Genomic DNA, 57,671 nt, shown 5'->3' with positions numbered 1-57,671 from the left:
CAAGCCGACCGTGCTTCCGTTGCGGGACGACGACTCCGAGCTCGACACGGGCGCGTCCCGGCGCGGTCTCCTCGGCACGCTGCGGGCCGCTGCCGCGTCCGTCGACGGGGTGTCCTCGGCGCGGCTGCGCCTCGGCCGCCGCCGCGTGCGGGCCGCGGTCCGCACGCACCGGGTCACCACGGCAGGCCTCGGGGACGCGGTGACCTCGGCCGTCACGCACCGGCTGGCACAGATCGGCCCGGCGACCGACCTGACCGTCCACACGCGAACGTCGACCACGAGGAAGGCGCGGTGAACCGGGTACTGCTCGCGGTGATCGGGCTGGTCCTGCTGCTGGCGGGCGTGTTCGCGGTCGTGACGAACACCGGCGTGCTCACGGTCGTGGACCGCGGTGCACGGCTGGCGCCGGGCACGGCCACACCGCCGACGTGGGTGTGGTACGTCGTCGCCGCGGTCGGCGTCGTCGCCGCGCTGCTCGCACTGCGCTGGCTGCTGACCCAGCTCACCCCGGCGACGAAAACCCGTACGTGGCAACTGGAAGAGGACCCCGAGCCCGGCCGCACCGAGCTGTCGACCAGCACCGCGACCGCACCGTTCGTCACCGACGTGACCGCGTGCCCCGGCGTGCACACGGCACGCGCGGCGCTGGCAGGACCGCAGGAGTCGCCGCGGCTCGCGGTGGTGGTCGACATCGAACAGGACGCGTCGGTGGCGGCCGTGCGGGAACACATCGGCACCTACGCGCTCCCCCGGCTGCGGCAGGCGCTGGACCTGGACACCCTGCCCACCGCGGTGGAGTTCCGCTTCACCACGAAGGCGGGCGCCAGGGTCCAGTGACCCCTCACCACCCGGCGAGGTCGGGAGCGCCCTGGCTTTGGTGCGCGGGCAATGCCCTGAAAGGCGCGTTCAGGTCACTGAGCGCCCTGAACGCGCCTTTCAGGGCATTCGTCCGTGCGTGGGTGCCGAGTAGGCGGCGACGGCCTTCCTGGTCTCCTCGGCGACGAGGTCGCCGTTGATCTGCGCACCGGCGCCAGCACCCGCCGCGGCGGACGGGCCGACCTGTGCCATCAGGTCGGTGACGTTGCCCGCCACCCACACGCCGGGCACGTCGGTGCGGCCCATCGGGTCGGCGGGCAGGTGCTCGCCCACGCCGGCCGGATGCGGCACGGGCCGCAGCCCGAGGTTCGCGAGGAACCCGGCCCTGGCCACCATCCTGGTCGCGACCGCCACCGCGGTGCGGGCCACGACCGTGCCGTCCGCCAGTCGCACCCCGGTGATCCGGTCGTCGGCGATCTCGAGGCCCGCCACCTCGCCGGGCACCACCCGGATGCCGCGTGCGGCCAGCTCCTCCGCCTGCTCCGCCGTCGGCGGCGCGGTGTGCGCGAAGTAGGTGACGTCCGCCGACAGCTGCCGGAACATCTGTGCCTGGTGCACCGACATCGGCCCCGTCGCCAGCACGCCGACCGCCTGGTCGCGGATCTCCCAGCCGTGGCAGTACGGGCAGTGCACCACGTCCTTGCCCCAGCGTTCCCGCAGGCCGGGAAGCTCGGGCAGCTCGTCGACGAGCCCGGTCGCCACCAGCAGGCGGCGGGCGTGGAGCGCGCTCCCGTCGGTGAGCGTGACGGTGAACCGCTCGCCGTCGCGGGTCACGTCCGCCACCTCGCCGGGCAGGATCTCGCCGCCGTAGCGGCGGACCTCCTCCCGGCCGCGGGCCAGCAGCTCGGCTGGCGGCGTGCCCTCCCTGCCCAGCAGCCCGTGCACCCCGTCGGCGGGCGCGTTGCGGGGTCTGCCTGAGTCGACCACCACCACCGACCGCCGCGAGCGGACCAGCATCAGGGCCCCGTTCAGCCCGGCGGCACCGCCGCCGACGACAACCACGTCGTACTCGGTCATCCTGACCACCTCCGCCGCCAACGATGCCCACGGCCCCGCTCAGGTGGCAAATAGCTTTGCCGAACTGGCAAACTGGGCGGATGGACGACCTCGATCAGGCGCTGGACGCCGTAGGCCCCCGGCTGCGCGCGCTGCGCAAGCAGCGGGAGACGACGCTGGCCGACCTGTCCTCGGCGACGGGCATCTCGGTGAGCACGCTCTCCCGCCTGGAGTCCGGCGCCCGCAGGCCGACGCTGGAACTGCTGCTGCCGCTGGCCAAGGCGTACCACGTGACGCTCGACGAACTGGTCGACGCGCCACCTACCGGCGACCCGCGCATCCACCTGCGCCCGGTGCAGCGCGGCGACATGACCATGCTGCCGCTCACCCGCCGCGCGGGCGGCATACAGGCCTACAAGCTGGTGATCCCGCCAGGAAACGGCAGGCGGAAACCGGACCCGCAGACGCACGAGGGTTACGAGTGGCTGTACGTCCTCAACGGACGGTTGCGGGTGGTGCTCGGCGAGCACGACTTCGTGATGGCCCCCGGCGAGGCCGCCGAGTTCGACACCCGCGTCCCGCACTGGTTCGGCGCCGCGGACGCCGAGCCGGTCGAGTTCCTGAGCCTGTTCGGCAAACAGGGCGAACGCGCACATCTGAGGGCCCGCCCGCTCCGGAAGTCCTGAGACAACAGGGACTGCCCCGTGAGTGGGTCGTCGTGTGCTGGTCGGATCGGTCCGGTTTGGGTCGGGTGTGCTGGCTGCGGTTGGTGTTGTGGGTTTGTCCTCGCCGGACGGGCAGGTCTCGGGGGTGGCGGGGGATGCTGTTGGGCTGCGGTTGGGTTCGGGTCTGCCTGCCATCCCGTGTGGGCTTACGCCACCGTCGGGGTTGCGCAGGCTGGGCCCCGCTGCGCGGGCCCGGGGCGCGTAGCACCCGGGGGGTTTGGTGCCGTGAATGGGCGCGTTGACGGCGTGGCAATGCCCTGAAAGGCGCGTTCAGGGCGCTGGGCGTCCTGAATGGCCCATCGACGGCACTTGTTGTGCCGTGAACGCGCCCTTTCACAGCACTGGCCCGCCCTGCGGGTGCGCACTTCACATGATCTTCACGGAATCGAACACCTACACGCTGCGCAGTACCGACACCACCACGCCCAGCACCACCGCGCGGTCGCCGTCGATGACGTCGTACGCCGGGTTGCGGGGTTCCAGGTACACGTGCCCGTCGCGGCGGCGGTACACCTTCACCGTCGCCTCCTCGTCGATCATCGCGGCGACGATCTGGCCGGAGTGGGCCTCGCGTTCCTGGCGGACCACGACGATGTCGCCGTCGCAGATCGCGGCGTCGACCATCGAGTCGCCCCGGACCCGCAGGCCGAACACGTTGCCGCGGCCGGTGAGTCCTCGGGGCAGCGTGAGGACGTCGTCGACGTGTTCCTGCGCCGCGATCGGCACACCGGCCGCGATGTCACCGACCACCGGGACGGGCACGGAGTCCCCCGACTCGCCTGCGCCCGCCGGTCCCGCGAGGAACGCGCGCACGTCGATCGGCCTGCTGACCGAGGCGCTGCGCCGCAGGAAACCCTTGTCCTCCAGGCTGGCGAGGTGCTTGGACACCGACGACGTCGACCGCAGCCCGACCGCGTCGCCGATCTGCCGGGTGCTCGGCGAGTAGCCGTGCTCGACCACCCAGTCGCGGATGGTGGCGAGGATCCGCTGCTGTCGCTCCGGCAGGGTCGATGCGTCGAGCCCGAGATCGTCGAAAATGGTCACCGCCAGATCCTAGGGCGGTCTGTTCGTACCCGAACGGTGGCCATAGCCTCTCCCTGTTCGGGTGATATTTTCACTCCGGCTCGGGGATTACGGCCTACAACTGGGGACTTGCGCGTGTCTGTCACTTCCACTGTTCCGGTGACCTCGTCGGAGGAATCCCCCACCCGGCGGCGCAGGGCGCCGATGTGGGTGTTCGCCGCGATCGGGCTGGGTTTGCTGTTCGTGCTCGGCACGCGCGCGGCCTGGTTCTTCACCATCGACGACGCCTACATCACGTTCCGGTACTCGGACAACTTCGCCGCCGGGCACGGCCCGGTGTGGAATATCGACGAGGACCCGGTCGAGGGATTCACCAACTTCCTGTGGATGCTCTGGCACACCCCGTTCGCGCTGTTCGGGTTCGATCTGCCCATGGTGGCGAAGCTGACGTCCTTCGCCGCGGGGGCCGTCGCCCTGGTCCTCCTGGTCCGCTACTGCCACCAGCGCTACGGCTTGGTGTCCGCGCTCGTCGCGGGCGGCGCGTACGTGGTGTTCGTGCCGACCTACTTCCACCTCACCAGTGGCCTGGAAACCGTCGCGTTCGCCGCCCTGCTCCTGCGTGCGGTGGTCGTCGGTCTGAAAGCGATCAACAACCAGCCGGTACGGGTGTGGGAACCGCCACTGCTGCTCGTGCTCGCGGGCATGCTCCGACCCGAAGGCGTCCTGGCCGCCCTACCGGCTTTCGCCGCGTGGCTGTGGGTCAACCGCCGCGACCGCACCACCTGGGCGTGGACCGCAGGCGCCGCCGTGATCGGCGTCGGGTACTTCGCCTGGCGATGGTCCTACTACGGGCACTTGTTCCCGAACACCTTCTACGTCAAGTTCGGCAACGTCGACGCGGGCCGGATCTGGGTCGAGAACACCGTCCCCGTACTGCTCCCCCTCCTCCTGTGCACCATCGCGCTGCTGATCCGCCGCGAGACCCGGTGGACCGGCGCGATCCTGTGCACGACCGTCGGCGCCACCTACCTCACGTATGTGGTCTCGGGCCCGACGATGGACTACCTCTACCGGTTCGCCTACCACGCCTTCCCTGTCCTCTGCCTCGCCGCAGGACTTGCCGTCGGCCCATTCCGCCGCTGGTGGTTCGCCTCGGGCATCGGCGCGGTGGCGGTCGGGTGGGTCGCCGTCACCGGGGTACAGGCGCCGGACCTCGGCGTGATCGCCAACTACGGCCCCGACCTCGCCCGAGCCCACGTCCCCATCGGCAAGGGACTCGCCGAGGCCGACGTCCCGGCGGACCTCCGTACCGTCGCCCTCCACGATGCCGGTGCCACGCCGTACTACAGCCGGTGGCACACCATCGACTACATCGGCCTCAACGACGAACCCATCGCTCACCGCGCGGACCCCACCGAGCGTGTCACCGACGCCCGGCCGACCGTCTTCATCGTCCGCAGCATCGTCCCCGCCGTGCCAGCCTCCGCGTACCACCTCGACGTCAGACATGCCACCGAGGGCTACGAACACGTCGCGATGATCCAAATGCGTGCTGACTACTACATGCAGGTCTTCGCGCTGCCCGAGTGGGCCGACGAGGTCCGCGACGCCCTCACGCCGGTGGTCGACGACGCCCAGCGCACCTACGACCCAGGCCGTTACGAGGACACCGTCGACCGCTGGCTCGACCGCCTCCGCGCCGACCTGCCGTGGTGACCGCGAGTCAGGTGGGGAACATGTGCAGGCACTGCGTGCGCTCGTAGCCCGCCCTGGATCGGGAGTGAGTCCGACACCCTCGCGTTCATTTCGGGAAGCCCGTCGTGAAGTAGTACGTCGCCGGGGTCAGGTGCAGCGGCACAGAAGGGTGGCCGTCGAGGTTGGCGCAGGCGGCCGGATCGTCCTTCAGGGTGACTCGCGGGCACAGCTCCCACGCGGAGATGGTGATCTCGCTCCCGCAGGTACGCGCAGCCGAGCCTGGTGAGGTTCGACAGCGCCGCACCCGTGACGGGCTTCGGCGGCCCCGCCGGGTTCGGCAGTGGCACGGTCCGGGCATGGGCGACCGGCTCGTAGCCGACGACGGGGACGTTCGCGTCCGGTGGCCCGGACCCCGCGAGCGGGTCCGGGCCACCGGACGGTCCTGGCTGGGCGGGGCTCAGCCCGCCGGGTTGACCACCGAGATGGTCAGGTCGTCGCCCGCGTCACCGGTCACCGTGACCCGTGTGCCGTGGCCGGCGACCTTCACGCTGCCCTGCGGGTTCGCGGTGCTGTAGTAGGCGTTCGGGTCGGTGTCGTCGAACACCGGGATGCCCGGCGCCGACGGCGCGCACGCGGCGAGCGTGGTGACCGTCTGCTGCTTGCCCTTGCCGGTCAGCACCTCCTTGTGGAGGCACGTCTCGTCGGTGGCCTCCAGGCCGAACGTGGCGTCGAACGGCTGGCGGCGGTTGCTCGGCCGTGTCCCGTCCGACCACGAGAACGGCTCCGGCCGCGCGTCGACGACCATCGCCGAGCCCGCCCCGGGGTGTTCGCTGACGTTGTTGTCGCCATGGGAGCGGTCCACGTACCAGACCAGCATGCCGTTCTGGAACCTGAAGAACTCCACCCAGTTCGGCGCGGTCATGCCCTTGCTGAACTGGTACGGGCCCTCGGCGAGCAGCGCGTCCGAGCCGACGTACTCCCGGTTCTCCACCAGGTAGTAGCGCTCGAACGTGCCGGTCTCGGTGCCCGTCGAGATCTTCCACCGGCCCTGCGCGGTCCAGCCGTTGGTGCCGTTCTCGACGTCGTCGGCGAACAGCGTGGTGCCGCCGCTTTTGACGGTGATGTCGTCGAGGAAAGCGCCGGGCAGGTGCACGCCGCCGTCGCTCTGGAACCGGAACCGGAACTGCGATGCCTGGCCGCCCGGGTCGTAGGAGAACCGCAGCGACGTCCACTTGCCCGCCGAGTCACCGTCGACCAGTGCGCCCGCGCGGGCCCAGTTGGCGCCGCCGTCGAGCGAGTACTCGCCGACGAGGAAGTCGTAGTCGGCCTCGATCGAGTACCAGGCGTTGGCCGTGACCGTGATCCGCGAGGCGGCGGGCACATCCCTGGTGAGCGACTGGTTCAGGTCGTCGGCGGAGCCGGTCCACCAGGCGTTGGCGCCCGAGGATGGCGTGGTGTAGCTGGTGCTCGCGGTCCTGTCCGGCAGGTTGACCCGGACCGCCTGGTCCTTGCCGTCCACCTGGAACTGCGCCGGGTTGAGCGTGAAGTCGCCGGAGGAGCCGAGGTCCACGGTGCTGTGGTCGAGCCAGCCGAGGAACAGCTTCTCCTCCGCGCCCATCAGGCCGGGGTGGGTGCCGATGCCGTGGTTGGCCGCGGCGCCGTGGCCCAGCCACGAGCCGGAGCTCATCAGCGTCCAGAACGCGGTCGAGTTCTCGCCGCCCGCGGTGTCGTAGTAGTCCGGCAGGCCCAGGTCGTGGCCGAACTCGTGGCAGAACACGCCGAGGCCGCCGTTCTCTGGCTCGGTGGTGTAGTCGCCGAGCCAGTACTTCGACGCGCCGATCCGGGCGCCGCCCGCCTTGTTCTGGGTGTCGCCGACCTGCGGGCCGGTCAGGCCGTAGTCGTCGCCGTTGACGTACCAGCGGTGCGACCAGATGGCGTCCTCGCCCTGCGCGCCGCCGCCCGCGTCCTCGCCCTCACCGGCGTGCACCGCCTGGAAGTGGTCGAGGTAGCCGTCGGCCTCGTCGAAGTCGCCGTCGTGGTCCCAGTCGTTGCGGTCCCACACGTCGAACTGCGCGAGGTAGGCGTCGATCTCCTCCGGGGTCTTCCCGGCCGCGATCTGCGAGTCCCACCACGCGTTGCCCGCGTCGGAGATGAAGTCCCACGAACCGCCGCTGTCCTCGCGGGCGTTGTCGCCGTACCAGGACGCGTTGTAGGGCACCTTCACCCAGTCGGTGACGGTGTTGGTCACCGAGTAGCGGCCGTTCGACAGCGCCTCGTAGTACGTGCGCATCGACTCGCCGTCGCCGTTGAAGTGCTCCTCGTAGAACGCCTTGTCGAAGTCCGGCGCCCACTCGGTCGAGTTGTCGACACTCCGGTCGGGCTCGGGGATCTCGTTGTGCAGCGGCCCGGGGACGGTGCCGTACCGGCCGGAGCTCTGCTCGCCGAACTCGGCGAGGATCGTGAAGATCTTGTCCTGGCGGACCGTCGTGGTCTCGACGAACTTGCCGGGCTCCAGCTCGACCACGCCGTCGGCGTTCGGCTCGGCCTGGCCCTTCGCGACCTTCTCGATGGCCTGCTTGCGCAGCTCGGTGCGCTGTTTGGTCAGCGGCCCCGGCCGGTTGTCCTCCCGGTGCGCCGGGGGCTTCGACGGCGGCGCGCTGTCTCGTGTCGGGCTTGCGTCGACCGCGCCCGGCAGCAGGGCTGCCAGTACGGCGGCGACCGCGGCGCTCGAGAGCGCCCCGGCGGCGAACTTCTTCACGGGCTCGTCCTTCTGGTGCAGCGAAAATCGGCCAACGGCCGGGGAGTCTTACACACGAAAAGAACCAGGAGAAGATTGTTGACGACACCGTGACATTCCCATTAGGCGTTTCCGCTGGGAATAATTCCGGAGCGCCGACCTGCGGCTATGTCGCAGAAAAAAGGCAGGGCGACAGGTCGGACGAGCCATGTGGAACAATTCCGACACAACAGGCGGCCGATTTCTTCAGCCGACTTTCGCCCACCCATACAGGCGTACGACGCGCCGCTGGTGTCACACGACGAGCCGGGCGGCCGCGCTCCGTTGGCGCGGCCGCCCCTCCCCGGCCTGCGCTCAGCCGATGCCCATGACACCGACCATCACCGGCATCGCGAGCAGGATCAGCGCCGCTCCGAGCACGTCGAACGAGACGCCGGAGCGGATCATGGTCGTGATCGGCACGGCGCCCGAGCCGTACACGACCGCGTTCTGCGGGGTGGAGACCGGCAGCATGAACCCGAACGACGCCGCGAACGTCGCCGCCATCGCGGGCACGATCGGGTCGACGCCCGCCCCCACGGCGACGGAGATGACGATCGGCACCACGACCGACGCGGACGCCGTGTTGCTCGTCGTCTCCGACACGATCACCGCGAGCAGCACGGCGAAGATCGTGATGGTGACCGTGCTGCTGAGGCCGAGCGCGTCCGAAGCGGACGTGCCGAGCGTCTCGGCCAGCCCGGTGGTGCGCAGCAGCGCGCCGAAGATGATGCCGGTGCCGAACAGGACGATCGTGCCCCAGTCGATCTGGGCGGCGTCGCGCCAGCGCAGCGTGTACTCGCGCTTGGCCCAGTCGGTCGGCAGCAGGAACAGCAGGCTCGCGCCGAGCACCGCGACGACACCCTCGTCGAGCCGGTCGCTGATCGCGGCGTAGGCGGCGGAGTCGTTGCCCGCGATCAGCGCCACCACCCCCGGCGTGATCCACAGTACGACCGTGGTCCCGAACGCGACCAGCGTGTTCTTCTCCGCGCGGGACAACGGGCCCATCGCCGCGCGTTCCTTCGCGACGTAGTCCGCGACCCCCTCGATGCGCCGGATCTCCGGACGGTTGAGCAGGAGCAGCACCACCGCGAGCAGGAGGAACATCACGAGGCAGATCGGCAGCGCCGTGCCCATCCACTGCGCGAACGAGATCCGTTCGCCGGTGGCCTCCTCGATCTGCGCGCGCCCGATCAGGTTCGGTGGGCTGCCGACCGGGGTCAGCAGACCGCCGACACTCGCGCCGTACGCCAGCATCAGCATGATCGCCGCACCGACCCGCAATCGCAGCGGGTCGAAGTCCTCCGCGACGATTCCCCGCTCCTGCAACAGCTTCGCGATCACGGACAGGATGCCGATCGCGGTCGGCAGCAGCATCGCGACGGTCGCGGTGTTCGACACGAACGCCGACAGCACACACGTGATGCCCCCGAACGCGATGATCACGCCGGTGGTCGAGGTGCCCACCCTGGGCAGGGCGAGGATGCGGAACGCGAACCGCCGCGCGAGGCCGTGTTTGAGCATGGCCTGCGCGAGGATGAACGCGCCGATGAACGTGAAGATGGTCGACGACCCGAACGGCGCGAGCACGTCGTCGACCGGGGCGACGTCGAGCACCACCACGGCCGAGGTGCCGATCAGCCCGGCGACGGGGATCGGCACCGCCTCGGTGACCCACAGGACGATGACGCCGAGCAGCACACCGCCGAGCGTCTGCTGGTCACCTGGAAGATCGAGTGGCAACGCGAGGAAAACGACGGTGACCAACGGCGCGAGCCACAAACCCGTGGTGCGCCTGGCCTTCTCGAATCTTTCCTCGGCCGGCGTGAGCCGCTGCTCGCCGAGGCTGCGGTAGGTGGCATGTCCCAGCAGCGCCTTGTCGACGTCGGTCCGGGATCTGGTCTGGTCCTCCGGCACGGGCCCTCCAACGGATCGGCATTGATCCACGAGACCCCTTCATTCAACCGCGCGACGCAAGCGTTCACGGGTTCGCTTCGTCCGGCAGGAACCGCGCAAGGTGGTCGACGAGCTGCCGGTGCTCGCAGCCGACGCACAGTGCGAGGGTTCGCACCACCGTGGGCTCCACCTCCACGACGCCTTCCGGGTTCTCGATCAGAGTGTTGTGTGCCCACTGGATGAGCAGCGGGTAGCCGCCGCTTCGGTCCTTGGCCAACGTGGTCAGGTCGACTCTGAGCGGCAGCGTGTCCAGGTCGATCCGTGCCCGTTGCAGCGCCTGGTGGAGCAGCACCGGTGCCGCGACTCCGAGTGCCCGGCACACCTCGATGAACCTCAGCATCGTGAGATGCCGGGTGCCGTGTTCATAGGACAACAGGGTCCGGTCGCCGATGCCGGACGGCAGCAGCGCCACCAAGTGCCTCCGCGACCACCCGTTCGACTCGCGGAACCGCCGCAGTTCCTCACCGACCGCTCGGCTGGTGGCCCTGTCCCACCGCTTCCGGTGGCTCGGATCGTCCACGCCCGAGGACTGGAAGCCCGCGCTCACCGCAGATCACCCGAGATGCGGCAGTGCTCGATCGGCAGCAGGACTTCCAGGCAGGGCCAGCCGACACCACACTCCATGCACAGTCCTGAGCGCGCACCTGGCCGGTGCGCCCGCAACGCCACCACCAGTAGCTCGTACTGACGCACCGTCGGCACAAGTTCCGTCTCACACCGCCGATGCTTGCCCACGGTTGCTCCGTTTCATCGTCTGTTGCTAGACAGCCGGGACACGCAGCCTCGGCAGGTCTTCGCCCGGGTCGACGGGGATCGGCAGCGTCAGCAGTTCGGTGGCGAGCTTGACGAACCGCTCCAGGGCCGGACGCTCGAACAGCATCTCGACGCCGTCCTTGACGTCGCCGAACACGATGTGCAGGTCGTGATCGCCGGTGAACTCGCCGGACATCCGGCAGTCCTCGGGGATGTCGAGCCACACGGCTGCCCCGGGCCGGCTGGTGGTCATGCCGAACGGCCCGGGGACTGGACCCACGTGCGGCCGCGCATCGTCTTGATCAGTACCTGCGACCCGGTGTTCGGGTTCCCAGGTTGCTGCTCATGTCCAGACCCGATCCCCGGCTCGCTCCGCACCGACATGGTCACCTCCCGTGTTGACTAGAGGTGAACGCTATGGGCCCGCCAGTAAGGCGAGGGGCACAAATCGTGCCCTCACTCGATCGAGCTACGCCGCGATACCCACCCGCATGCAGAGGTCAGCCACCTCGGCACGGAATCCAGCCGGGGGACGGGTGCGCAGATCGAGCAACATCTCGCGGGCGAACCCGTTGTAGCGGATCGTCTCGGGTGCCGTCCGCTCTGCCTTGTCGAGAAGAGCCCACACCGCGTGCTGGTCGTCGAGCTGGTGGTGAGCCCGCGCGACCTCGATGAGGTGGCGGCTACGACGCGGCACCGAAACGATCGCATCCGGGTCGACACTGTTCGCGGCCCGCACAGCCTCCCCCGCTCGCCGCAACTCGACGCCGAGCGTGGTCGCGTGAGCCGCCATCACCGCCGTCGAGAACGAGGACTGGACGTGGCGGTACCGCGGGCCGAGCGACCGCGCGATGGTGTCCGCGCGCTCAAGGTGAGCCCACGCCTCACCATGGCGGCCTCGGCGCGCGTGCACGTAGGCGATCTCTGCCCACAGCGCGCCCGTGATGCCACGCCAGTCCGTGGGCGCCCGGTCGAGGTGAGGGGACAGCTGGTGAACGGCGTCCGACGCGAGCTCAATGGCTTCATCCCACCGGGCCGCGTCGCGCAGTGCCTGGACCATGGCCCACGCACCACCCGCGATCACGTATGGATCGTCGGCCTCCCGCGCCTCGGTGAGCGCCCGGTCCGCGACCATCCACACCAGCTCGGTAGCGGGCTGGTAGGCGACGTAGAAGTCAGTTAGCTGGTAGACGCCAGCGAGGATCCGCCGAGCGGCCCGCCGGTCGTCGGTGCCGACCATGCGGGCGGCGCGCTGTGCGGCGGTGATCAAGCCGGGTAGAAGCAAGCCGAGCTGCGTGCGGTGGTCTGGGCTGGCGTGCCGCACCTGCCATGCCTGATCGAGCCGCAGCGCGAGGTGGTCGAGGTTCGGCGGGCGGCCGGTGGGCGTGACCTGGTACGAGGTGATCGCGGACTGCACCGCGGTCAGTGCGCTGTGGCGCTCTCCCGCGAACACGCTGACGGGCACGGCGTGACCGTCACCCGCGAGGTCGGCGAGATCGGCCAGCTCCAGCACCTGCGCGAGCCGCAGCAGCATCGGCAGACGTGGCACCTGCAGGCGCCCGCCCTCGACGCCCTTGAGCCACCCGGCCGTCTTGCCGACCTGCCCGGCCAGGACCGGGCGTGACATTCCGCGCTGCTTGCGGTACCACTCGATGCGCCTGCCGATGGGCAAGGCAGGGTCAGGCGTCGACATGACACACCTCTCGCCGTTGGACCTCTCGCGGCCCGGCTTGTCGACCGGGCCTACCTCGGCGAGAGGTACGGCAACCAGGCTACCGCCGCTCGCCACGCTCAGCCCTCGCGACATGGAAGGCGCGTCGGGACCGTGGCACCATTGTGAGTGTGCCCACGAACATTGATCTCGCGTCCGTGGACAGCGACCAGGCAGCGCACCATCTGAACGAGCTGGTCGAGCTGTACACCGAGGTCTATGCCGAACCGCCCTACCAATGGGGCCGGGAGCATGCCGAACTGTTCGTTGAACGCTTCGAGGGCCAGCGCAGGCAAGACGGCTTCCGGCTCGTCGAAGCCCGCGATCACGGGCAGCTCGCTGGCATCGGGTTCGGCGTGACGCTGCTGCCGGACACGCCGTGGTGGCAGAACCTCCTCACGCCGGTGAGCAAGGACATGACCCAGGAGTACTCGAACCGGACTTTCGCGGTGGTCGAACTGCTGGTGCGCACGCCGTGGCGTCGGCGGCACATTGCCGAGGGGATACACAACCGGCTGCTGAGCGACCGCGTCGAAGAACGCGCGACACTGACTGTGCTGCCCGCAGCCGAAGCGGCTCAGGCCGCCTACCGCAAGTGGGGCTGGCAGAAGGTGGCGCAGAAGCGCAACCCGCTACCAGGGTCGCCGGTCTTCGACGTGATGGTGAAACACCTGGCGGAGCCACCTGGAACCAAACTCGGCCGGGTGGCCGGAGACCGCCCGTAGCGACGGGCTCGGCAGTGGTGGAGGAGGGAGTCGAACCCTCTGTGTGCAAGACGCCCGGTTTACAGCCGGGTGGGGCTCCGCAGCCCCGTCTCCACCAAAGGAAAGCCGCCCGGAAGGTTCCCCCGACAGGCGGCTTCCTTGGTACGACACGGAAATCACGTCATGGTAGGAAGCCTTCGCGGATAGGCGAGTGCCCTGCCTGCCATGACGTCTCCTCCAGATCTCCGTGCGTCACACCGGATCCTCACGCATTCCCACCCGCCACGCCAGCGAATTACCGGGGCACCGGCGCTCACGCTTCTCGTAGCTCGGCGAGCAACCCCTGGACAGCGGTGCCGAACCCGGCCATGGCCGTGCGGTGGAAGCGGGGGCCGTAGGACACGCGTGCGACGCCGATCTCCCGCAGCGTGGCCAGGTCGAGGTTCTCACCGGTGTTGCCGTTGACCGGTCCCGGCAGTTCGGCGACCAGTGCCGCCATGTCGTGCCTGTCGCGCACGCCGATCGGGTAGACGCAGTCGGCGCCCGCCTCCAGGTAGCGCCTGCCCCGCCGCACCGTCTCCGCGAGCCGCACCGGTTCCGGTATCCCGCTCTCCGGCAGGAAGGCGTCGACGCGGGCGTTGATCACGATCGGCACCCCGGCAGCGGTCGCGGCCGAGCGGACCTCGGCCAGCCACTGGGCGTGCGCACCGGCTTCGGCCAGCCCGCCTGCCCGGTGGTCGGTGTCCTCCAGGTTGCAGCCGACGGCCCCGGTCGCCAGCAACCGGTCGACCAGTTCCCCCGGCCGCATGCCGTAGCCCGCCTCGGCGTCCACGGTCACCGGAACGGACACCGCCCTGGCGATCCGCCCGGCCGCGGCGAACATCTCCTGCCACGGCGCGCCCTCACCGTCGGGGTACCCGAGCACCGCCGACACGGCCGCGCTCGCGGTCGCGACGGCGGGAAAGCCCGCGTCGGCGACGACCTTCGCGCTGGCCGCGTCCCACACGTTGGGCAGCACCAGCAGCTCACCGCCGTGCAGGTCGCGGAGCAGTTCCGCGCGTGCCTTGCGCTCTGCGGTCATCCAGTTCCTCCATTCAGGACAGGGATCGGGGCGACTCGTTGCGGCGCAGGCATTCCGAGTGCGATGACCGCACCGGCGAACGCGAGCACGGAGACCGCGGCCATCGCGGCCGAGAACCCGTCCGTGAACGCCTGTGCCGATGCGTACCCCCCGGCAGCACCGAACACGGCGACCGACACCGACGTGCCGAACACCCCGCCGAACATACGCAACATCATGAAGATCCCGGACGCCTGACCGATCTCCTGCTGCCGGACCGCACCGACGACCGCCTTCTGCGCCGCTGGCATGGCCATCGTGCAACCGGCACTGCCGACGACCAGCGCGGGCAGGATCTCCAGATACCCGGTGTCCGTGTCGAGGACCACGGCGACCCACGCCATGCCCAGTCCCTGGAGCAGGAGCCCGCCGACGACGAACGTCCGCTCACCGACCCTGTCGACCAGCCGCCCCGCGATCGGCGCACACACCATCAGCGTCGCGGTCCACGGCACCAGCAGTAGGCCGGCGCCCAGCGGCCCGTGGCCCCGCACGACCTGGAAGTACTGGGCGAGGAAGAACATCGTGCCGTACAGCGACGCGAACACGAGGAAGTTCGCCGGGTTGGCCGTGGCGAACGCCCTCGACCGGAAGAACCGCATCGGCAGCATCGGCCACTCGGTGCGCCGTTCCCACCACCAGAACGCGAGCACCAGCGCGGCACCGGCCGCCAGCGCGCCGACCACCTCCGCGCTGCCCCAGCCCGCCGCGTTGCCGCGGACCAGCGCCCAGACGACGCCGAACGCGCCGACGGTGACGAGCACGACACCGGTCAGGTCGAGCCGGTTCGCCGGGCCGGTGCTCTCGTCGACGCGCCGCGTGGTGAGCAGGATCGCGAGCACCCCGACCGGCACGTTCAGCCAGAAGATCCACTGCCAGGCCAGCCCCTGCGCGATGGCGCCGCCGATCAGCGGGCCGCTGAACGTCGCCAGACCGGTGAGCCCCAGGTACAGCCCCATCGCCCGGCCCCGCCGCGCGGGCGGGAAGACCGCGCTGATCAGCGTGAGCGACAACGGCAGGACCAGCGCGGCACCGGCGCCCTGCAACGCGCGGGAGACGATCAGGACACCGATGTCCGGTGCCCGCGCGCACGCCACCGACGCGACGGTGAACAAGGCCAGCCCGGCGACGAACACCCGGCGACGGCCGAACCGGTCCCCCAGCGCCGCCCCGGTCAGCAGCAGCACCGCGAACGTCAGGTTGTAGGCGTTGACAACCCATTCGAGTGCTTCGACCGACGCGGTCAGGTCCGCCCTGATGGTGCTCAGCGCCGTCGTCACGACCAGGCTGTCCAGCGCCATCATGAACGAGGCCAGCGACGCCAGCCCCAGCACCCACGCCTGCCTGCCCGTCATCCCGCCGCGGCGCTCAGACATGCAGCGACCTCGGCAGCCCGAACGCCGGGAGCAGCGCGTTGTCGTGGAACCGGGTGAGCGCGGCGATCCGCTCGCCGGTCAATGTCAGCACGAGCACGCCGTGGGCGTGCAGGATCGGTGTCCTCGGGTCACTGAGGTAGCAGCCGAACGCGGGCTGGCCGTTGGCCCGCGTCGGGATCAGCACGTGCCGCCTGCCGCCACGCCACACGACGGTGGCGAGGAAGTGCCCCACCGCCACCGGACCCTGGTACTCCAACGGCAGCGGCGGCATGGTCAGCCACGCGTCGCCGGTCAGCATGGCCACGACCGCGCCGACGTCCCCCGCCTCGAAGGCACGGGCGAAGTCCGCCACGATCCGGCGTTCCCGCGGCGAGTCCGGCAGCGGCACGTCCTCCCGGCTCGCTCTCCCGAGCGCGCCACGGGCCCGGCGCAGCGCACTGGTCACCGCGTTCTCGGTCGTGCCGAGGATGTCCGCCACCTCCACGGCGCGGAACCCCAGCACGTCCCGCAGCACCAGCACCGCACGCTGTCGCGGCGGCAGTTGCTGCAACGCGGTCAGGAACGCCAGCGACACCGACTCCCTGACCTCGTACCGCGCGGCGGGCCCCGGCACCTGTTCCGCGATCCCTTCGAGCAGCACGTCGGGGTAGGGCTCCAGCCAGATCGGCTCCGCCCGGTGGTGCGAGGGCTCCGGCATCGGGACCTCCGGTCGGTGAACCGCGTTCTCGTGCGGACGGCGGGCCCCGGCCCGCAACGCGTTGAGGCAGCGGTTGGTGGCGATCCGGTACAGCCACGTGCGCACCGACGCGCGCCGCTCGTAGCCGCCGAGCCCCCGCCACGCCGCCAGCAACGTCTCCTGCACCAGGTCCTCGGCGTCCTGCACGGAGCCGAGCAGGCGGTAACAGTGCACGTGCAGCTCCCGCCGGTGCGGTTCGACGAGCGCGCGGAACGCCTCCCCGTCCCCACTTCCCGCCAGCGACAGCAGATCGTCGGTCTCCCCGGCTTGCGGTTGCTCCCGCATGCCCGGCTCCTTCCCTCGGGTGGTCCTCTCGACCGTATGGACACCGCCGCCACCGGAAAGTGGTCGCCCTGCGGACGCGCTCCCACTATCTCCACAGGATCTTCACATCCGCGCCGGACGGTCTCCACGACCGTTACCTAGAGTCGGCCGCATGGAACCCGTTGCGCGCCGCGTGCTCGTCGTGGAGGACGACGTCACCATCGCCGAGTCGATCACCGCACGGCTGCGTGCCGAGGGGTTCACCGTCGCGGTCGCGCACGACGGGCCCGCCGCGGTGGCCGCCGACGCGGAGACCGAACCGGACCTGGTGGTGCTCGACGTGATGCTCCCCGGGTTCGACGGGCTCGAGGTGTGCCGCCGCATCCAGGCACGCCGCCCGGTCCCGGTCCTCATGCTCACCGCGCGTGCCGACGAGACGGACCTGCTGGTCGGCCTCGGGGTCGGCGCGGACGACTACCTGACCAAGCCGTTCTCGATGCGGGTGCTGACCGCGCGGGTGCACGCGCTGCTGCGCCGGGTGGAGCGGGCACGCACGGACATCGAGGAGACCCGGATCGTGCTCGGCGACCTGGAGATCGACATCGACCGGCGCCGGGTGGCGCGCGGCGGGGTCGCGGCGCAGCTCACACCCATCGAGTTCGACCTGCTCGTGCACTTCGCGCGGCGGCCCCGGGCGGTGCAGCCACGGGAGCGCCTGCTCAGCGAGGTGTGGGACTGGGACGTGCACGGCAGCGCGTCGGGCACCCGGGCGGTGGACAGCCACATCAAGGCGTTGCGGCGCAAGCTCGGCGCGGACCTCATCCGCACGGTGCACGGCGTCGGCTACGCACTGGAGGCCGGCCCGTGAAGGCGTTCGCGAGCAGGCTGGTCGACCTGCTGCCCCGGCCACTGGACCCGATCCGGTCGATCAAGCTGAAGCTCGCCATCCTGCTGGTCTGCTCGGGCGGGGTCGCGTTCGCGTTCTTCAACTGGCAGATCGGCTGGCTGCCGCCGCGCACCACGGTCACCGCGATCGTGCTGGCCCTGATCACCTCGCAGATCCTGGCGCACGGGATGACCAGACCGCTGCGGGAGATGACGGCCGCCGCCCGCGCGATGGCCACGGGCGACTACACCCGCCGCATCCGCGCCACGACCCGCGACGAGGTCGGCGAGCTGGCGCACGCGTTCAACCAGATGGCCGCCGACCTCGACACCGCCGACCAGCAGCGCCGCGAGCTGATCGCGAACGTCTCCCACGAGCTGCGCACCCCGATCACCGCGCTGAACGGTGTCCTGGAGAACCTCGTCGACGGGGTCGCGAAGCCGGACCCCGCGACGCTGCGGACCGCGCTCGCCCAGACCGAACGGCTCGGCCTGCTGGTCGCCGAGCTGCTCGACCTGTCCAGGATCGACGCTGGCGCGTTCCCGCTCGACCGCGAGGAGTTCGACCTGGAGCTGCTGCTCGACGAGGTCGTCGCCGAGGCAGAGGTGATGGCCGCCGCGGTCGGCAGGGGTGTCCGGTTCGCCGTGGCCGTCGCGCCACCGTCGGCAAGCGTGGTCGCCGACCGCGGCAGGCTCCACCAGGTCGTGCTCAACCTGCTCGACAACGCGGCCCGCCACGGCCCCGCGGGCGGCAGGGTGCACGTCAGCGCGGCGGCCCGCGAAGACGGCGTCGTGATCGAGGTCCGCGACGAGGGCCCCGGCATCCCAGCCGGGGAACGCGACCGGGTCTTCGAACGCTTCACCCGCGGCGAACGGGCCGGCGGTGGTGGCACCGGGCTGGGCCTCGCCATCGCGCGGTGGGTGGTCGACCTGCACGGCGGCACCATCGGCGTCGTCGCACCGGAGGACCTGCCACCCGGCGAACCGGAAGGCTGCCGCATCCGCGTGGTCCTGCCGGCTCCCTGAGCCCCGCCCCCAACGAACCCGGGCACCGCCGGGCGGCGCAACCCTGCCCGAAAACCCTTGCACACCAACCTTCCTGGAGACCCCCATGCCAGAAACCGAGGACAAACCGGCGGCACCGGTGCCGACGCGGCCGTCGACACCGCCGAAGCACGCCACGGTGCCGGTGCCGCCGTCGGTGCTGCCCGCCGCGGGCGCCGCCGGGCTGAGCGCTGCGGTGCTGCTGCCGCTGGACCGGCCGGGACTCGGCTGGGCGCTGACCGGTGTCGCGGCCACGACGGCCGTGGTCTACCACCTCCGCGCGTCCGGCACCGCCGAGGCGCACTTCACGCGGATGAGCCCGGTGTGGGCGGCCGCCACGCTCGCGTTGCTCTCCGCCGGGTTCGTCCGCGCGTCGGAGTGGCTGTTCGTGCTGTGCGTGCTGGCCGCGTGCGTGACGGGCTCGCTCGCGGTGGTGGGCAGGCGCACGGCGGGCTCGGTGCTCTACGAGGTGTTCGCCGTGCCGATCGCGGCACTGCGTTCCACGCCGTGGCTCCTGCGCGCGGTCAGGCAGCGGACCGAACGCGGCGACCGAGGGGCACGGCGCCGGATCGGGCTGTCCGTACTGGCCTCACTGGTGTTGCTGGCCGTGTTCGTCCCGCTGCTCAGCGGCGCGGACGCGACGTTCGCGCACCTGGTGGCATCGACGGTGCCCGACCTGGACTCGGACGCGTTGCCCGGCTCGGTGCTGGCGTTCGGCGCGACCGGTCTCGGCGTCGTGGGCGCGTGCTACCTGCTCGCGTCCCCGCCCGCGCCCGCGGCCGGGGACCCGGCACGCCGGCGGCTGGCGCACCGCGTGGAGTGGGCGCTGCCGCTGGGTGTGCTGGTGGCGCTGTTCGCGATGTTCGTCACGGTGCGCCTGGTGGTCCTGTTCGGCGGCGGCGAGTACCTGCGGCGCACGGACGGCCTCACCGCGGCCGACTACGCCAGAGGCGGGTTCTGGCAGCTGTGCGTGGCCACGGTGCTGACGCTCGCGCTGGTGGGGGCGGCGCTGCGGTGGGCCCCCAACAGCACCGTGGCGGACCGGGTGTGGCAGCGCGGGCTGCTCGGCGCACTGAGCGGGCTGAGCCTGGTACTGGTGGCGTCGGCGCTGAGTCGCATGTGGACCTACCAGCAGGCGTACGGCTTCACCGTGCTGCGGCTGCTGGTCGAGGTGTGCGAACTCTGGCTGGGCGTGGTGTTCGCACTGGTGCTGATCGCACTGGTGCGGCTGCGCACGGCCTGGCTCCCGCGCGCGGCGGTGGGCGCCGCCGCGGTCGCCGCGCTGGCACTGGTGGCGCTGGACCCCGAACGCTTCATCGCCGACCGCAACATCGACCGTGCCGAACACGGCGCCCCGCTGGACGCCGGGTACCTGAGCGGCTTCTCCACCGACGTCGTCCCGGCCGTCGAACGCCTGCCGGAACCACAGCGCTCCTGCGTGCTGCTGGCGGTGACCGCGCGAGCCGGCGACGACGGCTGGACGGCGTGGAACCTCAGCCGCGCCGCGGCGCGGAACCTGCCGGTCCGGTCCCCGGCGACCTGCCCTCACGGTGCACTGCCCTGACACCCCGGCTACCGCCGTCGGCTTGCGGCGACGGACCGCGGGGCCAGGTGCCCGTGGCAGTATCGGCCCCGTGCAGATCGGGATGCTGGGACCGTTCGAGGTTCGCCGACACCCTGGACCTCCACCGCAGGGCCCGCGGGCACCTGTCCTTCGGTCACGGCATCCACCAGTGCCTCGGCCAGCAGCTGGCCCGCATCGAGATGCGCGCCGGGGGGCTGCTGCGCCGCTTCCCCACCCTCGAACTCGCCGTCCCCGCCGACCAGGTGCGGCTCCGGACCGACATGAACATCTACGGCGTCCACGAACTGCCGGTCACCTGGACGGAAACGGCCAGGTAGGAAGGGTGGCGTGGCCGGCGGCCTCGTCCGCCGGACGCGCTGCCCGGTCCCGCCCTATCGTGAGACGGACAACGCAGTCGTGATCCCGCGGGGAGGACCGATGACGGGCAACGTGGCCGCGCCGAGCGCGCAGGACGTCGAGCAGCTCCACACGGAGGGCATCGCGGGCAGGCAGGGCGCGTTCTCGGCGGAGTGGGCCGACCGGCTCGGTGAGGACATCATGACGATCTTCCGGGAGTCGCTCGAGTTACCCGGGGCGGCGGTCGGGCGCGGCCCCAACCGGTACTACGTCGAGATCCACCCCGAGCGGCTGCGTGGTTTCGTCGACCTGGTCACGCACCCGTGGGTCACCGGGATGTGCGCGGCGGTGCTCGGTCCCGACTACCAGATCGTCGAGGTCGGGTTCGACGTGCCGCTGCCCGGCGCGGTGAACCAGCCGTGGCACCGCGACTTCCCGTCACCGCCGGAGACCACTCGCGACCGCAGGCTCACCTCGCTCGCGTTCAACCTCACCACGGTCGACGTGACCCCCGAGATGGGCCCGTTCGAGATCGCGCCGGGTACCCAGTGGGACGACAGCCCCGAGTTCGAGCACGGCATGTTCCCGCCGGAAAGCCACTGGCCCCGGTACGAGGCGCTCGGCCGCCGCAGGCTCACCCGCCGGGGCGACGTCTCCGCCCGCAGCGCACTGACCATCCACCGCGGCACCGCCAACCGGTCCGGCACGCCGCGTCCCACGCTCGTGCTCGGCGTCGACGCCCCCGGCGCGGGCAACGCCGAACGCCACGACCTGATGGTCACCCGCGCCTGTCATGCCCGGCTGCCGGAGTGGCTGCACAGGCACCTGCCGTGCCGCGTGGTCGACGAGCTGGAACCGATCGAACAGCAGCACACCATCGAGGGCCTGGTGATGGGCACGCCGTGAAAGCGCGACACGCCGGGCGACTCCTTCGCCGAGCCACCAAGGACGTATCGGCAGGTCGACACACCATTTTGGCGACGAGATCGGCGAAGTGGTTGAAATCGCGCGGATATTTCGGTGCACTATCCGGCCATGGCGACTTACAGCGCTGACACCCTGACCATGGTCCCACCGGACTCCCCGACCTACGGCCTCGCTGCGGAGGGCGGCACACTCGGCTCCATCGAGGACTGGATCAACAGCGTCTTCGACCCGATATCCGAGGCGCTGTCGGCGTTCGTGTTCGCTGAGATCTCCGTGTTCGGCATGGAGTTCCCGTGGATCGTCGCCTGGCTGGTCGCGGCCGCGACGATCTTCAGCGTCTACTTCGGATTCATCCAGTTCCGCGGCTTCAAGATGGCGCTGGAGATCGTCCGCGGCAAGTACAGCAAGAAGGACGACCCCGGCGAGATCACGCACTTCCAGGCACTCAGCTCCGCGGTGTCCGGCACGGTCGGTCTCGGCAACATCGCGGGCGTCGGCGTCGCCGTGACCATCGGCGGCGCGGGTGCCACGTTCTGGATGATCCTCGCCGGGCTGCTCGGCATGTGCACCAAGTTCGTCGAGTGCACCCTCGGTGTGCGGTACCGGGAGACGCATGAGGACGGCACCGTTTCCGGCGGGCCCATGCACTACCTGCGCAAGGGTATCGCCGAGCGGTTCGGCAACGGCGGCAAGGCCCTCGGCAGGGTCCTCGCGGTGCTGGCGTCGGTGATGATCCTGTTCTTCGCCATCTCCGGCGGCAACATGTTTCAGGCGAACCAGACCTTCGCCCAGCTGCGGGACGTCACCGGCGGCGACGACGGCTTTCTCGGCAACGACGGCGCGGCGCTGATCTTCGGTGTCGTGCTCGCACTGATCGTCGGTGCGGTGATCATCGGCGGCATCAAGGCCATCGGCAAGGTGACCAGCAGGCTGGTCCCGTCGATGGGGATCATCTACATCCTGGCCTGCCTGGTCGTCATCATCGTCAACATCGGCCAGGTGCCCGAGGCGATCGGCGCCATCATCTCCGGCGCCTTCTCGCCGGAGGGCGTGGTCGGCGGCGCCATCGGCGCACTGATCGTCGGCTTCCAGCGAGCGGCGTTCTCCAACGAGGCGGGCCTTGGCTCCGCGCCGATCGCGCACTCGGCGGTCAAGACCAGGAACCCGGTCACCGAGGGCTACGTCGCCCTGCTCGAACCGTTCATCGACACCGTCGTCATCTGCACCATGACGGCGCTGACGATCGTCATCGCCAAGACCCAGTTCTGGACCGACGCCCAGGCGAGCGTCTTCGCGGGCGGTACCGTCCCGGACGGCGTGACGGTCACCTCGAAGTCCTTCGAGACCGTGCTGCCGTGGTTCCCCTACGTGCTGACCCTCGCGGTGGCGCTGTTCGCCCTGTCCACCCTGATCACCTGGGCCTACTACGGCCAGAAGGCGTGGACCTACCTGTTCGGCAAGTCGCACACCAGCGAACGCGTCTACCAGCTGATCTTCTGCCTGTTCATCGTCGCCGGCTCGGTGCTGACACTGGGTAGCGTGCTCAGCTTCGCCGACGCCGTGCTGTTCCTGCTCGCCCTGTTCAACATCATCGGCCTGTACCTGCTGGTGCCGGTGGTGAAGGAGGAGCTGGCGGACTTCCGGGCCAAGATCAGCTCCGGCGAGGTCAAGAAGAACGAGGACGTCCGTTCCTGACGGACGGAACCGCGAACAGAACGAGGCCGGACGGGCTTGGTGTCACGTGTGCACGGCACCAGGCCCGTTCCCGGCGGCGAGGACAGGACGTGCTGTGGCGTCAGCGGCGGCCGGGCCGGGCTGGTAAGCCGAGCGCCGTGAACCGGCGGTGGGCGGCCGGCCTGCGTAGGACGCGGTCGCGTGCGGGGGCTACCTGCCTTCGATCTCGGCCATGTCCAGTTGGAGCTGGACGGCATGCTGGAGGTTCCGGTAACCCACGCGCCGCTGCCCCGGCTCACCCTGGTCCGCCGGCACGAACTCGGCGCCGATGCCGCGCTGGACGTCGTCGGTGCTCAGACATCGCGAGAGCGCGGACGACAGGGTTGAGGTCGCGGCGTCGCCGACGTCCTTCGGTGCACTGAACGCCGTGTCGATGACGAGGTCCGGGTCGGCGGCCGGGTCCGGGAACCGGCGACCGAGGACCTCGTAGGTGGTCGGCACCTCCGGCAAGTACGCCGGCCGCTCGTGACCTCCGGAAGCGAGTGGCCTGAGCTGCCCGGACTCGATGCCGGCGAGGAGTTCCGGGGTGAGGGTGACCAGGCCGGCCATGAAATCGCCTGCGACGACACCGCGAAGGATCTCCGCGTCCGAGTCGGTCCGCGCGGGCTCGAGACGGGTCTCCGCCATGAAGTTGAGGTGCCACAGCGCGAACCCCTCGACCGTGGTGTCCCCGCGGTTGGCGACCGTGACCGGCGGGCCACCGGCCTTCGCCGTCGCCAGCAGTGTCTCGGCGGAGTCGACAGGGCTGTCCGCGGCGGTGAACAGGACCACGGGTGCTGAGCGCACGACACCGACGAAACGGAAGTCGTCGGAGCCGTAGTCCCTCTCGGGAAGCAGCAACGGCGTCACCAACGAGGGACCCACCGAGCTGATCATGAGCGTGTGCCCGTCCGGCTCCGCGTCGACGAGGGCGCGGTTGCCGAGCACACCGTTCTCGCCCGGCCGGTTCCGCACGGCCACATCGACCCCGAGCCGGTCGGCCAGACACGGCGCGACGGCGCGCGCGACCGTGTCCGTGACATCGCCGGCCTCGGCGGGCACGATCAGGTCGATGTCACCGTCCGGATACGGCCCCGACCTGCCCGGCGTCTGAACGCATCCCGCGGTGAGGACGACCGCACCCATCGCAAGCACAAACCAGCCAAGCCGCACGCGATTCCCCCATCAGGCAGCACCAGCGGCCAGCCTAGCGAGCCGCGGTCGTCACCAACACTGTTGGTAGTCAAGCTGCCGGAGAACTTCGTGCTCAGGCACCGCTCACCCGAACGGCGTGCCAGACCGCCGGTCGGCTGGATCGACAGCACGAGGCTTCGAACTCGCGACCGGTAAATCCGCGACCGCGCCAGTGACACGTCACCCGTTCACATAGTCGTCCTCGGCGGTGTAGCCGAGCATCGGCGCGAAGTAGTCGTGTCGGAACCCCGGCGGTAGCCGGGCGGCGGACACCAGCCAGTCCAGTTCGGCGGTCACGGTGGCCGCGTAGTCGCCCGCCGGCTGGTAGCCCAGCTCCCGGGCCGCGCTCATGTCCAGCCGGATCCCCGGCACCCGATCCCAGGGATGCGTGCCCAGTCCCGCGGGCGCGTGCTGGTCGAGGAGCACCTCCCGCCACCGGTGCCCGAGGTGCGCGGCGACGATCCGCGAGATCTCCAGCGCGCTTGGCGCGTCGGGGTCCGCGCTGTTGAGGATCCGCGTACCAGGATCGTTCGCGGCCACCTCGGTCAACGCGGCGACGTTGGCCGCGGCGCTCGTCTGGTCGACACCGCGGCCACCCCGGGCCAGGACAACGACCTCGCGCCGGTCGAGCACGCGCTTGACGAACACCCATTCGTCGGGCTTCGACGTCCCGTCACCGTGCACTCTGGACGGCCGCAGCACCGTGACCGGGTGCCCGCTGTCGAGCAACACCCGTTCTGCGGCGACCTTGCTGGCGCCGTAGCCGTCGCCGCTGCGGTAGTCGATGTCCTCCCGGGGTGCCATGGTCGGCTGCGACTCGCGGATCGGGCCGTCGAAGTGCGGTGCGGTCGCCGAGTTCACGTGGTTTCCGGCGGCATCGACGTACACCGCCTTGGTGGAGATCATCACCGTGGACCCGACATCGTCCAGCAGTGGCAACAGATCCCGTGCGTGTGCCGCGGTGAAACACAGGCAGTCGACCAGCAGGTCGGCACCCGCGTCCACAACCGCCGCGACCGCACCCGCCTCGTCGCGGTCCGCGGCGGCGAACCGTCCGCCCGCAGCCGCGACGTCCGTCGGCAGGCGAGACCGGTCCCGGCCGACGACGGCCACGTCCCAGCCCGCGGCCAGCAACCGGCGCGCGACGGCACGGCCGATCGTCCCGGTGCCACCGAGGATCACCGCACGAGACATCCGCTGCCTTCCTCCAGGTGCCGGTCAGGTCGGATGGCCCGGAGCGTATCGGTGACGGTGCGTTGCGCGACGGCGACCGATCCGGTGACGTGTCAGTACGTCCGCACCCGGTCGCCGAACCGCGCGGCCGGTTGCTGTTGCGACGTCGCGGGGAACGAGATGCGGTCCGGGTCGCCGTCCGAGGTGTACCGCTGCGACGGTGCGGCCGCGAGCTTGTCCAGCCACACCGTCGAGCAGTGCTCGGCGTCCGGGCCGGTCGCGTCCTGGGAACGGATGCGGGGAATCCCCGCCGGGTCGAAGTCGGCGGCGTACGGGGACGGCGCCGGGTTGGCGCCCACCAGGAACGCTCCCTTGTAGCGGTACTCGGCCGGCCCGACCGCGCCGTGCAGCGCGAGGCCGGGGTCGTCGGGGACCGCCCCGAACGGGAACGCGAGCGTGGCCGGGGAGAAACCGGGGACGGCGCGGCGGATCGCCTGGTCCTGCGCGAGGATGTCCTGCCGCGCCTGGTCGGGAGTGGACTGTCCGAGATTCAGGTGGGTGGCGGTGTGGTTGCCGATCTCCATGCCGTGCGCGGCCAGCCACTCCAGCCCGTCCCCCGCGCCGAAGGGCTCGGCGTTGACGAAGAACGTCGCGACGGGGCGGAACCCGGGGAACTCCTCGGCCACCTCCTGCATGATCGACACGGCGGTGCCCGCCGCGGGCCTGCCCGCCGCGTCGAGCGAGAACTGGCTGCGGTCACCGTCGTCGAACGTCAGCACCACCGGGTGCGTGCCAGCGGGAATGTCGATGTCACCGCCCGCGTAGCTCGCCGCGGTGACCGGCACGTAGTTCTCCCTGGCCAGCCGGACCAGCTCGGCACGGAACGCCGCCGGGGTCCGGTCGTACACGCTCGCCGGCGCTGGCACGATCCGGTGGTACATGAGCACGGGCACCACGCCCAGCTCGTTCGCGCCGACCGCGGCCGGGTCGGCCGTGCTCGGCGGGGGCGTGGTCGCCGTGGACTCGACCCGGACATGCTGCGGGGACGGCGTCCTGGGACTCGGCTCGTCTGTGCACGCGGCAGGCGCCACCAGCGTGGCGACGAGCACGACCGCGGCCATGCGTGTTGTGGACACACTTCCAAGATCGGACGCTTTCGCTTGTCCCGCAACGAAAGGACACTATCGGGTGATTTCAGGTTAGTCCTGTGCCCCGGGGGCATGACCAGTACGTGAGCCGTGCCTGTGAGCGTGAGGAGCGTGGAATGGTGGATCGGCGGAGGCGGGGACGGATCGTCGCGCTGGTGTGTGTCGGGGTGCTCGCGGCGTTGGCGGTCCTGGCCGTTCCCGGCGTTCGCCACCTGACGGGTGGTCCCGCCATCAAGGGCGTCGCGGACGGCGCGGTGATCACCCCCGGCGGACTCGCCGAACTGAGCATCACGGCACCGGCCGGGGAGGACCTCTCCGGCGTCGACGTGCTCGTGAACGGACAGCCCGCCAAGGTACGGCGCGCGGGCGACCGCATGGTGCTCGCGGACACCGACCTCGACGACGGCACCCACACCGTGACCGCGCGCCGCGCGCACTGGCTGCTGCCGGACAACAAGGTCACGCACACGGTCACCGTCGACAGCACGCCGCCGCGACTGACCGTCGACGAGACGCCGGTGACCGACCTCCGTGCGCCGTTCACGCTGCGCGGGCGCGCCGAGGGAGCCACGGCCGTCACCGTCGACCACCGGCCTGCCGACCTCGGCGACGACGGCGCCTTCACCATCTCCCTGCCCACCGCGCCCGCCACCCTGCAGGTCGTCGCACGGGACGAGGCCGGGAACAACACCACCAGGGAACACACGGTGCCTGCGCGGCACCCCGGCATGCGTGCCGTCCACATGACCGCGATGGGCTGGACGTCGGCCACCCTGCGGGAACCGGTGCTGGCGATGGCGGCCGAAGGGCGCATCGACACCATCCAGCTCGACATCAAGGACGAGAACGGCGAGATCGGCTACTCGTCCAAGGTGCCGCTCGCGCAGCAGATCGGTGCCACCCGCGACCACTACGACGCGAAGGCGGTCGTCGACGAGCTGCACGCCGCCGGCATCCGCGTGGTCGGCAGGCTCGTCGCGTTCCGCGACCCCATCCTGGCTCAGGCGTCCTGGCGTTCCGGCCACAAGGACCGGGTCCTGCAGACCGCGGCCGGACAGCCGTGGTCCGGCTCCTACGGCGAGTACGCGTTCACGAACTTCGCCAACCCCGACGTGATCGCCTACAACATCGCGCTTGCCGAGGAAGCCGCGAAGCTGGGCTTCGACGACATCCTGTACGACTACGTGCGCAGGCCGGAGGGCGCGCTGTCCGCCATGCGGATCCCCGGCCTGCGTGGCACACCGGAGCAGGCGATCGCGACCTTCCTCGGCGACAGCCGCGACGCCGTGCGCCCGCACGGCACGTTCGTCGGCGCCTCGGTGTTCGGCATCGCGGCACAACACCCCACCGCCGTGGCCCAGGACATCCGGGCGATCGCCGAGCACGTGGACTACGTCTCCCCCATGGTCTACCCGTCCCACTGGGGCCCCGGCGAGTACGGGGTCGCCCACCCGGAGGCCCAGCCGTACGACATCGTCGCCCGGTCGGTGGCCGCGTTCACCGAGCAGGTCCGCGGCACCGGCGCGCAGGTGATCCCGTGGCTGCAGGCGTTCAGCCTGGCCCACGCCTACGGACCGGACGAGGTGCTGGCACAGGTCACCGCGTCCGCCAAGGCCGGCGCGAGTTCGTTCCTGCTGTGGGACCCCGCGTGCCGCTACAACCCCGCGGCGCCACCACCGCGCTGACCGTTCATCAGGTCGGCTGTGCCGGGCAGCGCTGGGCAAGCGGCGCCGGCGTGGTGGGTTCGTCCTCGCCGGACGGGCAGGTCCCGTGCGTGGCTGATGCCCTGAAAGGCGCGTTCAGGGCGCCGAGCGCCCTGAACGGCCCATTCACGGCACCTGTTATGCCGTGAAAGCGTCGTCGGGACATCGGCGGGTGTCTCACGTTCGCGGTGCCTCGCTTCGCCAGGGGTTCCGCCATGCCGCTCTGCGCGGGTACGGTCGAAGCACGCGGGTGTTCTCGCGCTTTGCGATTGGCCCACGGTCGCGTCTAAATCCACCCATTCGTGTGGTGCGATCGTTGCTCTTCGCACACAAAACGGGGCCACCATGCACCGAAAGAATAGAAATCGAGCGTTATAGCGCTCGAAAGTATTATCGAGGTGGAATGACGTAACGGTCTCGCGCTACTGTCGCCTCCGGTCGAGAGCCAAAGATCGACCGACAGTTGATCGCGCAATCAAACGAGGGAATTTCCATGTTGAAAAAGGTTGGTTTCGTGACCGCCGGGGTCGCTGCCGGAATGGTGATTCTGGGCGGGTTCGCCTCCGCCGAGGGGACCGAGAGCCCGCGCGGCTACGGCTTCGAACCCGGCGAAGGGGACCAGGTCGGCCTCGTCAACGTGAACAACGTGGACGTGCTGCACAACGTGAACGCCAACGTGGGCGTGTGCGACAACAACATCAACGTCCTCGGTGTCCAGGTGCCGGTCGAGGACGTGCTGAACGGCGTCGACGTGCCGATCCTGTCCCCGGGTGAGCACGAGGCGGCAGCCGCTGCTCCCGAAAACTGCGCTTCCGCGGGCCTCCAGGACGGCGGCTCGATCCAGGACAAGTGACGCGTTCCCGCGTCTGGTTCTCCCCCGCGGCAGGACATCCTGCCGCCCACCAATGAGAGGGTTGTTCTTCCCGTGTTGAAACAGTTCATCGTCGGTGCGGCCACTATCGCCGCCGGTGTCATCCCGTTCAGCGGCGTCGCGTCCGCGGACGAAGGTCTCCCCTTCGCGGCCGACCGTCAGAACGGGGACGAGATCGGTCTCGTCAACCTCAACAACCTTGACGTGCTGCACAACGTCAACGCCACGGTCGGCCTCTGCGACAACAACATCAACGTGCTGGGTGTCCAGGTGCCGGTCGAGGACGTCGCCAACGGCGTCGGCGTGCCGGTGCTCTCGCCCGGGGCCCACGAGGCCGAGGCCGCGATCCCCGAGAACTGCGCATCCAGTGAGCTGTCCGACGGGGGCACTTACCAGGGCGACTGATTAACAGTCGCAGGCGGCGTACCGCCGCCGACCTTGGGGTGGATGGAGGCAGGACCGGTCCCGGCTGGTCCTGCCTCACTGGTTGTCACAGCGAAACAGATGCGAAAAGGGTGCCTCATGTCAGAGGACGTTCTCGACGACTTCCCGCCGTCGTTCCCGACCCGGTTCCGCGGCTACGACCGCGACGCCGTCGATCTCGAGATGCGCGAGCTGCGCAACGCGCTCGGCTACGCACAGGCCGAACGCGACCGGGCGGTCACGCGGGCGCTGACGCTGGAGTCAAGCACGGCGGGTGACCCGGCCACGGCATCTGCTTCCGCGACCGTGCAGTGGTTGATCGACACCGCGGAGCAGGACGCCGCGAAGATCCGGGCGTCGGCCGAGGAAGCGGCCCAGGACCTCACCGCACGGGCGGAAGAGCTGCTGCGCCACCGGATGTCGCTGATCGAGGAGGCACAGCACGAGGCCGACGTGTGCCGGGCGCAGGCCGCCGAGGAGGCGCGGCACATCGTCCACGACGCACTCGAGAAGGCGAGCACCCTGCTCCACGGTCTGCAGGAGAGTGAGGTGTCGCTGCAGGAGATGTTCGGCAACGGTTCCCTGAGCCACCGCATGCCGCCGCCGCGTCGTCCGACCGAGGAGCGCCGAGGCCAGCACGCCGCTGTGCCGCCGCAACAGGTTCCCCAGCCGACACCCGCCCCCGCGAACACCGCCCCGGCGAACACCGTCGCGGACGGGCCGCCGAGCACGCCGCCGAGCACGCCGCCGAGCACGCCGCCGAGCACGGACGACGCGCCGGTTGCCCGGTACATCCCCGCGGAGCCTTCGCTGCAGGGCGAGTCACGCCAGATCTGACACCCGCGCTTACGCGCCACGCCGTTCCGGCGGCGGTTCTATGAACGAGACAACCTGTGAATTCGCAGGAGAAGCAGGACCATGTTCCACAGCCCGGTAAAACAGCCTGCCGGGCGCTCAAAACCTGACATATCCGTTCCGGGGCCTTGTCGCTTGGGGCGGTAATCTCAGCCTGCCATATACCGGGAGCACGCGAACGAAATTCGAGTGCGAAAAGTCCGGGTGAGCACTGTGAGGACGAGCGCTCCGTTGAACTGGGAGCAGATCTACACCGAACACCACCCTGCTCTACTCGATGCCGCGACGCGGGCCTTCCGCGGCGGACCCGATCGCGAGGCCGCGGACGTGGTGAGCGAGGCGTTCGTCGCGCTGCTCAGCGAACCGCCGGAGACCGAGCCCGACTGGCGCGTCTTCCTGACCGAGCTGATCGCCGGGATGAGTGTCGAGAACCGCGAGCTTCCGGCAACGACCAGCATCGACCACGCTCCGGTGGACCCCGAACTCGTCGAGGACGCGGCCGCGATCGCGCTCCGCCGGGTCTCCGCGGGCGAATTGCGGCAACGCATCCTGCGGGTCATGTGCTACATGACCGAACGACAGCGGCAGATCACCCGGCTACGCCTGTTCGAAGGGCTGAGCGTCGGCGAGATCGCCGCCGTGATGAACACGTCGTCGTCCAACATCTCCCAGATCGTCATCCGGTGCCTGGCCAAGCTGCAGCCGGTGCTCACCCAGTTCGACCACATCGACGAACGCGAGCTCGAGCGGGTGCGCCCGCCACGCCGGGGCGTCCGCTAGCCCCGGCAGTCACACGACGGGTTGCTCAGCAACGAGCACGTCGAGGCGTGGCGGTCGGCGATCTCGCGACGGAGACGGGCCGCACGGTGGGTGTCCGGCTCGAGCAGGCCGAGGCGGGCACATTCCACGACGGTGTGGATCGCCGTCGTGGTGCCGAGGATCTCGGCCGCCCGGCTCAGTCGCATCGACACCGCGCTCATGCTGATGCCGAGCCGCCGGGCGACCTGCTTCGTCCGCAGGCCGTCGGCCAGCAGTCGTACCACAGCCAACTCCTTGTCCGAGAGGAGTGTCTTCCTGGTGAGGGTCTGCGTCACGGTGCCTCCACGAGGAAGGCGTCGGCTCCCGGGGCACGGGAACCGACGCCAGGTCGCCCTTTCGTCAGTCCAGCTCGAACGCGGCGGATTCGACGTTCTCCGCCCACGCGCCCTCGTCACCGGCCGCTGCGGCGGTCTGCTCGTACGAGGCACCCTCGATCTCGTCGCCGTGATCGGCGAAGTCACCGTGGTGGCCCCAACCGTCGCTCTCGTAGGCCCCGCTCTCCGTCGATTCCACGAAGGCGCCGTCCTCGCCCGCGCCCGCGGTCACTTCCTCGTGCCAGGCAGCGGTGGTGTCCGAACCGTGCAGACCACCGTGGCCCCAACCGTCGCTCTCGTAGGCCCCGCTCTCCGTCGACTCCACGAAGGCGCCGTCCTCGCCCGCGCCCGCGGTCACTTCCTCGTGCCAGGCAGCGGTGGTGTCCGAACCGTGCAGACCACCGTGGCCCCAACCGTGGTCACCCGTCACGGCACCGGCCTCGGTGGAGGTCACCCACGAACCCTCGACACCCGCGTACGCGGCGACGTGCTCGTAGGCGGCACCCGTCCAGTGGTCGTTCGTCCAATCGACCACGTCATCGTCGGCTTCGACGACGACCACGTCGTCGACGGGCCTCACGGTCGCGGCCTCGGTGCCGGCTTCCTCGGCAGCCTCCTCGGCAGCCTCCTCCGTGGCCTCCTCCGTGGCCTCCTCCGTGGCCTCCTCGGCGACGTTCTCGTCGTCCGTGGCGTGGACGGCGTACTCGTCGTCTGGCGAGGACATGATCGCCGCACCGGCGGGTGTCGCCACCGCGTCCGTCACCACCTGGTCGGTAATCACCACGTCGTCCGGTTCCTCCGCGGACGCGGTCAACGGTGCTGCCGCGAGTGCGAGCGGCACCGCGAGGGCCGCGAAGAAAACGCCGCGGCCTGCCATTTTCGGCATCGCAGTTCTCCTTTCGAATGAGATCTGGAAGATCTCGGGCAACTGTGAAGCTACCCACGGAACACTGCGAGTATTTGCCAGGTACGCCAAAGATGATGCTCGACAACCCGTTCGTGCCGGGTCGAAATCCGACAGTGACGGATGACATTGACCGTAGCCTCCCGGAAACGGGAAGAGTATGCCCCTGGTGGGTTGTCGGTGCGCCGGCCGATCACGGTGGGAGAAATTTCGTCCCAAACCACACTTTGCGGTGATTAACAGCACTCGACACGCTGGTCGGCGTGTTGATGACACTGATGGACACGAAGGTTCGCCAGAACGGGGGGCTTGCTGGTCAACCCCGGCGCCGCGCTCACCGCACGTGGCCGAAAACGCCGCGACACTGACGGGCCCACTGCTTGTTATGACGCGAACTTGCGAACTCCCGTCCGGTAGCTGTGACATTGGGAATTCACATCACCAGACACCACGACTCTACGTTGGCGCTGTTAGCCGATACCGAGCGACCATTGCGACGAGATCCGTTATGTGATCTTGAAATTGGGGAAGGGGTATCTCATGAAAGCAAGAATCGGGCGCTTCGCGGCATTGGCCACAGCCCTTGCTCTGGCGGTCACCGGGACCGTGACCGTGTCGAACGCGGTCGCGACGCAGCCCGCAGTCCCGCAGGAGGACGCCGCCCTGGTCCAGGACATGCACGACGCGCTGGCCGACGCCGCCGACGCTGGTGATGTCGCGGAGGTGAAGTCGACGCTCACCGAGCTGGAGCCGCTGCTGACCGAGCTGGCGAGCGGGGAGCGGTACGCGCTCGCGGAGAGCAGCCGCGAGCTCGCCGGCGAGGCGGGCGAGGCGGTCACGACGATCCGCGACCAGGTCGACAGGCTGTTCCCGGAAGGGGCGCGGGAAGCCAATCCGCCGTCGGTGGCGGAGCAGCTGAACGAGTTGGTGCAGCGGCTGCTGCAGCGCCTGTCACAACTGGTGAACGACCTGCTCGGCGGCGGACCCGTACCACTGTAGTGGGGATCCCGACGGGAAGGGTGGCGGCGATCGCAGGAGGCACCGCCGCCGTCCTTCCCGACTTTCCCGGAATGGGGACGGCATGGCAGACACCGGGCTCGACGTTTCCATCACCCGACTGACCGGCGCGAGCGTCGCGTGTCTGTGCGGCGAGGTGGATGTGACGACCGCGCCCGCACTGCGGACCGCGATCACGGAAGCCATGCGCAGCGAACCGGACCTGTTGGTCATCGACCTGCTGGCGGTCACGTTCCTCGCGTCGGCGGGCCTGCACGTGCTCTTCGAGGCCGCGGCGGCGGGACGCCCCGAGGTTCGGGTGGTCGCGGTGCGCAGGGAATGCGTCCGGCCCATCCGGCTCACCGGCCTGGACACCGTGGTTTCGGTGCACACAACGGTCACCGACGCCCTCGGTGAAGGCTGCCATCGAGTCAGGTGAAGGTCACCCGGGCGCGAGCGGCGGCCTGTCGCGCACCGCTTGCGGTTCAAGCCCTCGAACGGGTCGGCCGCATGGCGGACTCCCACCAAGATTCTCCGTTTCGCGGCCGACCCGCTCTCATTTGTCGCCGTACCGGGTCGCGGGTGGCGCGTCGGCAGGCCCCGCTAGGTACTCGTTCCTCCTGCCGCGGCGGACGAGTCCGACGAGCCCGACCAGGCCGAGAAGACCGAGCAGGCCCCACATTCCGTTGTCGTCGTCGCCCGACTCCTCCTCACCACGGTTCTCCTCGGCGGCCACGTGGGTGGTCTGCGGTGCCGCGGCCACCGGCGTCACGGGCCCCACCAGTATCGCGCTGCTCGCCGTCAGTGCCAGAAGAACGGCGCGCAGCAGAGCTTTCATCGGGACACCTCGGTTCGGTAGTAGGTGCGCAGCACGTCCTGATCGACCTCCTCCATCGGGTTGCCAGGGGGGTGCACCCGCGGCGCGTCGTCCACCACCTGTTTGGGGATCGACACGGCGAGATGCCCTGGCGTGACCGCCACCGCGTTCAGCGGGAGGAAGGAGTGGTGCCGCCCGAGGAACCCCGTGCCGATGGAAACCCACTCCGGCTCCCCGGTGCGCTCGTCAGCCCACACTTCCCGCACCGTGCCGATCTTTTTTCCGTGCGGATCCCACATCACCAGACCGCACATTTCCTTGTCGTAGTATCTGATCATTTCCACCCTCCCGTCGAAACGTTCGGACGACATGTGGGTTCCCGCCTCGCCGGACGTCGAACACCGGACACGACGAGTTCACCTGAACCGGGACCGGGAGAGTTCTCAACGACTCCAATGGCTGAATTCGTGGTGCGACATCCGTTGCTGGGGGTGACGCATCACGCGCCGCACGCACGCGGTGCTGACGGGCGGCCTCCCGCCCGAGATCTTTCCGTGGTGGTGTCGAATGGCGTCGAGCCCGTTCGTAGCCAGGGTGAGACCGCGAAGCCATGTGGAGGTCACCGTGAAGCAGTACCTGCTCGCCGTCCAGCTCGACGAGACCGTGCCGGAGTCCGAAGAGGAACGGCGGGCGCAGATGGCCAGGACGGGCGAGGTCACCGACGAGATGCGGGCCGCCGGTTCGTGGGTGTTCGTCGGCGGTCTGCAGCCCTCGCACGCCACCACGGTCGTCCGCCCCGCCGGCGGCACGACCACGATCACCGACGGCCCGTTCGCCGAGACGAAGGAGCAGATCGGCGGCTTCTGGGTGATCCGGTGCGACGACCTCGACCAGGCGCTGGTCTGGGCCGACAAGTGCGCGCTTGCCTGCGGGCGCCCGATCGAGGTGCGTCCGTTCGACGACGGTTCCGGGGCATAGGCGCGGATGGACCTGGACCGGATCTACCGGGCGGAGTACGGCCGGTGCGTGGCGACGCTGACGCGCGTCCTCGGTGACATCGGGCTCGCCGAGGAGGCCGTCCAGGACGCGTTCGCGGTGGCCGTCCAGAAGTGGGAGCAGCCGCCGCCCAACCCGGGCGCGTGGATCGTGACCACCGCACGCAACCGCGCGATCGACCGCCTGCGCCGGGAGTCCACCAGGGAGGCCCGCCACGCGCAGGCACTGCTGCTGCACCAACCCGAAGAGCCGGAGGAGGTGGGACCGGTGCGCGACGACGAGCTACGCATGATCTTCACCTGCTGCCACCCTGCGCTGTCGCCGCTCGCGCGGACCGCGCTCACGCTGCGCCTGCTCGGCGGGCTGGAGGTGGCGGAGATCGCACGGGCCTACCTGGTGCCGGAGGCGACCGTCGCCCAGCGGATCGTCCGGGCGAAGAAGAAGATCCGCGACGCGGGCATCCCCTACCGGGTGCCAGGCGCCGCCGAACTCCCCGACCGGCTGACGTCGGTGCTCACCGTGCTCTACCTGGTCTTCAACGAGGGGTACACGTCGACGTCGGGACAGCTGCTGCGGACGGACCTGTGCCAGGAGGCCGTCCGCCTCGCGCGGGCGCTCGCCGACCTGATGCCCGACGAGCCGGAGGTGATCGGGCTGCTGGCGCTGCTCCTGCTCACCGAAGCCCGGCGGCCCGCGCGGACGGGGCCATCCGGTGAGCTGATGGTGCTCGCGGAGCAGGACCGGTCACTGTGGGACGGAGACCTGATCGCCGAGGGGCATGAGCTGGTGCGCCGGTGCCTGCGCCGTGCCCGGCCGGGGCCCTACCAGTTGCAGGCCGCGATCAACGCCGTGCACACGGACGGGTCCGCGACCGACTGGGCGCAGGTGCTGGCGCTCTACGACCAACTGCTGGCACACGTCCCGACCCCGGTCGTGGCGCTCAACCGCGCGGTCGCCGTCGCCGAGGTGCACGGACCGGCGCTGGCGCTGGCCATCGTCGACGAGCTGGACCTGCCGGGCTACCACCTGCTGCCCGCCACCCGCGCGGACCTGCTGACGCGCCTGGGCCGCACCTCGGCCGCCCTCGCCGCCTACGACGAGGCGATCACCCTGGCCACGAACGACGCAGAACGGGCCTTCCTGACGACGCGGCGGGCGCGCCTGACCCAGGACACCCGACCACCGGCCCTGTGAGCCGCGGTCGTCCCGGCCGGCGAGTTCTCCCCCGGTGTCCGGGCTCGCGGCGCGCGACCGCCGGTCCGCGCCGGTTCCGGTGTCGATGATGCGCCGTAACATCCGCAGGGATCCGCGCGAACTGGAGAGCAGGATGCCCGGACGGCATCCGGTGCGAGAATGGCGGTGTGGGCACCGACGCCCAGACCGTTCCTGCTGTGTCCGTTCTTGGGGGTTCCGCTGCCTGCTCGGAACCTCGGCCCTCCACTCGGGACCACGGCCGCCCTCGGCTTCGCGGCCTCGTCCATCGCCATCTCCGCACCGGTCGCGCACCAGACGTGGACCGACGTGGCGCTGCACGGCTTCGGCGTGGTCGCCATCGCCATCGGCGGGTGGCTCTGGTCGGGCACGTCCCGGCCGAGGATCGGCGCGCTCATCGTCCTCACCGGGGCCGCCTTCCACCTCGGCGACCTCCGGACCAGCACGACCGAACCCTGGTTCGCGATCGGCTTCTGCCTCGCCTACCTGTGGACGGCGGTCCTCGCGCACATCGCACTGGCCCTGCCGCACGGCAGGCTGGGCACGACCGGCGCCCGCGTCCTCGTCGCCGTGGCCTACGCGGGCGCGGTCGGCACCCAGGTCGTCCGGTACGCCGTGGACTCCCCGGTGCCGCCGTGGTGGTGGAACCACGATCCGGGGCCGCCCACCGCGACCGCCGTGGCGAGCAGTGTGACCTATGTGGTCGTGACCGCCGCGACACTGGCCGTGGTCGTCCGCCGCTGGCTGTCGGCCACCAGCCTGCGGCGCAGGCACGGCGCCGCGCAGTGGGGCACGGTCATGATGGCCGGGCTCGGTGGGATCTCGGCCGCGCTGGTCGCCGCGTCCGGGGCCGACTCGGGCGGTCGCACGGTGTCGCTGTTCGTGGCCTGCGCGCTGCTCGTCGGCGCGGTGCCCCTCGCGATCGCCGCCCGCAGGCTGCACCTGGAGCTGGCGTGCGCGCAGGCGGCGCGGACCGTGCTCGGACAGTCCGGCCAACCACACGAGACGCCGCCGGTCGTGCTGCAGCGCGCGCTGGCCGACGCGGTCGGCGATCCGACGCTCGTCCTGCACTACACCGACGACGGTGGTTCGTTCCTGGACGTGCACGGCAGGCCCGTGACACCGGGCCCGTCGCCGGGGCGTGCGGTGACCGAGGTGCACCGCGACGGCGCGCTGGTCGCGGTCGTCGAACACGACGAGACCCTCGCCGAACAACGCCGGGTGGTCGACGTCGCGCTCGACATCGCGGGCCTGGCGATCGCCAGCTCGCACGTCGCCGCGCGCCGGCTGCCCGACGCGGCGTTCGCCGAGCGGCACCGCATCCAGCGCGACCTGCACGACGGCCCGCAGCAACAGCTGTTCGGCGCCATGCTGCTGCTCGACATGGCCCGCACCGGCTCGCTGCCCGCCGACAGCGCGCTGCAGCGGGCCCACCAGTTGATCGGCCAGGCGGTCGCCGCGCTGCGCGAACTGACGCAGGGCATCTACCCGGAGACGCTGGTCGAGCACGGGCTCGCCGCGGCGGTGGCGCAACTCGGCGCCCTGTCGCCCATCCCGGTGCTGGCGGACATCCCGGCGGACCGCTTTCCACCGGACCTCGAACTGACCGCGTACTTCCTGGTCACCGAGGCCGTCGCGAACGTGTACAAGCACGCGGACGCGTCCGCGGTGGTGGTCACGGTCCGGGAGGACCGGGGCGCGCTCGTGCTGGAGGTCCGCGACAACGGCACGGGCAGCGGCACGGGCAGCGGCACGGGCAGCGGCACGGGCAGCGGCACGGGCGACCCGAGGGCCCTTCGTCTGCGGGCCGCCTCGGTCGGCGGCTCGGTGGCCGTGTCGAGCGAGCCGGGGCGCGGCACCACCGTTTCGGCCCGGCTGCCGATCGGCGTGCCATGCGCGTAGGGATCGTCGAGGACCACCTGCTGCTGCAGGACATCCTCACCGAAGGCCTGCGCGGTCGCGGCATGCGCGTGACCGGCGCGGCGGCCGACGTCGAGTCGGCGACCCGCCTGGTCGACGCGGATCCGCCCGACGTCCTCCTGCTCGACATCAGGCTGCCACCGGACCACCGCGACGAGGGCCTGCGCCTCGCCGAGCTGGTACGGGCCAGCCACCCGGAGGTGGGGCTGCTGGTCCTGTCCTCCCAGGGCGAGATCGGCTACGCCCAGCGGCTGCTCGGCATGCCCGGCGAGTCGCGGGCGCTCGGGTACCTGCTCAAGGACCGGGTCGGCAACCTGGACGAGCTGATCGACGCGCTGCGCCGGGTCGACCGGGGCGAGGTGGTGATCGACCGGCAGCTGATCCGCGCGCTGATGACCGGTCCACGGCCGAAGAACCCACTCGACCTGTTGAGCCCGCACGAGCGCCGCGTGCTCGCCCTGGTCGCGGAGGGCCGCTCGAACCTGGGCATCGCCGAGCACATGGCCTGCCAGGTCGGCACCGTGGAGAAGCACCTCTCGGTGATCACGTCGAAGCTCGGCCTCGGGTCGCTCGGCGAGGTGAAACGCCGGGGGGTCAACGTGCGGGTCCTCGCCACGCTGGCGTTCCTGCGCGGCAACGGCGACCTCGCCTGAGCGCCATCGGGTTTTCCTACCTTTCCCACCGGAGGTTTCCCCGTCCCGGACACCCGGTCGCAAGCACCACCCTGGTGGCGGCGCCGCCAAGGCGCATGTCACACAGGGAGGAACCCATGAAGCTCACCACCGGCGCCATCGGCCGCCGAGCGCGCACGATCGCCGCCGCCGCCGTCATCCTGCTCACCGCGGGCCTTGCCGGGGCCGTGACCACCACCAGCGCGGGCGCGAACCCCATCGGCTCCTGCGGCTCGGTCTCCAAGTTCACCATGACGTTCAACACCGGTGGCGACGACCTGCGCTACAACTCCGAGGTCATCGTGGGCATCAAGGTGTCGTACCTGGCGCAGCCGATCCCCCTGAAGCCCGTCTTCGGGCAGTTCCCGAACCACACCACGAAGGTGAAGGCCGACATCACCTTCGCGACGACGGGTCAGACGGTCAACTCGTGCTACATCCGGGGGCAGCACCTCACCCTCGTCTCACACTCGACCGTGTGGGAGGGTCCGGACAACTGGGACATGAACAGCTTCGACATCGTGGGCTACACCAGCGCGGGTGTCGTCAAGTACCAGCACAGCTCCGGCCCCGGCGCTCCTCGGTTCCGGTTCACCCAGAGCAACCCGACCCTGGTACTGAACGACTGGGCCTGACCTTCGTCGAAGGGCCGGTCCACCGCGATCCCGCGGTGGACCGGCCCTTCGTCGTGCCAGCCCCGGCGGACCCGATGCGGTGAACATCGACACGTCGCGGCCCTTAAACTTGATTTGTTCCAGACAAGCGACCTAAGGTCGTGGCGTGACGTCCGACTTCGAGGAGCAGTTGCGGGCGGTCTCGTTGCGCGTGACCCGCCCCCGGTTGGCGGTGCTCGCCGCCCTGCGGGCCCGTCCGCACATCGACACCCACACGGTGATCGAACTGGTGCGGGCCGAGCACCCCACGGTGTCCCACCAGGCGATCTACGACGTGCTGCGGGTGTTCACCGAGGCGGGCCTGGTGCGACGCATCCAGCCCGCAGGCGCGACCGCCCGCTACGAGTCCAGGGTGGGGGACAACCACCACCACGTCGTGTGCCGCTCCTGTGGGGCGATCGCGGACGTCGACTGCACCGTCGGCCACGCCCCCTGCCTCACCGCCTCGGACGACCACGGCTACGCGGTCGACGAGGCGGAGGTCGTCTTCTGGGGCACCTGCCCCGACTGCTCGGCCGACGGCACACCGCAAGAATCCGCCAGCTCGGAAGGAAGAAAATGAGCGACCCCCGCACGACGCCCTCCAGTGCACAGGGAGTGGACGAGAAGGCGGCGGCCGGCTGCCCGGTCGCGCACGACTCCGTGACCGCACACGGCAGCGAGAGCGAGAACCCGGCGATCGACTCACCGACCCCGAAGACGGGCGGCCGGCCGCGCACGATCCGGGACTGGTGGCCCAACCAGCTCGACCTCTCGGTGTTGCACGCGCACTCGTCGAAGAGCAACCCGCTCGGGGAGAACTTCAGCTACGCCAAGGAGTTCGCCAAGCTCGACATCGAGGCCCTCAAGCGGGACGTCACCGAGGTGCTGACCACCTCGCAGGACTGGTGGCCGGCCGACTTCGGCCACTACGGCGGCCTGATGATCCGGATGAGCTGGCACTCCGCCGGCACCTACCGCATCTACGACGGCCGGGGCGGGGCAGGCGACGGCGGCCAGCGGTTCGCCCCGCTCAACAGCTGGCCAGACAACGCCAACCTCGACAAGGCGCGGCGGCTGCTGTGGCCGGTCAAGGAGAAGTACGGCCAGCGGATCTCGTGGGCCGACCTGCTCGTGTTCGCCGGCAACGTGGCACTGGAGTCGATGGGCTTCAAGACCTTCGGCTTCGGCTTCGGCCGCGAGGACGTGTGGGAGCCGGAGGAGATCTTCTGGGGCCCGGAGGACGACTGGCTGGGTGACGAGCGCTACGCGGGCGACTCGGAGATGGTGCCCGAGCTCGGCGCGACCGAGATGGGACTCATCTACGTCAACCCCGAGGGGCCCCGCGGCAGCGCTGACTTCCGGGCGGCGGGCCACTTCATCCGGGAGACCTTCGCCAGGATGGCGATGAACGACGAGGAGACCGTCGCGCTGATCGCGGGCGGCCACACCTTCGGCAAGACCCACGGCGCCGGCATCGCCGACGACCACGTCGGCCCGGAGCCCGAGGGCGCTCCGCTGGAGACGCAGGGCCTGGGCTGGTTGAGCACCCACGGCAGCGGCAAGGGCCCCGACACGATCACCAGCGGTCTCGAGGTGACGTGGACCGACGTGCCGACGCAGTGGAGCAACCGGTTCTTCGAGATCCTCTTCGGCTACGAGTGGGAGCTCACCACGAGCCCCGGCGGCGGCAAGCAGTACGTCGCCAAGGACGCCCCGGAGATCATCCCGGACGCGTTCGACCCGAACAAGAAGCACCGGCCGACCATGCTCACCACGGACCTGGCGCTGCGCTTCGACCCGGCCTACGAGAAGATCTCGCGCCGCTTCCTCGAACACCCCGAGGAGTTCGCGCTCGCGTTCGCCAAGGCCTGGTACAAGCTGCTGCACCGCGACATGGGCCCGGTCAGCCGCTACCTGGGGCCGTGGATCGCCGAGCCGCAGCTGTGGCAGGACCCGGTGCCCGCCGTCGACCACGACCTCGTGGGTGACGCCGACATCGCGGCGCTCAAGGCGAAGGTGCTCGAGTCCGGCCTGACGACCACCGAGCTGGTCACCACCGCATGGGCGTCCGCGGCCAGCTTCCGGTCCACCGACAAGCGCGGTGGCGCCAACGGCGCCCGGATCCGCCTCGAACCCCAGCGCGACTGGGAGGTCAACCAGCCAGAGCAGCTCGCGTCGGTCCTGTCGAAGCTCGAGGACATCCAGCGCGAGTTCAACGAGGCGGGTGGCGCGAAGATCTCGCTGGCCGACCTGATCGTGCTGGCCGGCTCGGCAGCCGTCGAGAAGGCGGCGCGCGACGCGGGCGTCGAGGTGACCGTGCCGTTCCACCCTGGTCGCACCGACGCCACCCAGGAGCAGACCGACGTCGAGTCGTTCGCGGTCCTCGAGCCGCGTGCCGACGGGTTCCGCAACTACCTGCGTCCCGGCGAGAAGCTGCAGCCGGAGATGCTGCTCGTCGACCGCGCCTACCTGCTGAACCTGACCGCACCCGAGATGACCGTCCTCGTCGGCGGCCTGCGCTCGCTCGGGGCCAACACCGGCGGCAGCGGGCACGGTGTCCTCACCGACCGGCCCGGCGTTCTCACCAACGACTTCTTCACCAACCTCCTCTCGCCGGGCACCCGGTGGAAGGTGTCGGAGTCCGAGGAGAACGTGTACGAGGTCCGCGACCTGGCCACGGACGAGACGAAGTGGACCGCCACCGCGGTCGACCTCGTCTTCGGCGCCAACTCCCAGCTGCGGGCCCTCGCCGAGGTCTACTCCGGCCAGGACGCCCGCGAGCGGTTCGTGACCGACTTCGTCGCGGCCTGGACCAAGGTCATGGAACTCGACCGGTTCGACCTGGCCTGACCCTCCGCACCGACGAGCCCGGCCGGTCCGCGATCGGCCGGGCTCGTTCGCGTGGGCGTCCGGGTGGGTCCGGCGCAGACCGCTCGATGGTGCTTTTCGCGGGAACTGGCACGCGACGCCGTGCTCAGGAAGCCGTTCTACGAGACGGCTTCCAGCGGCAGGCCGTTGCCGCGCCAGGTGGCAGCCAACTCCTGGACCGGCACGTCGAGCGCCTCGCCGAGGCAGACGATCGTGCCGAAACCGGGGGACGGCAGTCGTCCGGTCTCGATCTTGCGGAGGGTCTCCGGCGAGATACCGGCCGCGTGGGCGACCTCCGCCAGGTCGCGTCCCGCCCGCGCACGGCGCAGCAGAGCACCGAGACGCGTGCCTGCTTCGATCTGCTCCGGTGTGAGCGGCTGGCGGACCATGCCCCACAGGATAGGTTGGTATTACTATACCGACAAGTGTTAGGCTGTCGGTATAATAATACCAACAGCCCGTGACGCGAGGTGTCCGTGATCGAACTGAAGTCGCCTGCGGAGATCCAACGCATGCACGTGGCCGGGCGTTTCGTCGCCGAGGTGCTCTCCGAGGTCGGCAGGCTCGCCGACGTGGGCGTCAACCTCCTCGACCTGGAGCACCACGCTCGCGGCATGATCGAAAGGCGCGGGGCGGAGTCGTGCTACTGGGACTACGCGCCGTCCTTCGGCAAGGGCCCGTTCCGCAACGTCATCTGCCTCTCGGTCAACGACGCCGTCCTCCACGGCCTGCCGCACGACTACACACTGCGCGACGGGGATGTGCTCACCGCGGACCTCGCGGTCGGCGTCGACGGCTGGGTCGCCGACTCGGCGCGCACGGTCATCGTCGGCACCGCCGCCGAGGAGGACCTGCGGATCGTCCGCGCCACCGAGGAAGCGCTGGAGGCGGCGATCGACGTGGCGCGTCCCGGCAACCGCCTCGGTGACATCTCGGCGGCGATCGGGGCGGTGGCCCGCGACTACGGCTATCCGGTCAACACCGAGTTCGGCGGCCACGGCATCGGCCGCACCATGCACGAGGATCCCCACGTCTCGAACCAGGGCCGGGCAGGCCGCGGCCTGAAGCTCCGGCCGGGCCTGACCCTCGCGCTCGAACCGTGGTTCGCCGCCACGACCGACCGGATCGTCTACGACGCCGACGGCTGGACCATCCGCTCGGCCGACGGCTCCCGCACGGCCCACTCCGAGCACACGGTCGCCATCACCGAGGACGCCCCCTTGGTGCTCACCCGGCGCGCGCTGGAGGACCCGGCGGCAACGGGCGGCTCCACCCGCGCCACGACATCATCGGGCCCGCGAGGTGAACGCGGGCCCGGCCGGGACGGGTAGACCACGCCGCCGACATCAGCGGTCAGGTTCTGGAGACCAGCAGTTGGGTGGCTACGGCGGGGTGGCCGTTCATCGTGTCCACACCGACCTCACGGGTGGCCACCAGGTCGAACCCGGTGAGAAGGCTGTGCAACCAGTCCATGGTGTGGTGACGGCAGACCGCGCCATCGCCGGTCTCGAAGACCCCGTAGGTGCCATACCTCGCGGCGAACTCCTGATACCTGTCCTGGTTGCGTCGGTCGTCCTGCAGACACAGGTCACTGAGGTAGAGGAGGCCGCCGGGCCGCAGCACCCGACGCAGCTCCGCGACGAGCTCACGTTGCCCGGCGTCGGTCGGTACGCACGTCAGGACCGCGAACAGGAAGACAGCGTCGATGCTGGCGTCGTCATGACGCAGCCGTGGCGGGCTGTCGAGAATCGCGAAAAGCGGCCCCGGCCACGTCTCGCGGGCCCTGGCGATCAGGCTGGGAGCGATGTCCACGCCCTCGACAGCCACGAACCCCCGCCCGGCCAGCAGACCCGACAGCCGCCCGTAGCCGCATCCGTAGTCGAGGATCCGCGCCTGGCGGTCGATCCGGTCAAGCCACGTCGGTTCGACCGGGTGACCGAAGGTCTTCGCGGCACCCGCGGCGTTCCAGTACCCCAGTTGGTTGTCCGGAGCGTCCACGGCTTGAGCATCCCCCACGGTCGCCGCTGTGGTTCTCCCGGAAGACCTTACAGCGCTTGGGATCGGCGCGCGGACTAGACGATTGATTCCGTGAAGTCGGTGAGTGGGCGGCCGGTCGTCGTGTGCTGGTCGCGTCGGATCGGTTTTCGGTCGGGTGGGTTGCCTGGTTCCGGTTCGTGTTGTGGGTTGTCCTCGCCGGACGGGCAGGTCTCCGGGGTGGCGGAGGGGTGGGTTGGCGGCGGTTGGGTTCGGGTGGGCTTGCGCCACCGTTGGGTTGCGTGGGCAGGGGCCCGCCGCGCGGGCTGGGCGCGGAGCGCCTGGCTTTGGTGCTGTGAAAGGCGCGTTGACGGCGTTGGCGGCTGCGTCCTCACCCCCGGTACGCCTCGGAGTCACTGCTGCGGTGCTTCCGCGAGGAAGGTGCCCTGCCTGCATCCACCCGCCGGTCGACCTGTGCGACGGAGTTCGATCCCACGGCTCGTCGACCTTTCTGCTCGGCAGGCCAACCGAAGCGGTCCTCGCGGAGTTCTAACGGCGGACAGGTGGTTGTCCAGACCACCGGTGACCGTGGAGGGCAGATGCTAGGTAGAAGAGCCGGTCGGCGGCGCACGGCCGTCGTACTGACCGGGATGGCGGTGGCCGCGAGCACGGTGGTGGGCCTGGGCCCGGAGACCGAGGCGCAGCCGCGGACGCCGGGCGCCGCGCCGCCGGACACGCACACGGTCACGTTGCTGACCGGCGACGTCGTGACCATGGGCGGTCCGGAGCGGGTGCGGGTCCAGCCCGCGCCGGGGCGGGAGCGGGTCAGCTTCAAGACCAGGATCGAACCGGACGGCGACGTGCACGTGCTGCCGGTCGACGTGGCGGCTGATGTCCTGTCCGGCAGGCTCGACGCGCGGCTGTTCGACGTCACCGGGCTGGTCGAGGCCGGCTACGACGACGCGCGGCGCGATGACCTGCCGCTCATCGTGGGCTTCAAGGACGGCGTCGGGGACAAGGCCCGCAGCGAGGTGACCGGCGCGGAGACCGGCGCCGACCTGCCGGGGATCGACGCGACCGCCGTGCGCGCCGACAGGAGCCCCACGTTCTGGAAGAACGCGCGCGGGTCGGTGGACCGGGTGTGGCTGGACGCTCCCGTCCGCGCGTCGTTGGACGAGAGCGTCCGGCAGATCGGCGCGCCGGCGGCGTGGGCGGGCGGGCACACGGGCGCGGGAGCGACGGTCGCGGTGCTCGACACCGGCATCGACACCACCCACCCGGACCTGTCGGACGCCGTCGTCGCCGAACAGAACTTCGCCGACGAGCGCAGCGAGGGCCCTGGCGACGTGCACGGCCACGGCACGCACGTCGCGTCGATCATCACCGGCTCCGGGGACTCCTACCGGGGTGTCGCGCCGGACGCCAAGCTGCTCAACGGCAAGGTGCTCGACGACTACGGCTACGGCTACGAGTCGTGGATCATCGCCGGGATGGAATGGGCCGCGACCAGCGGCGCCGACGTCGTCAACATGAGCCTTGGCAACGTGCCGACCGACGGCACCGACCCGTTGTCGGCGGCGGTGAACCGGCTCACCGAGGAGACCGGGACGCTGTTCGTGGCGGCCGCGGGCAACGACGGGCTCGACGAGTGGGTGAGCAGTCCGGCCTCGGCGGACGCCGCGCTGGCCGTCGGCGCGGTGGACGGCGCCGACCGGCTGGCCGAGTTCTCCAACCGCGGCCCACGTGTGGGTGACGGTGCGATCAAGCCGGAGATCACCGCTCCCGGCGTGGACATCGTGGCGGCGCGGGCGGCGGGCAGCAACCTCGGTGAACCGGTCGGGGACGGCTACACGTCGCTGTCCGGGACGTCGATGGCCGCCCCGCACGTCGCGGGCGCCGCCGCGATCCTGGCGGCGCGGTACCCGGACTGGGACGCGGAACGACTCAAGGCGACGCTGATGTCCAGCGCCAGGCCGAACCCGGACCTCGCACTGTCCGAGCAGGGCGCGGGCCGCGTCGACGTCGCGGCCGCGGTGAGCAGCACCGTGGTGAGCATCCCGGCCGCCCTGAGCTACGGGATCGCCGAATGGCCGCACCACGACGACGAGGCCGCCGTCAGGACCGTGACCTACGCGAACACCGGGCCGGACGCCGTGACCCTGGACCTCGCGGCCGAGGTGACCGGACCGGAAGGTGCCGCGGCACCAGCGGCGATGGTCACCGTGGCACCGGCACAGGTCACCGTGCCCGCCGGGGGCACCGCCCAGGTGACGGTCACGGTCGACACCACTGTGGACACTCCGGACGGCCGGTACACCGGCGCGGTCACCGCCACCGGCGGCGAGCGGGCGGTGACGACGCCGCTGGTCGTGACCAGGGAGCCCGAGAGCTACGACCTGACCGTGCGGATCATCGACCACCACGGGAATCCCGCTCAGCGGTACGGAGCCGAGCTCGTGGACGTGGTGAACCCGAGGACGTACACGCCCGGCGGGCCACCGGGTGGCGGCACCATCCGGGTGCCGAAGGGCACGTACTACCTCGACACCACGGTGTACAGCGACACCGACGACGAGTTGCGGCCGCTGTTCGCCGACTTCCAGGAACCGAACGTGGTGATCGACCGTGACACGGAGTTCGTGTTCGACGCGCGCCAGACCGAGCAGGTCGACGTCAGGGTCGCCGACCCGGACGCCGACGAAGGCGCGGTGTACCTGAAGTACGAGCGCAAGGTGGCGTGGGGCTCCGGCACCTACGCGTGGCAGCCACGGTACTTCAACCACGGCTACTCGACGCGCCCATCGACCACCAGCGCGGGCGAGGACTTCGCGCTGACGGTGCGCGCCGAGCTCGCCGAACCCGACGGGGCCGGCGGCTACCGGAACAGCCCGTACCGGTACAACGTCCAGTGGACGGACACCGGGCGCGTACCAGCCGACCTGACGCGGCGCTACGCCAACCGGGACCTCGCGAAGGTCCTCTCCACGTTCGCGGCCGACACCCCCGGTGCGACCGGGGTGCGCGGGATGGTCGAAACGGCACTGCCGTTCACGCTGACCGAGTACTACACGCCGGACATCCCGTGGTTCGACTGGTTCGCCGAGACGCAGAAGGACGACACCCTGTTCGCGTTGCTGCACAGCGAACGGGTGGGCAAGGTGTACCGGAAGGGCACGGTCACCAGGGAACGGTGGAATGCGGGTCCCTACGGGCCTTCCTTCCCGTACTTCCCGGAGAATCCGGGTGAGGTCGCCGAACGAATCGGTGACGTGGTCGCGGCACAGCCACCGATGGTGGGCGACCAGTCGTCGACCCGGTGGGCAAGCCCGACCGGTGAACGCGGCTCGATGCGGTTGCTCGCCGACGGCGAGGTCATCGCCGAGACCTCCTACTACGGGTCCCTGATCGCCGACCTGCCGCCGGAGACGCGTGAGTACACGATGCGCGTCGACGTCGACCGGAGCGCCTATGCCCGGCTGTCCACTTCGGTCACCGCCGAATGGACGTTCCGGTCAGGGCACGCCGAGAACGCCGAGGCACTGCCGCTCCTGGCGGTGCGGTTCGCGCCGAAGCTGGACGACGACAACTCCGCACCGGCAGGCGAGTCGTTGCGGATCCCGATCTACGTACAGCGCAACGGCGTCCAGGACCCTGGCCGGGTGCACGACCCGGTCGTCGAGGTGTCCTTCGACGACGGGACGTCCTGGCGGCAGGTGCCGGTGCGCAGCAGGCACGGCCAGGTGTCGATCACGGTCGAGCACCCCGGGGACGCTGAGTTCGTGTCCCTGCGCACGTCGATCGACGACCCGGCGGGCAACGCCGCGAAACACACCATCATCCGCGCCTACGCGCTGAACTGATGCGGCGAAGGGCGCCTTCCCCCATGGCGGCACGGGGGAAGGCGCCCTTTGGCAACCCACCACGTCTCGACCCACATCACTGGCGTCGTCGTGGCCGACTGAAGCTTGTGGACTGTCCGCACCGGACGGACGGGTAGACGGGATAACACGGAGCCCCTTCGTGGTGGCGCGGCGGATATCCGGAGAACGCGCGTTGTCTGTCACGAACGCGGGCCCGGACCACCCTGTAGGTCCGGCTTCTCGACGTTTCGGTGGTTGTTCCGCGCCGTCCTCACCGCAGGTGACGTCGAACGGTGCCGGTTCGGGCGGGTTAGCGGCCCGGGTGGCGTAATCCTCTTTGCCGACAGGGCGTTCGGCTGACCGCCGTTGTTACGTTCGGATGGACTCAGGAGCCACCCTCGGACGGCGAGCACATGTTTGTTGGCGCCGGGCCGTGCCGAAACAGTCCACTTGGGATCGGTGATTGCATGGCCATGGACCGGCTGTGGGACGTGGTGGTCGTCGGCGCCGGCCCGGCAGGCGCGACCGCCGCCCGGGTCGCCGCGCAGGCGGGCTGTGACGTGCTGCTGCTCGAACGCGCCGCCGTACCGAGGTACAAGACCTGCGGTGGTGGGCTGATCGGGTGTTCGCAGGCGTTTCTGCCGCCCGGGCTCGATGTCGTCGTCCGCGACGAGATCGACGCGGTCACGTTCGGGTGGCGGGGGCGGCGGGAACGCACGGTCGGTTCCTCAGCCGGGACGCGGTGCAGGATGGTGTTCCGCGCCGAGTTGGACGCCGCGCTCACCGAGGTCGCCGCCGAGGCCGGTGCCGTGCTGCGGGACCGGACGTCGGTGGTGGCCGTCGAGGACGAGGCCGGTTCGGTGGCCGTGCGCACCGGCGGTGGTGAGTGGATCCGCGCACGGGCGGTGGTCGGGGCCGACGGCAGCGCCGGGCGGGTCGGCCGGCACGTCGGGGTGACCTGCGAGCAGGTGGACCTCGCGCTGGAGGTCGAGGTGCCGGTCGAGCCGCGGGAGACCGCGCGGTGGCGCGGCCGGATGCTGATGGAGTGGGGGCCGTTGCCCGGTTCGTTCGGGTGGGTCTTCCCCAAGGGGGACGTCTGCACGGCGGGTGTGGTCGCTGCCCGGGGAGAAGGCGCCGCCACGAAGGCGTACCTGCGGGAGTTCCTGGAGCGCCACGGCCTGGCGCACCTGACCCCGCTGCACGACACGGGGCACCTCACCCGGTGCCGCCGTCCCGGCTCGCCGTTGACGCGTGGCCGCACGGTCGTGGCCGGTGACGCGGCCGGGCTGTGCGACCCGTGGTCGAGGGAGGGGATCTCCTTCGCACTGCGCTCGGGGTCGTGGGCCGGTGCCGCGGCCGCGGAACTCGCGCGGGCCACGCGCCCGGAGGAGCTGGAACGGGCCCGCGCCGTCTACACCGAGGCGGTACGGTCCACATTGGAGGCCGAGATGCTGGCCTCCCGCAAGGTCATGGCCGTCTTCACCCGGCGTCCCGGCATCGTCCACACCGCACTGACCGCGGTGCCGCCGGTGTGGCGCGGGGTCGACTCCTACCTCGGTGGCGACACCTCGATCCCGGCGCTGCTCGGCACGCCGATCGCGCGCACGGCACTCAAGGCGGCCGCGCTCTTCGCCTGAGCGCACCACACGGCACGTCCCGCACCCCTCGCACAGCGAAACCCGAAGGGAACTCGAGCATGTCCGACGGCAACCCGGGCACCGGACGACAGACCCCGGTCGCGATCATCGGCACGGCGTGCCGCACCCCCGGCGGGGTGACCACCGCGGACGAGCTGTGGCGGTTCCTGCTGGACCGGCGGGACGTGGTGGCCGGTTCGGACCCCGGGAAGCGGTGGTCCGACGAGGAACGCGTCGTCCCGGCGGACCTCGCGGACTCGGCCGCCCTGCGCAGCGGTTCGTTCCTCGACGACATCGACGAGTTCGACCCGGGCTTCTTCGGTGTGCCGGTCCGCGAGGCGGCCAGCGTCGACCCGCAGCACCGCCTGCTGATGGAGACCACCTGGGAGGCGCTGGAGGACGCCGGTGTGCCGCCGCGTTCCCTCGGCGGTTCCCGGACCGGCATGTTCGTCGGCATCTCCGGCGCCGACTACGCCAAACGCTTCACCCTGTCGGACTTCAACGTCTACCACGGCATCTCGGCGGTCACCTCGGGCGCGCCGGGCCGGATCTCCTACATCCTCGACGTCAACGGGCCGTCCCTGGCCGTGGACGGCGCCTGCGCCTCCTCGCTCGTCGCGGTGCACCTGGCGTGCCGCTCACTGCACGACGGGGAGTCCGACCTCGCGCTGGCAGGCGGGGTGACCGTGCAACTGGAGTGGGCCGGCCTGATCGGGTTCGCCCGCGCCGGCGCGTTGTCCTCGCGCGGCCGGTGCGCGGCCTTCGACGCGGCCGCGGACGGTTTCGTGCGCGGCGAGGGCTGCGGTGTGGTCGCGTTGAAACGGCTGGCCGACGCGCGGCGCGACGGGGACCGCGTGCTCGCGGTGATCGCCGGGACGGCGATCAACCACGCCGGTCGGGTGCGGGGCATCACGCAGCCCTCCCGCGCCGCACAGCGCGCGGTCATCGGGGCGGCGATGCGCTCGGCGGGTGTCACCGCCGCCGACGTCGGCTACGTGGAGGCGCACGGCACCGGCACCCCGGTCGGTGACCCGATCGAGTTCGGGGCGCTGCGCGACGCCTACGGCGACGACGGCGGCCCGTGCGCGCTCGGGTCGCTGAAGACCAACATCGGGCACCCGGAGAGCGCCGCCGGGGTGCTCGGGCTGATCAAGGCCGCGCTGGCGGTGGCGCGGGGCACCATCCCGGCGAACCTGCACTTCACCCGGTGGAACCCGGAGATCGACGCGGACGGGAGCCGGTTCTTCGTGCCGACCGGCACGACCGGCTGGGCGGACACCGGGCGGCCGCGGCGGGCCGGCGTGTCCGCGTTCGGCGTCACCGGCGTCAACGCGCACGCCATCATCGAACAGGCACCGTCCACACCGGAACAGACCCACCGGCCGATGGCGGCGCGGCGCGCGCTGGTGTTCCCGGTGTCGGCCGGCTCCCCCGGCGGCCTCGCCGCCACCGCGGCGCGCCTCGCCGACCACGTGTCCGGCTCGACCGCCCCGCCGGTGGACGTCGCGCACACCCTCGCGACGGGCCGCAGCCACCTGTCCACCCGCGCCTGCGTGGTGGCCGCCGACCGGCCCGGGCTGGTCGACGCCCTGCGTGCGGTGGCGGGCGGGCAGGACCACCCCGGCGTCACCACCGGGCCGACGGCCGACCCCGGCATGCCGGTGTGGGTGTTCTCCGGACACGGCTCGCAGTGGCCCGGCATGGCCCGTGACCTGCTCGACGCCGACCCCGCGTTCACCCGCGTCATCGACCGGCTCGACGCCACCGCCGCTCCAGCGGGTGTTCCGGTGCGGCGGCTGCTGGCCGACGGCGAGCACCTGGAGCGGATGGACGTGGTCCAGCCGGTGCTCTTCGCGGTGCAGACGGCGCTCGCGGAGATGTGGCGGGACCGGGGGCTGCGCCCGGCCGCCGTGGTCGGTCACTCGATGGGCGAGGCCGCCGCCGCGGTGGCGGCGGGCATGCTGACCCCCGAGGAGGGCATGCGCATCACCCTCGCCCGCTCGTCGTTGCTCCAGCGGGTCGCGGGCGGCTGCATGGCGGTCGTCTCGCTTCCGGTGGCGCGGGTCGAGGCCGAGATCGCCGAGGTCCCGGGCGTGTGCGTCGCCGTGGTGACGGCCCCCGCGTCCACCGTCGTCGCGGGTGACGGCCCGGCGGTGGAGGAGCTGCTGCGCGGCTGGCAGGACCGCGGCGTGTTCTGCCGTCCGATCGCCGTGCTGGTGGCCGCGCACTCCCCGCAGGTCGAGCCGATCCTGCCGGACATCGCCGACCGGACGTCGTGGTTGTCCGGTACGCGGGCGGTGGTGCCGTTCTACTCGACCGCCGTCGACCCGCGCGATGAGGTGGTCTTCGACAGCGCGTACTGGGCGCGGAACCTGCGTGCGCCGGTCCGCTTCGACCTGGCCTGCCGGGCCATGGTCGAGGACGGGCACCGCGTGTTCCTGGAGATGTCGCCGCACCCGCTGCTGACGCAGGCGGTGGAGGAGACCGCGTTGACGATGGACGTGCCGGTGGTGGTGACGCCGTCCCTGCTCCGGGACCAGGACGGGCACGATGCGCTGTGCCGGGCCGCCGCGACGCTGCACGTGGCCGGGGTGCCGGTGGACCTCGACGCCGTGAACGGCGGCGGGGAGCGGACCACGCTGCCGCCGACGACCTTCGACCGCTCCCGGTACTGGCAGGAGCCGAAGCAGGGCTCGCGCGGCACGGCGGCGCACCCGTTCCTCGGCGAGCGGACGGCCGTGCCCGACCCCGACGCCGAGGACGGCACACGCCACGTGTGGAGTGCCGACCTCGGCACCGACCGCGTCGAGTGGCTGGCACAGCACACCCTGAACGGCACCCCGCTGGTGCCCGGCGCCGCGCACGTCGAACTGGTCCTGGCCGCCGCCTGCTCGGTCCTGGACTGCGCCGTGGACGAGCTCCGCCTCACCGGCATCCGGTTCGAGCGGATGCTGCCGCTGACCGGCGCCGTGCCGTTGCAGGTCACCGCCACCAGGAGCGGGCGCCGGGTGGCCGTCGAGGTCGTCCAGCACACCGGTACTGGCTGGGACCGGGTGGCCGCCGCGACGGCCACCCGGCACGAAGGGCCCGACGGCGACCACCCCGCGCTGCGCCTGCCCGACGACCCGGCGGAGCCCGGCGACCTGTACGCCGCGTTGCGCCGGACCGGCCTGGACACCGGACCGGCCTTCCACTCGATCACCGCCACCACCGCGACCGACGGCGTCGGGATCACCCGGCTCGCCGTGCCCGCCGACGCGGCCGTCCGCACCGGTGCCCCGCGCGTCCACCCCGTGCTGTTCGACGGGTGCGTGCTGTCGGTGGCGGCCTGCCTGGTGCGCGACGAGGAACCGGGTGGTGGCCCCTGGCTGCCCACGCGGATCGGCGAGGTCGTGCTGCCCGCCGACCCGGGCCGCGTCACGTGGGTACGCGCCGTGGTGCGGCGGGACGACACCACCGCGACCGGCTGCGCCGACCTCCACGACGAGACGGGGGCGTGGGTCGGCGCGCTGCGGGACGTGACGCTGGTCCGCACCACCACGTCGGGCACCACCCGGCTCGACTCCCGGCTGTTCGAGATCGCGTGGCGGCAGGTGCCGCTCCAGGAGGGGCAGCCGACGCCGGCCGGCCGGTGGGTCGTGGTCGCGGAGCCCGGGGACCACGACGGGGTCGCGGAACGGGTCGCCGACGCGCTCGGGGCCACGGTCCACCGCGACATCGCGACCGTGCCGGGCACCGACGTCACCGCCGTCGTCTGGTGCGCCACCGGCGACCTCGACGACCTGGACCGAGTGACCAGGGTGACCGGACTGCTGCGCGAGCACGGACGCCACGACGCACCGCCCCGGCTGTGGCTGGTCAGCAGGAACGCGCGGCCGGTGCTCGACGGCGACCCCACCGACCCCGGTGTGTGCGCGCTGCGCGGGCTGCTGCGCGTCGCCGCCGTCGAACAGCCGCAGTCCGCGGTGAGCTGGGTCGACGGCGACGCCGGAACCGCGGCGGACCTGGCCGACCTGGTCGCGGAGCTGGTGGCGGGGACACCGGAGACCGAGGTCGCGTTGCGTGCCGGTGAGCGGTACGTGGCCAGGCTGGTGCGTGCGCCGCTCCCGGCCCGGCCACCGCGGCCGACCCGTCTGCTCGACGCGGTCCCGGGTGTCGACGAGTTCGTCCTGCGCCCGGACCCGGACGGTGGCCTGGACCTGCTGTCGCTGGTCGCGACCGGCGAACCGCTGCCCGTGCCGGGACCGGGGCAGGTGCTGTTGCGACCGGACGCGTGCACCGTGCACTTCCGCGACGTCCTCGTGGCGCTGGGCATCTACCCGACCGACGACGGAACCCTGCCCGCGCTCGGCTCCGACGCGGCGGGCGTGGTGCTGGCGGTCGGCGACGGCGTGGACGACCTGCGAGCCGGCGACCGGGTCACCACCGTGATCACGGACGGGAGCGGGTCGATGGGGTCCCACTGCCTGGCCAGGGCCGAGCTGACCGCACGCATCCCCGAGGGCTTCGACGCCGTCGACATCGTCCCCTCGGTGCTGACCTACGTGACCGCGTGGCACTCGCTGCACGACCTCGCACGGCTGCGAGCCGGCGAGACCGTGCTCGTGCACTCCGCCGCCGGTGGCACCGGACTGGCCGCGGTCGAGGTCGCCCGGCTCCTCGGCGCGACCGTGATCGGCACCGCGGGCACCGAGGCCAAACGCCGCCACCTGCGCGAGCACGGCGTGGCCCACGTGTTCGACTCCCGCGGCCTGGACTTCGCCGAGCAGGTGCGCGTGGTCACCGATGGGCGCGGGGTCGACGTCGTGCTCAACTCGCTGACCGGGCCCGCCATGCGCGCGTCGCTGGACCTGCTCGCACCGGCCGGGCGCTTCGTCGAGATAGGCAAACGCGACCTGTACGACGGGGCCCGCGTGGACCTCGGCACGTTCCGGCACGGCAACACCTACACCGCGCTGGACCTGGTGCTCACCGCGAACGAACAACCGGACGTGTTCCGGACGGCGATGCTGCGGGTGCTGGCCGAGATCGCGGCGGGCAGGCTGCCCCTGCTGCCCAGCGCGGTCGTACCCCTGAGCGAGGCACCGGCCGCGTTCAAGCAGCTCGCTTCCGGTGACCTCATCGGCCGCGTCACCCTCGCCTTCCCGCCGCGGCGGGAGCGGGTGCGGGTGTACGCGCCGACCACCGAGCACGTGGTGCGGCGCGGAGCCGCCTACATCGTCACCGGCGGCACCCGCGGCCTTGGCCTGGAGGCCGCCCGCTGGCTGGCCGACGCCGGTGCGGGCCGGGTCGTCCTCGGCGGCCGAGGCGAACTCCCGCCCGCCGCGGCCGCCGTGCTCGACGCGGTCACGGCCACCGGGTGCGCGGTCGAGGTCGTCCGAGGCGACATCGCCGACGAGGAAACGGTCCACCGCCTGGTCGCCGCGGCGGGCGAGGACCTGCGCGGTGTCCTGCACACCGCCGTCGTGCTCGACGACGCCCCGCTCACCGCCACGTCCCCGGACAGGCTGGCCCGCGTGTGGTCCCCGAAGGTCACCGGCCTGACCAACCTGCACCACGCCACCGAGCACCTTCCGCTGGACTGGCTCGTCGTCTTCTCGTCCATGACGGCCATGCTGGGCAACGCCGGGCAGGCGAGCTACGCGGTCGCGGGCGCGTGGGTGGACGCGTTCGCCCGGTGGCGCAACGACCACGGACTCCCCACCCTGTCGGTGAACTGGGGCGCCTGGGGCGAGGCGGGCAGGGCGACGGACTTCGCAGCCCGCGGGTTCGACACCATCGCCACCGCCGACGGCTTCGCCGCACTGACCGCGCTCCTGCGACACCACCGGGCGAACACCGGCGTCCTCGACTACCAACCCGAACTGCTGTTCCGCGCCTTCCCCCACGCGCTCGAGAACCCGTTCCTGTCCGAACTGGGCACCACACGAGCCGCGCACCGCGACACGGCCGCCGCCGCCGACCTGCGCAACGAGCAACCGGGCCCGGCGCGCGCCCGCATGGTGCAGGACACGGTCGTCCACACCCTCGCCACCCTCCTGGGCACCCAACCCACCGCCGTCGCCGCACACGCGAAGTTCACCGACCTGGGCCTGGACTCCCTCCTCGCTGTCGCCTTCACCCGCAGGCTCCACCTCGACCTGGACATCACCCTCACCCCGGCCGACCTCTGGGCCCACCCCTCACCCACCGAACTGGCCAGCCACATCGACTCGTCGCTGAGCACACCCCCGGCAACCGACTGACGTGTTCGGAGATGGACGCGCGGGCTGATGGTCGCTGACCTGCGGCGAAGCGATGCCGGTCGGCCGCGATTGCTAACCTGTGTCGCCCCGATCCCCAGTGAACTCGTGATCGAGTCCGAGCCGGAAGCGAGACTGACCACCCCATGCTGGACCGCGCGGTCATCGACGCCCTGTTCCCCGCTGACCTGCCCGAGCCCGAGCACTGGGAACAGCGGTACCCGCCCCGGAAGCTGCCCGAGGGTGCCCGGGTCACCCGTTTCGGTCCCTCACCGACCGGGTTCGTGCACATCGGCGGCATCTACGTCGCCACGATCGACCGCGACATCGCCGCCCACTCGGGTGGGGTCTACCTCGTCCGGGTGGAGGACACCGACCAGTCCCGTGAGGTCGAAGGTGCGCTGGACCAGTTCGCCCGCGCCTTCGACTACTTCACCATCGCCGCAGACGAGCACGACGAGCGTGGCGCCTACGGCCCCTACCACCAGTCCGCGCGCGAACGCGTCTACCTCACCTATGTCCGCCACCTGCTCCGCCAGGGCAGGGCGTACCCGTGTTTCGCCACGAAGGACGAGCTCGCCGACATCACCGCCCGCCAGCAGGCCGCGAAACTGCCCCCCGGCTACTACGGGAAGTGGGCGATCTGGCGCGACGCGGACCCCGCCGAGGTGGCCACCAGGCTCGCCGAGGGCGCACCGTACGTGGTGCGGTTCCGTGCCCCTGACGACGCCGCCGGGCAACGAGCCCGCTTCACCGACGCCATCCGGGGCGAGCTGGAGCACGAGGCCAACCGCAACGACACGGTCATCCTGAAGTCCTCGGAACTGTCACCTCGGTTGCCCACCTACCACTTCGCGCACGCCGTGGACGACCACCTGATGCGCGTCAACCTGGTCATCCGCGGTGACGAGTGGATCTCCTCGGTGCCTCTGCACCAGCAACTGTTCGACGCACTTGGCTTCGAACCCGTCACCTACGCGCACATCGCGCCGCTCATGAAGCAGATCCCCGGCGGCAAGCGCAAGCTCTCCAAGCGCAAGGACCCCGAAGCGGGCGTCGACTTCTACATCCAGGCCGGCTACCCGCCCGAGGCGGTCCTGTACTACCTGCGCGGCCTTGCCAACGGCCGGCTGGCCGAGCTGCCCATGGCCGAGGCGCTGAACACCCCGATCCGGCTGGACCAGTGCGGCGTGGCCGGCCCCCTGGTGGACCTGGTC

At 70.9% G+C, this 57,671-nt stretch carries 48 protein-coding genes, 1 tRNA gene and 1 pseudogene (2 of these 50 running past the window's edge); 30 read left to right on the top strand and 20 right to left on the bottom strand.

Annotated features, from left to right (window positions below; genetic code table 11):
* Both ACFPCV_RS25475 and ACFPCV_RS25470 read left to right on the top strand, forming a co-directional pair.
* Positions 1 to 295, top strand: partial view of a DUF6286 domain-containing protein gene (locus ACFPCV_RS25475; RefSeq protein WP_378058855.1) — the 3' portion only. The gene continues 242 nt to the left of window position 1, outside the view; 295 of the gene's 537 nt are visible here — the last part of the coding sequence; its start codon lies off the left edge, out of view; the stop codon is at positions 293 to 295.
* Positions 292 to 837: an alkaline shock response membrane anchor protein AmaP gene (locus ACFPCV_RS25470; protein WP_378058854.1), complete on the top strand. Its 546-nt coding sequence runs from the start codon at positions 292 to 294 to the stop codon at positions 835 to 837. The genes ACFPCV_RS25475 and ACFPCV_RS25470 overlap by 4 nt, the downstream gene beginning before the upstream one ends.
* A 99-nt stretch (positions 838 to 936) precedes the next feature.
* Here ACFPCV_RS25470 and ACFPCV_RS25465 read toward each other — a convergent pair whose 3' ends face one another.
* Complete coding sequence (locus tag ACFPCV_RS25465; RefSeq protein ID WP_378058853.1) at positions 937 to 1,893, bottom strand: NAD(P)/FAD-dependent oxidoreductase; 957 nt, start codon at positions 1,891 to 1,893, stop codon at positions 937 to 939.
* Positions 1,894 to 1,973: 80 nt separating this feature from the next.
* On the opposite strand from ACFPCV_RS25465, the gene ACFPCV_RS25460 reads away from it, so the two are divergent.
* The gene (locus ACFPCV_RS25460; protein ID WP_378058852.1) at positions 1,974 to 2,558 is read left to right on the top strand and encodes a helix-turn-helix domain-containing protein; all 585 of its coding nucleotides are present in this window, start codon (positions 1,974 to 1,976) and stop codon (positions 2,556 to 2,558) included.
* Between the two features lie 432 nt (positions 2,559 to 2,990).
* Here the strand turns inward: ACFPCV_RS25460 and lexA are convergent, their stop codons facing one another.
* Complete coding sequence (gene lexA / locus ACFPCV_RS25455; protein ID WP_378058851.1) at positions 2,991 to 3,641, bottom strand: transcriptional repressor LexA; 651 nt, start codon at positions 3,639 to 3,641, stop codon at positions 2,991 to 2,993.
* A gap of 138 nt (positions 3,642 to 3,779) precedes the next feature.
* Here lexA and ACFPCV_RS25450 point away from each other — a divergent pair, with 138 nt between their 5' ends.
* Complete coding sequence (locus ACFPCV_RS25450; RefSeq protein WP_378058850.1) at positions 3,780 to 5,336, top strand: hypothetical protein; 1,557 nt, start codon at positions 3,780 to 3,782, stop codon at positions 5,334 to 5,336.
* Positions 5,337 to 5,772: 436 nt separating this feature from the next.
* Here the strand turns inward: ACFPCV_RS25450 and ACFPCV_RS25445 are convergent, their stop codons facing one another.
* The 5 genes from ACFPCV_RS25445 to ACFPCV_RS25425 all read right to left on the bottom strand — a co-directional run bounded on the left by ACFPCV_RS25445 (position 5,773) and on the right by ACFPCV_RS25425 (position 12,493).
* Positions 5,773 to 8,073, bottom strand: a complete 2,301-nt coding sequence (locus ACFPCV_RS25445) for an immune inhibitor A domain-containing protein (protein WP_378058849.1) — start codon at positions 8,071 to 8,073, stop codon at positions 5,773 to 5,775.
* A 333-nt stretch (positions 8,074 to 8,406) separates the two neighbouring features.
* Entirely contained in the window at positions 8,407 to 10,008 is a 1,602-nt protein-coding gene (locus ACFPCV_RS25440) for an SLC13 family permease (RefSeq protein ID WP_378058848.1), read from the bottom strand.
* Positions 10,009 to 10,072: 64 nt separating this feature from the next.
* Complete coding sequence (locus ACFPCV_RS25435) at positions 10,073 to 10,594, bottom strand: helix-turn-helix domain-containing protein (protein ID WP_378058847.1); 522 nt, start codon at positions 10,592 to 10,594, stop codon at positions 10,073 to 10,075.
* A gap of 213 nt (positions 10,595 to 10,807) precedes the next feature.
* Complete coding sequence (locus ACFPCV_RS25430; RefSeq protein WP_378058846.1) at positions 10,808 to 11,053, bottom strand: hypothetical protein; 246 nt, start codon at positions 11,051 to 11,053, stop codon at positions 10,808 to 10,810.
* A gap of 216 nt (positions 11,054 to 11,269) precedes the next feature.
* Complete coding sequence (locus tag ACFPCV_RS25425; RefSeq protein WP_378058845.1) at positions 11,270 to 12,493, bottom strand: helix-turn-helix domain-containing protein; 1,224 nt, start codon at positions 12,491 to 12,493, stop codon at positions 11,270 to 11,272.
* A gap of 149 nt (positions 12,494 to 12,642) precedes the next feature.
* On the opposite strand from ACFPCV_RS25425, the gene ACFPCV_RS25420 reads away from it, so the two are divergent.
* Positions 12,643 to 13,236, top strand: coding sequence for a GNAT family N-acetyltransferase (locus tag ACFPCV_RS25420; RefSeq protein WP_378058844.1), 594 nt, complete (start codon positions 12,643 to 12,645; stop codon positions 13,234 to 13,236).
* 15 nt (positions 13,237 to 13,251) lie between these two features.
* Here the strand turns inward: ACFPCV_RS25420 and ACFPCV_RS25415 are convergent.
* From ACFPCV_RS25415 to ACFPCV_RS25400, 4 genes are all read right to left on the bottom strand, one after another.
* Positions 13,252 to 13,332 (bottom strand) — tRNA-Tyr (locus ACFPCV_RS25415).
* 196 nt (positions 13,333 to 13,528) lie between these two features.
* Positions 13,529 to 14,296, bottom strand: coding sequence for an isocitrate lyase/PEP mutase family protein (locus ACFPCV_RS25410; protein WP_378058843.1), 768 nt, complete (start codon positions 14,294 to 14,296; stop codon positions 13,529 to 13,531).
* Positions 14,293 to 15,711, bottom strand: coding sequence for an MFS transporter (locus tag ACFPCV_RS25405; protein WP_378058842.1), 1,419 nt, complete (start codon positions 15,709 to 15,711; stop codon positions 14,293 to 14,295). Before ACFPCV_RS25405 ends, ACFPCV_RS25410 begins: the two co-directional genes overlap by 4 nt.
* A complete protein-coding gene (locus tag ACFPCV_RS25400) occupies positions 15,704 to 16,732 on the bottom strand; it encodes a sigma-70 family RNA polymerase sigma factor (protein ID WP_378058841.1) in 1,029 nt (342 codons plus the stop codon). The genes ACFPCV_RS25405 and ACFPCV_RS25400 overlap by 8 nt, the downstream gene beginning before the upstream one ends.
* 172 nt (positions 16,733 to 16,904) lie before the next feature.
* On the opposite strand from ACFPCV_RS25400, the gene ACFPCV_RS25395 reads away from it, so the two are divergent.
* The 6 genes and pseudogenes from ACFPCV_RS25395 (at position 16,905) to ACFPCV_RS25370 (ending at position 23,183) form a co-directional block, all read left to right on the top strand.
* Positions 16,905 to 17,579: a response regulator gene (locus tag ACFPCV_RS25395; protein ID WP_417281556.1), complete on the top strand. Its 675-nt coding sequence runs from the start codon at positions 16,905 to 16,907 to the stop codon at positions 17,577 to 17,579.
* The gene (locus tag ACFPCV_RS25390; RefSeq protein WP_378058839.1) at positions 17,576 to 18,622 is read left to right on the top strand and encodes a HAMP domain-containing sensor histidine kinase; all 1,047 of its coding nucleotides are present in this window, start codon (positions 17,576 to 17,578) and stop codon (positions 18,620 to 18,622) included. Before ACFPCV_RS25395 ends, ACFPCV_RS25390 begins: the two co-directional genes overlap by 4 nt.
* Positions 18,623 to 18,707: 85 nt before the next feature.
* A complete protein-coding gene (locus tag ACFPCV_RS25385; RefSeq protein ID WP_378058838.1) occupies positions 18,708 to 20,204 on the top strand; it encodes a DUF4153 domain-containing protein in 1,497 nt (498 codons plus the stop codon).
* 107 nt (positions 20,205 to 20,311) lie between these two features.
* Positions 20,312 to 20,542: pseudogene (locus tag ACFPCV_RS25380) on the top strand (cytochrome P450); the annotation flags it as partial.
* Positions 20,543 to 20,642: 100 nt separating this feature from the next.
* Positions 20,643 to 21,467 (top strand): phytanoyl-CoA dioxygenase family protein, encoded by an 825-nt coding sequence (locus ACFPCV_RS25375; RefSeq protein WP_378058837.1) that lies wholly within the window; start codon positions 20,643 to 20,645, stop codon positions 21,465 to 21,467.
* Positions 21,468 to 21,596: 129 nt separating this feature from the next.
* Positions 21,597 to 23,183 carry an alanine/glycine:cation symporter family protein gene (locus ACFPCV_RS25370; protein WP_378058836.1) on the top strand — a complete coding sequence of 529 codons (1,587 nt, stop codon included), beginning with the start codon at positions 21,597 to 21,599 and terminating at the stop codon, positions 23,181 to 23,183.
* A gap of 189 nt (positions 23,184 to 23,372) precedes the next feature.
* Here the strand turns inward: ACFPCV_RS25370 and ACFPCV_RS25365 are convergent, their stop codons facing one another.
* From ACFPCV_RS25365 to ACFPCV_RS25355, 3 genes are all read right to left on the bottom strand, one after another.
* Positions 23,373 to 24,347 carry a tripartite tricarboxylate transporter substrate binding protein gene (locus tag ACFPCV_RS25365; RefSeq protein WP_378058835.1) on the bottom strand — a complete coding sequence of 325 codons (975 nt, stop codon included), beginning with the start codon at positions 24,345 to 24,347 and terminating at the stop codon, positions 23,373 to 23,375.
* A 228-nt stretch (positions 24,348 to 24,575) separates the two neighbouring features.
* Complete coding sequence (locus ACFPCV_RS25360; protein WP_378058834.1) at positions 24,576 to 25,589, bottom strand: NAD-dependent epimerase/dehydratase family protein; 1,014 nt, start codon at positions 25,587 to 25,589, stop codon at positions 24,576 to 24,578.
* 92 nt (positions 25,590 to 25,681) lie between these two features.
* Positions 25,682 to 26,704: a polysaccharide deacetylase family protein gene (locus ACFPCV_RS25355; RefSeq protein ID WP_378058833.1), complete on the bottom strand. Its 1,023-nt coding sequence runs from the start codon at positions 26,702 to 26,704 to the stop codon at positions 25,682 to 25,684.
* A 128-nt stretch (positions 26,705 to 26,832) separates the two neighbouring features.
* Here ACFPCV_RS25355 and ACFPCV_RS25350 point away from each other — a divergent pair, with 128 nt between their 5' ends.
* The 5 genes from ACFPCV_RS25350 to ACFPCV_RS25330 all read left to right on the top strand — a co-directional run bounded on the left by ACFPCV_RS25350 (position 26,833) and on the right by ACFPCV_RS25330 (position 31,348).
* Positions 26,833 to 28,401, top strand: a complete 1,569-nt coding sequence (locus tag ACFPCV_RS25350; protein ID WP_378058832.1) for a putative glycoside hydrolase — start codon at positions 26,833 to 26,835, stop codon at positions 28,399 to 28,401.
* A gap of 511 nt (positions 28,402 to 28,912) precedes the next feature.
* Positions 28,913 to 29,272: a hypothetical protein gene (locus tag ACFPCV_RS25345; protein WP_378058831.1), complete on the top strand. Its 360-nt coding sequence runs from the start codon at positions 28,913 to 28,915 to the stop codon at positions 29,270 to 29,272.
* 72 nt (positions 29,273 to 29,344) lie between these two features.
* Positions 29,345 to 29,695, top strand: a complete 351-nt coding sequence (locus ACFPCV_RS25340; protein ID WP_378058830.1) for a hypothetical protein — start codon at positions 29,345 to 29,347, stop codon at positions 29,693 to 29,695.
* Positions 29,696 to 29,812: 117 nt separating this feature from the next.
* Entirely contained in the window at positions 29,813 to 30,550 is a 738-nt protein-coding gene (locus tag ACFPCV_RS25335) for a hypothetical protein (protein ID WP_378058829.1), read from the top strand.
* A 231-nt stretch (positions 30,551 to 30,781) separates the two neighbouring features.
* Complete coding sequence (locus ACFPCV_RS25330; RefSeq protein ID WP_378058828.1) at positions 30,782 to 31,348, top strand: sigma-70 family RNA polymerase sigma factor; 567 nt, start codon at positions 30,782 to 30,784, stop codon at positions 31,346 to 31,348.
* Here the strand turns inward: ACFPCV_RS25330 and ACFPCV_RS25325 are convergent.
* Both ACFPCV_RS25325 and ACFPCV_RS25320 read right to left on the bottom strand, forming a co-directional pair.
* Positions 31,345 to 31,662 (bottom strand): response regulator transcription factor, encoded by a 318-nt coding sequence (locus ACFPCV_RS25325; protein ID WP_378058827.1) that lies wholly within the window; start codon positions 31,660 to 31,662, stop codon positions 31,345 to 31,347. The genes ACFPCV_RS25330 and ACFPCV_RS25325 overlap by 4 nt on opposite strands.
* Positions 31,663 to 31,726: 64 nt before the next feature.
* Positions 31,727 to 32,587, bottom strand: a complete 861-nt coding sequence (locus ACFPCV_RS25320) for a hypothetical protein (RefSeq protein ID WP_378058826.1) — start codon at positions 32,585 to 32,587, stop codon at positions 31,727 to 31,729.
* Positions 32,588 to 33,145: 558 nt separating this feature from the next.
* On the opposite strand from ACFPCV_RS25320, the gene ACFPCV_RS25315 reads away from it, so the two are divergent.
* Positions 33,146 to 33,604 (top strand): hypothetical protein, encoded by a 459-nt coding sequence (locus ACFPCV_RS25315; RefSeq protein ID WP_378058825.1) that lies wholly within the window; start codon positions 33,146 to 33,148, stop codon positions 33,602 to 33,604.
* Between the two features lie 82 nt (positions 33,605 to 33,686).
* The gene (locus ACFPCV_RS25310; protein ID WP_378058824.1) at positions 33,687 to 34,040 is read left to right on the top strand and encodes an STAS domain-containing protein; all 354 of its coding nucleotides are present in this window, start codon (positions 33,687 to 33,689) and stop codon (positions 34,038 to 34,040) included.
* Positions 34,041 to 34,157: 117 nt separating this feature from the next.
* Here the strand turns inward: ACFPCV_RS25310 and ACFPCV_RS25305 are convergent, their stop codons facing one another.
* Positions 34,158 to 34,439 carry a WGxxGxxG family protein gene (locus ACFPCV_RS25305; protein ID WP_378058823.1) on the bottom strand — a complete coding sequence of 94 codons (282 nt, stop codon included), beginning with the start codon at positions 34,437 to 34,439 and terminating at the stop codon, positions 34,158 to 34,160.
* The gene (locus ACFPCV_RS25300; RefSeq protein ID WP_378058822.1) at positions 34,436 to 34,756 is read right to left on the bottom strand and encodes a PRC-barrel domain-containing protein; all 321 of its coding nucleotides are present in this window, start codon (positions 34,754 to 34,756) and stop codon (positions 34,436 to 34,438) included. The genes ACFPCV_RS25305 and ACFPCV_RS25300 overlap by 4 nt, the downstream gene beginning before the upstream one ends.
* A 286-nt stretch (positions 34,757 to 35,042) precedes the next feature.
* On the opposite strand from ACFPCV_RS25300, the gene ACFPCV_RS25295 reads away from it, so the two are divergent.
* From ACFPCV_RS25295 to katG, 7 genes are all read left to right on the top strand, one after another.
* Entirely contained in the window at positions 35,043 to 35,396 is a 354-nt protein-coding gene (locus tag ACFPCV_RS25295; RefSeq protein ID WP_378058821.1) for a YciI family protein, read from the top strand.
* 6 nt (positions 35,397 to 35,402) lie between these two features.
* A complete protein-coding gene (locus ACFPCV_RS25290) occupies positions 35,403 to 36,608 on the top strand; it encodes an RNA polymerase sigma factor (protein ID WP_378058820.1) in 1,206 nt (401 codons plus the stop codon).
* Between the two features lie 207 nt (positions 36,609 to 36,815).
* Positions 36,816 to 38,528 carry a sensor histidine kinase gene (locus tag ACFPCV_RS25285; RefSeq protein ID WP_378058819.1) on the top strand — a complete coding sequence of 571 codons (1,713 nt, stop codon included), beginning with the start codon at positions 36,816 to 36,818 and terminating at the stop codon, positions 38,526 to 38,528.
* Complete coding sequence (locus ACFPCV_RS25280) at positions 38,519 to 39,199, top strand: response regulator transcription factor (protein ID WP_378058818.1); 681 nt, start codon at positions 38,519 to 38,521, stop codon at positions 39,197 to 39,199. Before ACFPCV_RS25285 ends, ACFPCV_RS25280 begins: the two co-directional genes overlap by 10 nt.
* 116 nt (positions 39,200 to 39,315) lie before the next feature.
* On the top strand, positions 39,316 to 39,852 hold the full coding sequence (locus ACFPCV_RS25275; RefSeq protein WP_378058817.1) for a hypothetical protein: 537 nt from the start codon (positions 39,316 to 39,318) through the stop codon (positions 39,850 to 39,852).
* Positions 39,853 to 39,997: 145 nt separating this feature from the next.
* Entirely contained in the window at positions 39,998 to 40,453 is a 456-nt protein-coding gene (locus ACFPCV_RS25270) for a Fur family transcriptional regulator (protein ID WP_378058816.1), read from the top strand.
* Positions 40,450 to 42,723 carry a catalase/peroxidase HPI gene (katG, locus tag ACFPCV_RS25265; protein ID WP_378058815.1) on the top strand — a complete coding sequence of 758 codons (2,274 nt, stop codon included), beginning with the start codon at positions 40,450 to 40,452 and terminating at the stop codon, positions 42,721 to 42,723. Before ACFPCV_RS25270 ends, katG begins: the two co-directional genes overlap by 4 nt.
* 137 nt (positions 42,724 to 42,860) lie before the next feature.
* Here katG and ACFPCV_RS25260 read toward each other — a convergent pair whose 3' ends face one another.
* Entirely contained in the window at positions 42,861 to 43,130 is a 270-nt protein-coding gene (locus ACFPCV_RS25260) for a helix-turn-helix domain-containing protein (protein WP_378058814.1), read from the bottom strand.
* Positions 43,131 to 43,217: 87 nt separating this feature from the next.
* Between ACFPCV_RS25260 and map the strand changes: the two genes are divergently transcribed.
* Positions 43,218 to 44,072: a type I methionyl aminopeptidase gene (map, locus tag ACFPCV_RS25255; protein WP_378058813.1), complete on the top strand. Its 855-nt coding sequence runs from the start codon at positions 43,218 to 43,220 to the stop codon at positions 44,070 to 44,072.
* A gap of 22 nt (positions 44,073 to 44,094) precedes the next feature.
* On the opposite strand, the gene ACFPCV_RS25250 is transcribed toward map, so the two are convergent.
* Positions 44,095 to 44,739: a class I SAM-dependent methyltransferase gene (locus ACFPCV_RS25250; RefSeq protein ID WP_378058812.1), complete on the bottom strand. Its 645-nt coding sequence runs from the start codon at positions 44,737 to 44,739 to the stop codon at positions 44,095 to 44,097.
* A 575-nt stretch (positions 44,740 to 45,314) separates the two neighbouring features.
* On the opposite strand from ACFPCV_RS25250, the gene ACFPCV_RS25245 reads away from it, so the two are divergent.
* The 4 genes from ACFPCV_RS25245 to ACFPCV_RS25230 form a co-directional block, all read left to right on the top strand.
* Positions 45,315 to 48,575, top strand: coding sequence for a S8 family peptidase (locus ACFPCV_RS25245; protein ID WP_378058811.1), 3,261 nt, complete (start codon positions 45,315 to 45,317; stop codon positions 48,573 to 48,575).
* A gap of 467 nt (positions 48,576 to 49,042) precedes the next feature.
* The gene (locus tag ACFPCV_RS25240; RefSeq protein WP_378058810.1) at positions 49,043 to 50,212 is read left to right on the top strand and encodes a geranylgeranyl reductase family protein; all 1,170 of its coding nucleotides are present in this window, start codon (positions 49,043 to 49,045) and stop codon (positions 50,210 to 50,212) included.
* 59 nt (positions 50,213 to 50,271) lie between these two features.
* On the top strand, positions 50,272 to 56,457 hold the full coding sequence (locus ACFPCV_RS25235; RefSeq protein ID WP_378058809.1) for a type I polyketide synthase: 6,186 nt from the start codon (positions 50,272 to 50,274) through the stop codon (positions 56,455 to 56,457).
* Between the two features lie 143 nt (positions 56,458 to 56,600).
* Positions 56,601 to 57,671, top strand: the 5' portion of a protein-coding gene (locus tag ACFPCV_RS25230; protein ID WP_378058808.1) for a glutamate--tRNA ligase. The gene runs 594 nt beyond the window's last position; the window shows 1,071 of its 1,665 coding nt (coding positions 1-1,071); it begins with the start codon at positions 56,601 to 56,603; its stop codon lies off the right edge, out of view.

This window comes from Actinophytocola glycyrrhizae, from assembly GCF_042653545.1.
GTDB classification, from domain to species: Bacteria; Actinomycetota; Actinomycetes; order Mycobacteriales; family Pseudonocardiaceae; genus Actinophytocola; species Actinophytocola glycyrrhizae.
The sequence above is the reverse complement of the archived record's forward strand: the minus strand, read 5'-3'. Positions and strand labels throughout refer to the sequence as shown.

Excerpts from the sequence above, each read along its gene's own strand:
- ACFPCV_RS25335 (WP_378058829.1), top strand. The coding sequence starts at position 29,813 with ATGTCAGAGGACGTTCTCGACGACTTCCCGCCGTCGTTCCCGACCCGG.
- ACFPCV_RS25400 (WP_378058841.1), bottom strand. The coding sequence starts at position 16,732 with ATGCGGGAGCAACCGCAAGCCGGGGAGACCGACGATCTGCTGTCGCTG.
- ACFPCV_RS25240 (WP_378058810.1), top strand. The coding sequence starts at position 49,043 with ATGGCCATGGACCGGCTGTGGGACGTGGTGGTCGTCGGCGCCGGCCCG.
- ACFPCV_RS25290 (WP_378058820.1), top strand. The coding sequence starts at position 35,403 with ATGGACCTGGACCGGATCTACCGGGCGGAGTACGGCCGGTGCGTGGCG.
- ACFPCV_RS25310 (WP_378058824.1), top strand. The coding sequence starts at position 33,687 with ATGGCAGACACCGGGCTCGACGTTTCCATCACCCGACTGACCGGCGCG.
- ACFPCV_RS25275 (WP_378058817.1), top strand. The coding sequence starts at position 39,316 with ATGAAGCTCACCACCGGCGCCATCGGCCGCCGAGCGCGCACGATCGCC.
- ACFPCV_RS25360 (WP_378058834.1), bottom strand. The coding sequence starts at position 25,589 with ATGTCTCGTGCGGTGATCCTCGGTGGCACCGGGACGATCGGCCGTGCC.
- ACFPCV_RS25425 (WP_378058845.1), bottom strand. The coding sequence starts at position 12,493 with ATGTCGACGCCTGACCCTGCCTTGCCCATCGGCAGGCGCATCGAGTGG.
- ACFPCV_RS25405 (WP_378058842.1), bottom strand. The coding sequence starts at position 15,711 with ATGTCTGAGCGCCGCGGCGGGATGACGGGCAGGCAGGCGTGGGTGCTG.
- ACFPCV_RS25320 (WP_378058826.1), bottom strand. The coding sequence starts at position 32,587 with ATGCCGAAAATGGCAGGCCGCGGCGTTTTCTTCGCGGCCCTCGCGGTG.
- ACFPCV_RS25370 (WP_378058836.1), top strand. The coding sequence starts at position 21,597 with ATGGCGACTTACAGCGCTGACACCCTGACCATGGTCCCACCGGACTCC.
- ACFPCV_RS25410 (WP_378058843.1), bottom strand. The coding sequence starts at position 14,296 with ATGACCGCAGAGCGCAAGGCACGCGCGGAACTGCTCCGCGACCTGCAC.
- ACFPCV_RS25465 (WP_378058853.1), bottom strand. The coding sequence starts at position 1,893 with ATGACCGAGTACGACGTGGTTGTCGTCGGCGGCGGTGCCGCCGGGCTG.
- ACFPCV_RS25305 (WP_378058823.1), bottom strand. The coding sequence starts at position 34,439 with ATGAAAGCTCTGCTGCGCGCCGTTCTTCTGGCACTGACGGCGAGCAGC.
- ACFPCV_RS25375 (WP_378058837.1), top strand. The coding sequence starts at position 20,643 with ATGACGGGCAACGTGGCCGCGCCGAGCGCGCAGGACGTCGAGCAGCTC.
- katG (WP_378058815.1), top strand. The coding sequence starts at position 40,450 with ATGAGCGACCCCCGCACGACGCCCTCCAGTGCACAGGGAGTGGACGAG.
- ACFPCV_RS25315 (WP_378058825.1), top strand. The coding sequence starts at position 33,146 with ATGAAAGCAAGAATCGGGCGCTTCGCGGCATTGGCCACAGCCCTTGCT.
- ACFPCV_RS25350 (WP_378058832.1), top strand. The coding sequence starts at position 26,833 with ATGGTGGATCGGCGGAGGCGGGGACGGATCGTCGCGCTGGTGTGTGTC.
- ACFPCV_RS25280 (WP_378058818.1), top strand. The coding sequence starts at position 38,519 with ATGCGCGTAGGGATCGTCGAGGACCACCTGCTGCTGCAGGACATCCTC.
- ACFPCV_RS25460 (WP_378058852.1), top strand. The coding sequence starts at position 1,974 with ATGGACGACCTCGATCAGGCGCTGGACGCCGTAGGCCCCCGGCTGCGC.
- ACFPCV_RS25300 (WP_378058822.1), bottom strand. The coding sequence starts at position 34,756 with ATGATCAGATACTACGACAAGGAAATGTGCGGTCTGGTGATGTGGGAT.
- ACFPCV_RS25385 (WP_378058838.1), top strand. The coding sequence starts at position 18,708 with ATGCCAGAAACCGAGGACAAACCGGCGGCACCGGTGCCGACGCGGCCG.
- ACFPCV_RS25260 (WP_378058814.1), bottom strand. The coding sequence starts at position 43,130 with ATGGTCCGCCAGCCGCTCACACCGGAGCAGATCGAAGCAGGCACGCGT.
- ACFPCV_RS25430 (WP_378058846.1), bottom strand. The coding sequence starts at position 11,053 with ATGACCACCAGCCGGCCCGGGGCAGCCGTGTGGCTCGACATCCCCGAG.
- ACFPCV_RS25365 (WP_378058835.1), bottom strand. The coding sequence starts at position 24,347 with ATGGGTGCGGTCGTCCTCACCGCGGGATGCGTTCAGACGCCGGGCAGG.
- ACFPCV_RS25245 (WP_378058811.1), top strand. The coding sequence starts at position 45,315 with ATGCTAGGTAGAAGAGCCGGTCGGCGGCGCACGGCCGTCGTACTGACC.
- ACFPCV_RS25345 (WP_378058831.1), top strand. The coding sequence starts at position 28,913 with ATGTTGAAAAAGGTTGGTTTCGTGACCGCCGGGGTCGCTGCCGGAATG.
- ACFPCV_RS25235 (WP_378058809.1), top strand. The coding sequence starts at position 50,272 with ATGTCCGACGGCAACCCGGGCACCGGACGACAGACCCCGGTCGCGATC.